42 protein-coding genes, 1 tRNA gene and 1 CRISPR repeat array are annotated in these 49,156 nt (G+C 43.2%); of the genes, 12 read left to right on the top strand and 31 right to left on the bottom strand.

Going from position 1 to position 49,156, the window contains the following annotated elements; genetic code table 11:
- Nucleotides 1–35 precede the first annotated feature (35 nt).
- Nucleotides 36–2,469: a CRISPR direct-repeat array (repeat unit 28 nt; unit sequence TTTCTAAGTCACCTATGCGGTGAGGAAG).
- Between the two features lie 178 nt (nt 2,470–2,647).
- The 11 genes from cas6f to ACT3TU_RS04605 all read right to left on the bottom strand — a co-directional run bounded on the left by cas6f (nt 2,648) and on the right by ACT3TU_RS04605 (nt 13,968).
- Complete coding sequence (gene cas6f / locus ACT3TU_RS04555) at nt 2,648–3,253, bottom strand: type I-F CRISPR-associated endoribonuclease Cas6/Csy4 (protein WP_225736974.1); 606 nt, start codon at nt 3,251–3,253, stop codon at nt 2,648–2,650.
- A gap of 3 nt (nt 3,254–3,256) precedes the next feature.
- On the bottom strand, nt 3,257–4,267 hold the full coding sequence (gene csy3, locus ACT3TU_RS04560) for a type I-F CRISPR-associated protein Csy3 (RefSeq protein WP_192524387.1): 1,011 nt from the start codon (nt 4,265–4,267) through the stop codon (nt 3,257–3,259).
- Between the two features lie 67 nt (nt 4,268–4,334).
- Entirely contained in the window at nt 4,335–5,306 is a 972-nt protein-coding gene (gene csy2 / locus ACT3TU_RS04565) for a type I-F CRISPR-associated protein Csy2 (RefSeq protein WP_192524386.1), read from the bottom strand.
- Nucleotides 5,303–6,682 (bottom strand): type I-F CRISPR-associated protein Csy1, encoded by a 1,380-nt coding sequence (gene csy1, locus ACT3TU_RS04570; protein ID WP_192524385.1) that lies wholly within the window; start codon nt 6,680–6,682, stop codon nt 5,303–5,305. Before csy1 ends, csy2 begins: the two co-directional genes overlap by 4 nt.
- 90 nt (nt 6,683–6,772) lie before the next feature.
- Nucleotides 6,773–7,006, bottom strand: coding sequence for a DUF2188 domain-containing protein (locus ACT3TU_RS04575; protein WP_192524384.1), 234 nt, complete (start codon nt 7,004–7,006; stop codon nt 6,773–6,775).
- A gap of 262 nt (nt 7,007–7,268) precedes the next feature.
- A complete protein-coding gene (gene cas3f, locus ACT3TU_RS04580) occupies nt 7,269–10,751 on the bottom strand; it encodes a type I-F CRISPR-associated helicase Cas3f (protein ID WP_192524383.1) in 3,483 nt (1,160 codons plus the stop codon).
- Nucleotides 10,752–10,754: 3 nt separating this feature from the next.
- Nucleotides 10,755–11,750, bottom strand: coding sequence for a type I-F CRISPR-associated endonuclease Cas1f (gene cas1f / locus ACT3TU_RS04585; protein ID WP_192524382.1), 996 nt, complete (start codon nt 11,748–11,750; stop codon nt 10,755–10,757).
- Between the two features lie 171 nt (nt 11,751–11,921).
- Nucleotides 11,922–12,242, bottom strand: coding sequence for a hypothetical protein (locus ACT3TU_RS04590; RefSeq protein WP_095570168.1), 321 nt, complete (start codon nt 12,240–12,242; stop codon nt 11,922–11,924).
- Nucleotides 12,243–12,252: 10 nt separating this feature from the next.
- Nucleotides 12,253–12,543: a hypothetical protein gene (locus ACT3TU_RS04595; protein ID WP_192524381.1), complete on the bottom strand. Its 291-nt coding sequence runs from the start codon at nt 12,541–12,543 to the stop codon at nt 12,253–12,255.
- Nucleotides 12,530–13,741, bottom strand: a complete 1,212-nt coding sequence (locus ACT3TU_RS04600) for an Arm DNA-binding domain-containing protein (protein WP_095570170.1) — start codon at nt 13,739–13,741, stop codon at nt 12,530–12,532. The genes ACT3TU_RS04595 and ACT3TU_RS04600 overlap by 14 nt, the downstream gene beginning before the upstream one ends.
- Before the next feature lie 11 nt (nt 13,742–13,752).
- Nucleotides 13,753–13,968, bottom strand: coding sequence for a hypothetical protein (locus tag ACT3TU_RS04605; RefSeq protein ID WP_075107543.1), 216 nt, complete (start codon nt 13,966–13,968; stop codon nt 13,753–13,755).
- A gap of 150 nt (nt 13,969–14,118) precedes the next feature.
- Between ACT3TU_RS04605 and ACT3TU_RS04610 the strand changes: the two genes are divergently transcribed.
- Nucleotides 14,119–14,343: a helix-turn-helix domain-containing protein gene (locus ACT3TU_RS04610; protein ID WP_095570171.1), complete on the top strand. Its 225-nt coding sequence runs from the start codon at nt 14,119–14,121 to the stop codon at nt 14,341–14,343.
- Between the two features lie 241 nt (nt 14,344–14,584).
- Here the strand turns inward: ACT3TU_RS04610 and ACT3TU_RS04615 are convergent.
- Nucleotides 14,585–14,661: transfer RNA gene (locus tag ACT3TU_RS04615), tRNA-Val, on the bottom strand.
- Between the two features lie 268 nt (nt 14,662–14,929).
- Here ACT3TU_RS04615 and ACT3TU_RS04620 point away from each other — a divergent pair.
- Nucleotides 14,930–15,907, top strand: coding sequence for a glutathione S-transferase family protein (locus ACT3TU_RS04620; protein WP_192523334.1), 978 nt, complete (start codon nt 14,930–14,932; stop codon nt 15,905–15,907).
- A 107-nt stretch (nt 15,908–16,014) separates the two neighbouring features.
- Here ACT3TU_RS04620 and hemB read toward each other — a convergent pair whose 3' ends face one another.
- From hemB to ACT3TU_RS04645, 5 genes are all read right to left on the bottom strand, one after another.
- The gene (hemB, locus tag ACT3TU_RS04625; RefSeq protein WP_192523335.1) at nt 16,015–17,022 is read right to left on the bottom strand and encodes a porphobilinogen synthase; all 1,008 of its coding nucleotides are present in this window, start codon (nt 17,020–17,022) and stop codon (nt 16,015–16,017) included.
- A 411-nt stretch (nt 17,023–17,433) separates the two neighbouring features.
- The gene (locus ACT3TU_RS04630; protein ID WP_192523336.1) at nt 17,434–19,272 is read right to left on the bottom strand and encodes an efflux transporter outer membrane subunit; all 1,839 of its coding nucleotides are present in this window, start codon (nt 19,270–19,272) and stop codon (nt 17,434–17,436) included.
- Nucleotides 19,269–22,484: an efflux RND transporter permease subunit gene (locus ACT3TU_RS04635; RefSeq protein ID WP_192523337.1), complete on the bottom strand. Its 3,216-nt coding sequence runs from the start codon at nt 22,482–22,484 to the stop codon at nt 19,269–19,271. Before ACT3TU_RS04635 ends, ACT3TU_RS04630 begins: the two co-directional genes overlap by 4 nt.
- A 35-nt stretch (nt 22,485–22,519) precedes the next feature.
- Nucleotides 22,520–23,917, bottom strand: a complete 1,398-nt coding sequence (locus ACT3TU_RS04640; RefSeq protein WP_192523338.1) for an efflux RND transporter periplasmic adaptor subunit — start codon at nt 23,915–23,917, stop codon at nt 22,520–22,522.
- A gap of 614 nt (nt 23,918–24,531) precedes the next feature.
- Nucleotides 24,532–25,557: a polyprenyl synthetase family protein gene (locus ACT3TU_RS04645; RefSeq protein WP_192523339.1), complete on the bottom strand. Its 1,026-nt coding sequence runs from the start codon at nt 25,555–25,557 to the stop codon at nt 24,532–24,534.
- Between the two features lie 590 nt (nt 25,558–26,147).
- Between ACT3TU_RS04645 and rplU the strand changes: the two genes are divergently transcribed.
- From rplU to lolA, 3 genes are all read left to right on the top strand, one after another.
- Nucleotides 26,148–26,459 carry a 50S ribosomal protein L21 gene (gene rplU / locus ACT3TU_RS04650; protein ID WP_192523340.1) on the top strand — a complete coding sequence of 104 codons (312 nt, stop codon included), beginning with the start codon at nt 26,148–26,150 and terminating at the stop codon, nt 26,457–26,459.
- 91 nt (nt 26,460–26,550) lie between these two features.
- Nucleotides 26,551–26,808, top strand: coding sequence for a 50S ribosomal protein L27 (gene rpmA, locus ACT3TU_RS04655; protein ID WP_192523341.1), 258 nt, complete (start codon nt 26,551–26,553; stop codon nt 26,806–26,808).
- Nucleotides 26,809–27,153: 345 nt separating this feature from the next.
- Complete coding sequence (gene lolA, locus ACT3TU_RS04660; RefSeq protein WP_192523342.1) at nt 27,154–27,855, top strand: outer membrane lipoprotein chaperone LolA; 702 nt, start codon at nt 27,154–27,156, stop codon at nt 27,853–27,855.
- Between the two features lie 160 nt (nt 27,856–28,015).
- On the opposite strand, the gene scpB is transcribed toward lolA, so the two are convergent.
- From scpB to mrdA, 8 genes are all read right to left on the bottom strand, one after another.
- Nucleotides 28,016–28,630 carry an SMC-Scp complex subunit ScpB gene (gene scpB / locus ACT3TU_RS04665; RefSeq protein ID WP_192523343.1) on the bottom strand — a complete coding sequence of 205 codons (615 nt, stop codon included), beginning with the start codon at nt 28,628–28,630 and terminating at the stop codon, nt 28,016–28,018.
- A 25-nt stretch (nt 28,631–28,655) separates the two neighbouring features.
- Nucleotides 28,656–29,507, bottom strand: coding sequence for a segregation and condensation protein A (locus ACT3TU_RS04670; protein WP_192523344.1), 852 nt, complete (start codon nt 29,505–29,507; stop codon nt 28,656–28,658).
- Between the two features lie 29 nt (nt 29,508–29,536).
- Nucleotides 29,537–30,637, bottom strand: coding sequence for a tryptophan--tRNA ligase (locus ACT3TU_RS04675; protein ID WP_192523345.1), 1,101 nt, complete (start codon nt 30,635–30,637; stop codon nt 29,537–29,539).
- 130 nt (nt 30,638–30,767) lie between these two features.
- Nucleotides 30,768–31,754 (bottom strand): LpxL/LpxP family acyltransferase, encoded by a 987-nt coding sequence (locus ACT3TU_RS04680; RefSeq protein WP_442059929.1) that lies wholly within the window; start codon nt 31,752–31,754, stop codon nt 30,768–30,770.
- Nucleotides 31,755–32,190: 436 nt separating this feature from the next.
- Nucleotides 32,191–32,577, bottom strand: coding sequence for a 30S ribosomal protein S9 (rpsI, locus tag ACT3TU_RS04685; RefSeq protein WP_192523347.1), 387 nt, complete (start codon nt 32,575–32,577; stop codon nt 32,191–32,193).
- A 10-nt stretch (nt 32,578–32,587) separates the two neighbouring features.
- Nucleotides 32,588–33,016 carry a 50S ribosomal protein L13 gene (gene rplM, locus ACT3TU_RS04690; protein WP_192523348.1) on the bottom strand — a complete coding sequence of 143 codons (429 nt, stop codon included), beginning with the start codon at nt 33,014–33,016 and terminating at the stop codon, nt 32,588–32,590.
- Between the two features lie 207 nt (nt 33,017–33,223).
- Nucleotides 33,224–33,895, bottom strand: a complete 672-nt coding sequence (gene rsmD / locus ACT3TU_RS04695) for a 16S rRNA (guanine(966)-N(2))-methyltransferase RsmD (protein ID WP_192523349.1) — start codon at nt 33,893–33,895, stop codon at nt 33,224–33,226.
- A 51-nt stretch (nt 33,896–33,946) separates the two neighbouring features.
- A complete protein-coding gene (mrdA, locus tag ACT3TU_RS04700; protein ID WP_192523350.1) occupies nt 33,947–35,932 on the bottom strand; it encodes a penicillin-binding protein 2 in 1,986 nt (661 codons plus the stop codon).
- A gap of 501 nt (nt 35,933–36,433) precedes the next feature.
- On the opposite strand from mrdA, the gene ACT3TU_RS04705 reads away from it, so the two are divergent.
- The 6 genes from ACT3TU_RS04705 (at nt 36,434) to adk (ending at nt 43,470) form a co-directional block, all read left to right on the top strand.
- Complete coding sequence (locus tag ACT3TU_RS04705) at nt 36,434–37,768, top strand: hypothetical protein (RefSeq protein WP_192523351.1); 1,335 nt, start codon at nt 36,434–36,436, stop codon at nt 37,766–37,768.
- A 299-nt stretch (nt 37,769–38,067) separates the two neighbouring features.
- Nucleotides 38,068–40,098 carry a heme lyase CcmF/NrfE family subunit gene (locus tag ACT3TU_RS04710; RefSeq protein WP_192523352.1) on the top strand — a complete coding sequence of 677 codons (2,031 nt, stop codon included), beginning with the start codon at nt 38,068–38,070 and terminating at the stop codon, nt 40,096–40,098.
- A gap of 1 nt (nt 40,099) precedes the next feature.
- A complete protein-coding gene (locus tag ACT3TU_RS04715; protein WP_192523353.1) occupies nt 40,100–40,750 on the top strand; it encodes a DsbE family thiol:disulfide interchange protein in 651 nt (216 codons plus the stop codon).
- The gene (locus ACT3TU_RS04720; protein ID WP_192529055.1) at nt 40,747–41,319 is read left to right on the top strand and encodes a cytochrome c-type biogenesis protein; all 573 of its coding nucleotides are present in this window, start codon (nt 40,747–40,749) and stop codon (nt 41,317–41,319) included. The genes ACT3TU_RS04715 and ACT3TU_RS04720 overlap by 4 nt, the downstream gene beginning before the upstream one ends.
- The gene (gene ccmI, locus ACT3TU_RS04725) at nt 41,316–42,596 is read left to right on the top strand and encodes a c-type cytochrome biogenesis protein CcmI (RefSeq protein WP_444784072.1); all 1,281 of its coding nucleotides are present in this window, start codon (nt 41,316–41,318) and stop codon (nt 42,594–42,596) included. Before ACT3TU_RS04720 ends, ccmI begins: the two co-directional genes overlap by 4 nt.
- Nucleotides 42,597–42,813: 217 nt before the next feature.
- Complete coding sequence (gene adk / locus ACT3TU_RS04730; protein ID WP_192523356.1) at nt 42,814–43,470, top strand: adenylate kinase; 657 nt, start codon at nt 42,814–42,816, stop codon at nt 43,468–43,470.
- Nucleotides 43,471–43,776: 306 nt separating this feature from the next.
- On the opposite strand, the gene secB is transcribed toward adk, so the two are convergent.
- From secB to rsgA, 4 genes are all read right to left on the bottom strand, one after another.
- Nucleotides 43,777–44,229, bottom strand: a complete 453-nt coding sequence (gene secB, locus ACT3TU_RS04735; protein WP_192523357.1) for a protein-export chaperone SecB — start codon at nt 44,227–44,229, stop codon at nt 43,777–43,779.
- Nucleotides 44,230–44,411: 182 nt separating this feature from the next.
- Entirely contained in the window at nt 44,412–44,675 is a 264-nt protein-coding gene (grxC, locus tag ACT3TU_RS04740; protein WP_192523358.1) for a glutaredoxin 3, read from the bottom strand.
- A 321-nt stretch (nt 44,676–44,996) separates the two neighbouring features.
- On the bottom strand, nt 44,997–45,452 hold the full coding sequence (locus ACT3TU_RS04745) for a rhodanese-like domain-containing protein (protein WP_192523359.1): 456 nt from the start codon (nt 45,450–45,452) through the stop codon (nt 44,997–44,999).
- A 143-nt stretch (nt 45,453–45,595) separates the two neighbouring features.
- A complete protein-coding gene (rsgA, locus tag ACT3TU_RS04750; RefSeq protein ID WP_192523360.1) occupies nt 45,596–46,699 on the bottom strand; it encodes a ribosome small subunit-dependent GTPase A in 1,104 nt (367 codons plus the stop codon).
- A 233-nt stretch (nt 46,700–46,932) separates the two neighbouring features.
- Here rsgA and orn point away from each other — a divergent pair, with 233 nt between their 5' ends.
- On the top strand, nt 46,933–47,526 hold the full coding sequence (gene orn, locus ACT3TU_RS04755) for an oligoribonuclease (protein WP_192523361.1): 594 nt from the start codon (nt 46,933–46,935) through the stop codon (nt 47,524–47,526).
- A 102-nt stretch (nt 47,527–47,628) separates the two neighbouring features.
- Here the strand turns inward: orn and ACT3TU_RS04760 are convergent, their stop codons facing one another.
- Both ACT3TU_RS04760 and ACT3TU_RS04765 read right to left on the bottom strand, forming a co-directional pair.
- Nucleotides 47,629–48,483: a UDP-2,3-diacylglucosamine diphosphatase gene (locus tag ACT3TU_RS04760; RefSeq protein WP_444784073.1), complete on the bottom strand. Its 855-nt coding sequence runs from the start codon at nt 48,481–48,483 to the stop codon at nt 47,629–47,631.
- A 77-nt stretch (nt 48,484–48,560) separates the two neighbouring features.
- Entirely contained in the window at nt 48,561–49,076 is a 516-nt protein-coding gene (locus ACT3TU_RS04765) for a peptidylprolyl isomerase (RefSeq protein WP_192523363.1), read from the bottom strand.
- Nucleotides 49,077–49,156: the final 80 nt, after the last annotated feature.

The following is a 49,156-nucleotide window of genomic DNA, read 5'->3' on the forward strand; positions in this document are numbered from 1 at the left end:
AAGATTGCTAGGGAACAGTTAGAGGACGATAGAGATTTCTAAGTCACCTATGCGGTGAGGAAGAACGGGCTGAACGCCCTACCCTTATTTTGCGATTTCTAAGTCACCTATGCGGTGAGGAAGCAACCAAAAACCTTTATGAGCAAAAGTTCTCATTTCTAAGTCACCTATGCGGTGAGGAAGGTGAAACCCGCCGTCAGTAAGCACTGACCTCGTTTCTAAGTCACCTATGCGGTGAGGAAGACTGATAATAACGATGTTACTTTATTTTTAGAGTTTCTAAGTCACCTATGCGGTGAGGAAGAAACTTGAGTATCGTTGAGGACAAACTCAATATTTCTAAGTCACCTATGCGGTGAGGAAGATTGCCCCATTAACGGCACTTCCTACTATTCATTTCTAAGTCACCTATGCGGTGAGGAAGCTTTAGAAGCTGGGTTTTTTGCACAGCTCCCATTTCTAAGTCACCTATGCGGTGAGGAAGCAGAAAATGCACAGACCATCACCCCAAGTGTGTTTCTAAGTCACCTATGCGGTGAGGAAGGGCTTCTTGAGACAGTTTCATAACGTGTACATTTTCTAAGTCACCTATGCGGTGAGGAAGTTAGAAGTTCATAGGAATACAGTATCTACATGTTTCTAAGTCACCTATGCGGTGAGGAAGAGCTGTGGGGAACGCCCACAGGCTATACAAGGTTTCTAAGTCACCTATGCGGTGAGGAAGTTTTTTGATTGCATTTATCGCTGACACTAACTTTTCTAAGTCACCTATGCGGTGAGGAAGGATAAAGCGACTAACCAAGCTATATTGTAATTTTTCTAAGTCACCTATGCGGTGAGGAAGAAAAATTGGCGATAACCGCAATGATGCTGGACTTTCTAAGTCACCTATGCGGTGAGGAAGGGACAGTCGCAACAAGGGTGGGAGTTTGAAATTTTCTAAGTCACCTATGCGGTGAGGAAGGTCTTCATTGTCTTCTAAGCCCTGATCTTGTTTTTCTAAGTCACCTATGCGGTGAGGAAGTCTAACCTTAGTAATTCAAATATTCTCTTATCTTTCTAAGTCACCTATGCGGTGAGGAAGGAGACGGGAATACAGCAGATATGTTCACGATTTTTCTAAGTCACCTATGCGGTGAGGAAGTGCCATTACTATTTGATCTATTTATCGCAACTTTTCTAAGTCACCTATGCGGTGAGGAAGTATTTAATTTATGGATAAATCAAATGTCAAAATTTCTAAGTCACCTATGCGGTGAGGAAGACAATCATTTAGTAACCCCGACTAGCCCAGCTTTTCTAAGTCACCTATGCGGTGAGGAAGGAGCAAAACCACTCTAAAACGTCCAAATTTGAGGTTTCTAAGTCACCTATGCGGTGAGGAAGTTGCTTATTAATGGATAGTTTTGCTTATTAATTTTCTAAGTCACCTATGCGGTGAGGAAGCTGATTGTATTCATCAAATCTTGTTTTTGGGCGTTTCTAAGTCACCTATGCGGTGAGGAAGTTCAGTACGTTTGTATGAACTTCTAATACAGTTTTCTAAGTCACCTATGCGGTGAGGAAGTGCCTCTGCTTCTGAGATTGTAAACTTCTTTTTTTCTAAGTCACCTATGCGGTGAGGAAGTATCTATCGCTTGTACCCACATTGTTTTAGCTTTTCTAAGTCACCTATGCGGTGAGGAAGTAGACTTACTCTTAGACTTAGGTTTTTTAGGTTTTCTAAGTCACCTATGCGGTGAGGAAGATTGAAATTGTGGGCGTTTGGGTATGGGTAGGCTTTCTAAGTCACCTATGCGGTGAGGAAGAACCCTTTTGCATTGGTACAGTAGGGCTTACTTTTCTAAGTCACCTATGCGGTGAGGAAGAAAAAAAGACCCCTTAGCCCAATGTTCTAAGGTTTCTAAGTCACCTATGCGGTGAGGAAGTAACCGTGGTCATTGGCTGCATGGATTGACTCTTTCTAAGTCACCTATGCGGTGAGGAAGTGCGTACACTATAAAATTTCAGTTTTGCATCATTTCTAAGTCACCTATGCGGTGAGGAAGATGCCATACGCTTTGAGATAATTTACGCCACTTTTCTAAGTCACCTATGCGGTGAGGAAGTTTTTTTGGTGTAATCGTACGACCTAGCCTTGTTTCTAAGTCACCTATGCGGTGAGGAAGTCCATAACCAAAACTTAGGACTTCTTCCAATATTTCTAAGTCACCTATGCGGTGAGGAAGGCTAACCATGTGATTATAGTCAGTAATAAACTTTTCTAAGTCACCTATGCGGTGAGGAAGGGCTAGAGTGCTGACGTTCTGCCAGTCGGTCGTTTCTAAGTCACCTATGCGGTGAGGAAGCCCTGAGCAAATCCGAATAACTGCTCAAACGTTTTCTAAGTCACCTATGCGGTGAGGAAGAGGGCATTAGTAGGTACACCAAACATCGTTGCATTTCTAAGTCACCTATGCGGTGAGGAAGAGGAATTATACCTCAAAAAATTTAGTTACAACAAGGCGTGGAGGTCAAAATACCCTATTTTACCCTCCATTTTTCACTCTGTTGTAACTGATTGATTTTATTGCAAGTTTTTAAATAGCTCAAAAAAAGGGTTTTTTGTCCCAATTTTTGGGTAATTCATCATTACCTTATAAGTGGCTTACCAATGGGGAACAGTAACCTTATCTGCCGCATTGTTAATGCCATAGCTGTTAAACGACCCTTGAGTTTCGTTATCTGCCATTTCTTGAATGATAGATAATGCGTAGGGTTGATTGTTGCTGATGCTCCTTAAGTTGATATACGGATAGGGCTTGTTATCCTGCTTGTGTTTGGCGCAGTGTATCAGTGCCGCCTCCAGCGTAATGCCTTTGTGCTCAGCGAATGCTTCAGCTTGCTTAAGCACGTTTTTATGGCGGTAGCGTCTGATCACAACGTGCCCTTTGGCTTTGTCACCAACCTCATTAATGCGCTTCACATGCACATAGTCCGTCAATCGCTCTAGCCATTTATCGAGATCTAGAGTCTCTAAATCCACTTTACTGGGAGCAAAGACTCGAAGTTTTAGACCAAGCTTGGATGATTTACCCTTTTCGTCATAATGATAATCAGGAAAGCTGACACCGACGGAGTCGATGCCGTGATCATTTTTCATCTCCGCTAATGCAATATGTAATTGGGTAAATAGTTTACTCAAAATAAAGTAAGGTGCAATCTCGGGGTCGGGGATTATGGTTATTTCTTGGAAATGGGTCATCTGACTCATAAGTTACTCCTTGCCGCTGGCACCGAATACGCCGCCACGGATAAGTACGCCCATGACATAATGCTGCTGGTTTACGTCTGGCGATTCGCCTTTTAATACCCAGTTATCAAACAGGCTGTAGAAGTCCATTTTATCTTTAGGTTGGCGAAACGCTGTACCCAAAGTCGTGACCGCACCATAAGGTTCGATAGCGATAGGGAACTCGGCTTCAGGATACCAGTCATCGATAGTGCGAATGGCATTGCTGACTTTTTGAGAGTGCATGCCTGCTTTGCCATTGATCTCATACAAGATTTTACTTTTGCTCTTGCCCGTATCGAGTACCAGTTCTTGCGAGGGATAAACTTCTTGACCGTAACCCATTAAGGCAGCGGCTTTGACGTATAAAATGATAAAAGCGTCGCCATTTAAGCCCTTTTCAATCAGCTTAGCCAATTCATTGATATTGCTATCGTCTGTATTGAAGTCTTTTAGTGAAATGGACTTTGCATCAAATTCGACGTCGTGTTTAGTGCCATCAATATCACATTTAACATTAACCTTGATGCTTTCAGCGCCTACACGATTGCGCCACAACCAGCGGGCATTGGCAATATTACTAGCGTAGCGACGAGCCAACTCATTAACGCCTTGGTCATCCAAATAATCCTGTACCGTTGAGACTAAGGCCTGTTGATAATCTTGGTCGTTACAGACGCTAGGTTTACCGGTGAACGGCAACACCTTACAGCTCCACGTTACAATCAGAGTATCATTGGTTTCATCTAATGAGGCTGAGTCTACCGTTTGTAGATTGGCTTTTTGAATCTCGGCATCGAGCTTGGCAGGGTCTTTAGCAATGGCGTTTTTTTGACGGTTGCTAATCGTACCTCTGACAGATTTTTCGTTAATGGTTACAGCACTAATTTTAGCGTTAGCAGTTTGGCTGTCTGTTTGTGCAAAGAAACCATCTGAGATATCAAGGTTACGCTCAAAGGCTAGGACGGATGCAGTTTTTAGGGCTGTTTTTGACATATTATTCTCCATGATTGTAAGAAATTAAAAGTTAATTGAACGGGTTATTGATTAGAACAAAGTAAAATTAAAACTCTCGATTTTGAGTGACTAAATAAAGTGATTCATCAGCATTATAATGGTAACGCCAAAACGCATTAGCAATATCATTATCACCGCCGACACTATTTAGACGCTGCGGATAAACCCACCTGCCAAGGCTATATATAGCTTCAACATATTGACTAGGATATTCAGGATTGCGCACGTTTTGCATCATGCCAGCGTCATATAAATCAGAGATACCTTGATAACCTATCGGCATAGGCACTAACCAACCGTGTCCGCTTTTACGTGAGGTAGTCAGCCACTTTGTATCACCGTTTTTTTGGGTTTTAGGAATATGATGTAGTGTACAAACATCTATCAAAGCGTCTAGTGGCGTCGCGTCTGGGTTGTCTGCTTGCACCTTATCGATAATCTCGACAAAGTCGTCCTGCGCATCCATTAACACAAAAGCCGGCAGTAATTGCGCAGTAATAGAGCTGACGTCATCTTTATCAAAGAATTGCACGGGCTCAAACCTTGCCAAGCCCCTTACGCTACCACCAGCCATACGCTGCTGCTGTAGCCACTGTTTGGTTCTTTGCATGGCATAATCTTGCTGCTCATTAGTTAAGATATCTGTACCTAATATCTCGACTACAAAGGTCATCACCAATCGGCATTTGCCTTCTTCAATTATAGAGGCGGTTTTGCCATCTTTTTTGATAGGATTGCGCGTTTGGTTGAAAGTGTAGTTGTTATAACTATTAGGACGATACATTTGTGGTTGGCAGTCGTGACAGGCAAGAAGTACACCGCCTAAACAGACATCAGAGAGCAGCTCATCATCTACCATTTTTCGTGACATCGCATGAAAGCTACCCAAAAACCCAGTGACAGCGGGGAAGCCATAAGTCAGCGGACTTGAGATAGTATTCGCTCCTTCAATGACGACCTTTTTAAACATCAAATAGCCAACCACACCAATATTATTGTCATCATCTATGCGGCTCATAAAAATACTCCTTTGCCTGCGCGCTCGTAGCGTTTTTTCATATCCTCAATCTCACGTTCCCATTCCAAATGTTCAGCATCACCAAAATCGTTGGCTATTTGCTTAAATTCAGCTTGCATTAAGGTATTGAGCCAACGCGCAAAACGGTGAACGATTTGACTATGCCAAGCATCATCTTCTTCACGTTCTGCTTTGAACTCAGCTTCACCATCAAGGTCGGCGCGTTTGGGATCGAGCCAAAGCTTCTCAATGCGGTCAAGCTCATAGTCTTTTGACCAGCCAGCATGTAGGGTAGTGCGGATATCTTCTGCTGTGGCAAATATCTGATATAACACTTCATCGATAGCTCGTTTGCGTGCGTCTCTGACATCGACAATGTTGCGCGTATCTTTAATGGACTTAAAAATATTTTGGATGGCTTCGCGGGCGTTATATTCCATGCCAGTGCTAAAGATACTATTGGCAAATTTGGATAATTTAAAAGCGCGGTCTTGCTTGATGATTGGTGGCAGAGAAGGAAGGAGGTAATTACGGCCACCTTGTTTACTCATGAGCAGGCTGACGTTTTGCGGCTTAGTGCCACCAAGCTGAACGGTTGCCAAATTATTCAAGCTCACATAAGGACGCTGTTCGGCAGTTTTCTTAAAGCGATTATCGCGTGCGGCTTTATTGTCATCAGAAAATTTAAGATGATTGACGCGTTGGTAAACTTCATGGGTAAGTACAGAAGGATAAAGCGGGACGATATTAATATAATTAAGCTGCTCAATATCGGTCTCTTCATAAGCGCTAATGACCCATAAGGTCTGTTTGTTACGCTCATGAGTGACTGGCTCAGTAATGTTATTTTGCAAAGCCTCTTTAAAGGTTTGGTGGTAAGTATTTGCAAGAGTTTGGTCACTGTTAAGTGAAGCAGAAAAGTCAGTATTATCTGCTAAGATAAGGTCACGAATTTTAGTTGTCTCATTTATTTCAAAATCGAAAAAAGCGGCCAGGGGCAGGGCAGCGGCATTACCATTGGCATCAATATAGCTACTGTCTATTGAGTGCGTACCGACGATGGTTTTGGGTAAATTATTTATGGCTTCAAAACTGACATTATCGCCTTTGGCATCAGGGTGTACCCCTTTTGAGATATGCGTACCAAAATTTAATTGCTTTGCCATGCGCGTTGCAGCGTCAGCAATCCAATTATTGACGCTATATTTATCTTTAGCATCTGCTAAGGTTTCTTTTAACTCTGAAGCCTTTTCATGCTCCTTATTTTCAATGGCTTTAGCGAGCTGCTTTTGCTCGGTTTCAGTCTTTTTGTCGTATTGGCTAGCAAGAAAGGCGTTGACCGCATTGCTTGCTAGCTCTGGGGGTATGTCAGTCATAGATTGTATCCTAAATAACGTTTAGTAATATTCTGAGGATGGCGTATAGATATGGAATACCTATACGCCTTACAGTATCAGAAAATAAGTTTATCGCTTATCTTTAGGGGGATAAGGGTCATTACCATGGCTATCAGCATTGCTGATTCTGCCATCTTTATTATGAATAACTAATTCAGACTCTTGATTGCGACTGATTCCACGTGCATGGTCAACTGCATCTGTTTTGCGCTCATGATGTTTAATGGCACGTTTGCTACCACCACCTTTAACATCCCAGCCACCTTCCGAATTTGGCACAACATGATGTGTTTTTCTCGCCATAATCAATTACCTCGTATGAACCTATAAGTAAAAGCCAACATCAGTATTGAATAGTTGACTAAAGCATTAAAGCATAAGCTTAAATTATAATCAACCATGTCATACATAATATTAAAATAAAATAATCGATTTGTTATTATAGTACACCATTGCTTAAATGGCTTAGAAAATGTCATACACAATATTAAATTTCACCACCGCATAGGTGGATTGGCTCAATCAAGAAGCACGGTTAACGCCGTGCTTTTTTCATGCCAATAACTCACTCCCGCACAAAACCAAAAAACTCATGAAACGCCCAGCCGCGACTGTTATTAGCCTTGATGCTATCAAGTGACACTGACGAGTAGGTAATGGCTAATGAAAGCAAGCTCTTATCAGGCTGTGCCACTTGTAAGTCCTGCAAGACGTCATTCAATGAAGTGCTCAACCACGGCTTTATTTGCGCGTGCTCAAAATTAAAGTCTAGCGGCTGAATGGTTTTATTATGGATGGTAGATTTAACTAAACCTTTTTCAAATACATCTTCTGCATAGTAAGCATCAAATCCTGTCGTTGGCACATCAGTTTCTTCATCATCATTAACCATGCGCGGAATTAATAACCAATCGTCTTGCGGAGTGCCAGCTCGAAAAGGACTGATTTGCTGTAGATGAGTATGCGTACGATTGGCTGTGGCTTTGCTATCCCAGTAAGCATTGACATAGTTAAGCTTAGGGTTGTTAAGGAGATGTCGCATAACTTGGTGTTCGAGGTCGCTCAGCGTTTCTACTGTTTTATCATGAGCTGCTTTAATTCTAGGTCTGGCATCAACTTGTGCTAATTGTTCTGCTGTCATTAGCTCATTCAAATCGTAGCTTGGTGGTTTAAACAGCGTGGTCTCAAATCCTGGATGGGTAAAGATAGGGCGTTTGCCATTAGGGTGTTTAAAGTAGCGAATGTTATATTGCAGCAGTAAGATATTTGGCTCGTCGGCGACTTTATCAGGACGATGCCGCCACACGCGCCCAGCCAGCTGAATGATAGAGCGCATGGAGGAGGGTTCTACGATTGCCCAGTCGTAATCATGGTCGCGCCCGACCTCAGCGACAGGGGTAGCAAGCACTATGAAGATATGATTTTTGGCAGGATTATTAGCAATGATTTGCTTAATCTCAGAATGGTTAAAAATACTAACTTTACTATCGCTACGGTCTAAGATTCTATCTAGCTTATTCTCCAAAGCGTTGCGCAGTAGTAAAAGCTGCTTAGCGTGATAGCACGCTACATGTATAACCGTGTCATCTGGCACCGTTATGCTGTCTGCTTTAAATAACTGCATAGCGATACTGGTAATGTTGTTAATATTGGCAACGCGAATGAGTCCAATGCTTACCCGCACAACTTTATCAGCTTGAAGCTTATTATCAGACACTTCATGATACTGATAGTGCAAGCCTATGGCAGCATCAACCAAAGTCTGCGCCAAAGTGCTATAAAACTGCGACGCTTTATCCTTTGTATAGTTAGCTGAAAAAGGCAGTATTTTTGCCTTACGTCTGATAGGTTGCTGGGCTAAATAGCTGCCACGTTTTTCACAAAATTGTTTATGACTGTTCTGAAAGCCATTAACGTCGCTGCATTGTTCCGATAGCATCGCTTTGGGCTGTTCATCGAACCATGCGCAAACTACTTTTGGCGTAGGTTTATTCTGACTTTGATTAAATAGTTTTCGCCCCTCCATATAGGCTTCAAACAGTCCTGTCACCAAGTCAGGGGTCAAGGTTGCAGATGAAAGCAGCACTCGCGTACCAAAAAGTCCTGCTAGATGCACTAAACGCGACAGCGCAGGCAAGTCCGCTTGATCAAAGTCATCAGGTTCATCGAGTATTAAGTCACTACTGAGCAGTCGCAGCATGGGGGCAATATATTTACCACCACGTTTGCACTCAGAGGCTTGGATAATATGGTCAACGGTGCAGGTCACGATAGGCGCAAATATTAAATCGCGTGCTTTAGGGCTAGCGATGACCGTATCGAGATTCAGCGCCTCATAGTCTTGATAGTCAATGTCGCTATCGACGATTTCATCTAACAAATCTTCGCTGGACTCACTACCAAAATTTTCAGACTCATTATCAGGCTCATCGTTCTTTTTATATTCATCGATAATGTCAGTAATATCATTAGTCTTGTTATCGTATGCCAGCTCAAACAATTTTTTATTGGCGCTACCACCGACTAATATGGCTAACTGGTCACCTGCCAATTTTAAGTTTTTACGAAAGCTTAAACCGGTCTGCAAGGTTAGAATCCGCAGTCCTAAAGCGATAGTAAAGCGCGCTCCTTTTTTTGGGTCAGCTAGAGCGTACATGATACGTGCATTACCGATGGTTTTACCTGCACCTGTCGATGCCATATTAACTCCAAAAAACCCATGCTCGCGCGTGGCTTTTTGCAAACCATAAGTCATCTTAAAAGCTTGATTCTGCCATTTAAAACATTCAATCCCAGTAGGTTTAGCTAATGGATCATGATTACGTAGTGTTGGCATTTCACTGGCAATGATAGGAAGTGCACGACAAAAATGTGCTGTAAAAGCTCCGACACCTAATAGATGCTCCTCAAGAGATTGCTTAACGGTGGGCGTGCTGGCGGTTCGGTCGGTATTAGCGGCTAAATTTTTAAAGCTGCTATCGACTGTGATACAGCGAGAGTCGTCTTCTTTGAGACTAGAATAATTATGGTCGCCTACCATCAAGCATAACCGTGATATATGCAGTAAGAATGGATCGCTGATGGCTTTGTTATCATCAACTGCTTGCTGGCTTAATTGCATTAAGGTCGGGTCATTTAAGGCTTTTTTAGACCAACGCTTGATATTCTTTTGCCAAGCTGGGCTATTAATGACTAAATGCTCAAATTGCCAAAAGTCCTTTAATTGCGCTTTGGTCATCTCCTCTAACGACTTAGGATTTTTTACCCAATAGTCGAACGGCTCAATTTTTCCATAAAACTGATTTAAGTCTCTTTTAATCTCTAACGTATTTTGAGGTAATTGCAAACGTTGAATATCTTTGTAAGGATAAAAAACCTTTTTGATAGGTGGCAAGCGGTGATGAGTGACAATCAGCCAAGCAATCCACTGTGCTAGGGGCGGCATAGCTTTTATATTGACGACATCTTTATTAGCATTAGATAGTAGATTTTCTATATTGTTATTTTCTAACCATTCATTTAAATTCATTAAATGGTCAAGCCATGCTTCGTCAGTGCTGCAATCGCCAATCATCAGCTCAAACAGTTTTAATGATATCCATTCATGCCGATAAGAGTCGCCTTGTTTACTACCGACAAGGAGTTTCTTTTGAAAACCAACCGTTGATTTGCCAATGTCGTGGAGTAATGCAGCAAGTGTAGCGATAATTTGAATACTACTGGCATAACTCCATTCATTCTCCCACTCACTATGCAGAATATTTCTTTTGGTACGGTTCACAGGAACCACCCCAACCTCATTAAACTTGCGTTTATTACCCACGATCCATACCAGCTCCGTCAGCTGGCGCGTCTTATTACGATGACAGCTCACCGCTGTAGACTTGGTCGCTGATTTGCGTAGGAGCTGTTTAACCGTCTGTAAGCCATCTTCGGTAATCGCCGTCTGCCAAACATTATTCCCAATACGATTAGCAAAGGCGTCTAGGATTCTGCGAGTACGTTTTAGCGATTTTTTCTCGCATTGAGATACAAAGGTAACGATCATTTTCTACACCTGCCAGCTTTTATTCATAGCAATCTGTTTAACAGCTTCAAACTGATAATCTAGCGCATGATGTTTGGTAAATAAGTTTAAGCACTCCTGGCGAAACTCTTGCTCGCTCATATTTTCACTAGCACATATAAAGGCGAGGGGTAGTACTAGCGCATCTTTGATAATATCGGCGATATCGAACACCAGTGCCCCGCGCCGGGTCTTGCCATGCATGACTGCAAAACCATGTGGAATACCTAGCGTCCATGCGGTGGTTGCACCCAGTCCGTAGGCCAAATAGTTGCCATGATTGAGAAAGCTATTGGCCTTATCGATACCATCATGGGCGCGAGTAAAACCGTCATAGCCGGTGTTTTTGGCAGCGAGTTTATACAGGTTTTTGGTCAGGCGAGCTTCTAACTGCAATAAGTGCATGACCTCAGTTTGCTGATCGATTTGTCGAATATTGTTATCGATGAGCGCTTTAATGTCATCACGACTGCTATCAAATCCCTGACGTTTTAGATCAACATCTTTGCTCCAAATTGCTTGTAAGTAAGCCAAACGCGCATGTTGTAGCATCTTAGCGGCAGCTAGTCGTTTATCGTCATCCCACCACCAACTGAGCCAACCTTGCACATATTCTGTCGGTCGATACTCGCTCTGCGGGGTCAGCCACTCGACGAAGACTTCGCGCTCAGACCCCATAAATAGCGGCGTACCACCGCCACCGCAAAAGCCCACCAAAACCCCAGCCTGCGACAGTAAACGCATCGCCGCTTGGGTGATGGAGGTGCCCGTACCGAGTAAGATGGAGGTGGTATTGGCAATAGGAATGTTATAGAACAGGTTGGCTTTATCGTCTTCGGTGAGATAGAGAATTCTACCGTCTTTTTGCATGACGCGGCAGTGCGAGAGGTAGTAGATATTGGCACGTTTGGAGTGCAAAATAGTCTTAAGATCAGAGGAGACAAAGCTATTATCGGTATAAGGATTGCTAGGTTTTGCCATAATAGCTCCGTCTATTAAAAGTATCGTAGAATTTGAATACGAATTTACTTTAACGGAACTTTGTTCGTAAAACAATGAATAATATATTTAAAACGACAGTATATGTCGCTAGTTAATTGAATGCGAAACCAGACAACCTAAGTTGTCTGGCAATAAATTTTTTCTAAAAACCTATCTGTCTACAATAAGCTGTCCACCAGAAAAGCTAATACACCCCTCACAAAACCAAGAATTTAATCTCCTTGCATAAGGTACATCTGCTGGGACATCTAATTGATAGGGACGACCACAGTACTCACAGTGTACGTCATCTAAATAAACCTGACATTTTGCAAGTGTAGCAAATAAAACATCAGTCTCCGTGTTGTGGTCATAACAAAGCAGTTCTAAATGCGCTATATAATCACTGGGCGACGCATAGGACCAATACTCATAGCACAGACGCTTTGCTGTATCCTCCAGAGCTGAATCAAAGACGAAGTTCATACTCATAATACCCTCCTTAGTATCCATAGCCAGTTTGAGGTAGGAGCTCGTAAAGCTTACTCTGTAGCTGACTACACATATCATCAACGACATAGTCAGGATTGGCCTCTAAGCGCATTTGAACCCATATGCGCAGCGCCATATGATTATCAAAGCAACTATCAATACTTAGGAACCTAGCCAAACCAGTACCTGACTGAATGCAGAGCTCACAGATGAGGTAGTTAGCAATATTATCTGCGCCATTACTGACATAGCCACTAGGTTTAAACGTCGCATGCAATATATCGTAATCAATCATTTTCATTGTGAGGCCCCTTATCGGTAGATACCTGAGCAATCTGACTGCGATTGACCAATGCTTCAAACGCACTACCATCCTGTCGAGTCATGTTCGGTACATAGCGACTATATGTATTAAACAGCATCTTGGTTGTAGAGTGTCCCATTTGACTGGCAATCCATTCAGGACTTTCGCCAGCAGCCAACCATAGCGTTGCTGCGGTATGACGGGTCTGATAAGCATTGCGCTTCTTCAGACCTAAAACCTTAAGAGTAGGGTGCCAAACACGCTTATTCACATTGTTGTAATCAAGTGGCTCACCCGTATGTGCGCAAAACACATAGTCAGATCGCTTATAAGTGATGGTCTGCTGTTCCTTCAGAGCATCGTAGACCCAAGGTGACATTTGAATTGCACGATAAGACTCTTGAGTTTTAGGAGGAACAATTTTGCCTTTAACATAAGCTTGTTTGATCACAATCTCACGTCGATTAAAGTCAATGTTCTCCCACGTTAACCCATCAATCTCACTCGTACGCATACCTGTAAAAAAACGTACCAGATAATAATTGCGATAGTCTGCTCTCACCCCATTAATAAACGTCCAAACCTCACTTAGTGTGAATGGTTGGATATCCGTTTTAGGTTGCTTGAGCGCATTGATATCGTAGTAAGGATTATCAAATTTATAGCGTTTAGCCGCTTCTTTTAGTATCATACCCAAAGGTACCATTATCGAATTGATGCGTGCCGCTGACAGATGTTTGTTAGCTTTTCCGTACGTTACTTTGGCGAGCGATGAACGGAAGGCTAATACATCTGTCTTTTTTATGAGATGAATGGGCTTAGTCCCAAACTTAACAATCAAGTACATATCAATAATCTCCTTTATTTTGCGCTTGTAAGTATCACGCCATTCAATTTCTTTTTCAGCAAACCATAATTCTGCAAACTGTTCAAAAGAAGGCGTATCGGTACTAATGCATTCCTTGCGGTCGTTTAACGCTACCATCTGTGCCGCTTTATCACTTTTTGGAAAGTACTTAGCGTAGTTGAACAGTCCTAAGATGATTTCTGCTTCCATCTTCTCAATCACTTTTTCAAGCTTCTTGCGATTTGCTGGTGTGTCTGTTAGGTTTGTCGTCTCCCGACAGCGTATACCCATGTAATAAAAATCGACAAATAGCATATTGCTCCCTCTACGGGTTCTAATACTAGCCATCCTATTCCTCCTTATTGTAGTGCCATGGCATTGACGCTACCGGCAATGCCAGTGCGCATATCTTTTTCAATCTCTTCCCAAATGTACAAAATTTTACGACCACCGAATGGGCGTATATAATGAATGCCTTCGATAAGCACGCTATCTTTGAGCTCATTACGGATAGTACGAGGGTTATATTTGATGAGCTCAGAAAGCTCTTGGGTAGTTAGGTAGGTATGTGACATAATAAATTCCCTGTAAGCCAATTAAATAACTAGGTTGTTTTATCGAGATAACAAATAGTTTTATAAAAGTAATTTGTTGTTCGATAGAAGTACTTTACTAGCTATTGTTAGTTGATGCAAGTACTTTTTTAGTCTATTAAGGAATTATTAATGATTTTATGTAATTTACCAGTGCTACTAGCTGAACGACGTATGAAGGTGGCAGATCTAATAAGGATGACAGGAATTAGTAAGTCGACAGTGCACAAGATCTATAACGAACAGACTTCAAGAATAGATTTTGACACTATGGATAAAATTTGTGAGGCACTAGATATTGAAGTAGGTGATTTATTTACTTATGTACCTAACGAGTCGCTAGATAAAGAGAAGTAAATCAATTTTGAGATTGCTTTAGATAGTTTAGGGTAGAGGTCAAAAGTGCTACTCTGAAAGAAAGGCGAAATAGATAGCAGGCGCAACTTAGGCACAATTTGGGCACACACGTTTTTTGATGATGTTTGCTGAAAGTGAGAAAAGAGGTAATTTGAATCGACGTATAGTTTCCTTTTCCGCTACAGCCCATATTTCACGGACAAAAAAAAGCCCCAATCTTAAGATTGGGGCTTTTCGAATCTGGTAGGCGTAATCGGATTCGAACCAACGACCTCTACCATGTCAAGGTAGCGCTCTAACCAACTGAGCTATACGCCTATTTAGGCTGAGCATTTTAGCAAATTTTGAGGACTTTGCAAGCCTTTTTTATCATAATAACGACTTATTGTTTTAATATTGAGTATCAAGCCTTATATTGAGTGATATATAAACTTTTTTGTGTAGTTTTATTAAATATATTATAATGGTTATTTAGTTTTTCTTATTTATAGCAGGGCGAATTCTATTGGCTAGGCTTGGTGGCAATGTTATTGTAAATAGAAAACGATCGATATGAAATTAAAACTGCAATAAATCGGAGAATGAGATGGGCTTATTGGTTGATGGTCAGTGGCAAGACAAATGGTATGACACAGACTCTAGTGGTGGGCGCTTTGAGCGCGAAGAAGCGGGATTTAGAAACTGGGTCACAGCAGATGGAAGCTCTGGGCCATCAGGTCAGAGCGGTTTTAAAGCCGAAGCCAATCGTTATCATTTATATGTCTCGCTTGCCTGCCCTTGGGCACATCGTACAATCATTTATCGAAAATTTAAAGGTTTAGAGGACATGATTACGATGTCTGTGGTTCATCCGTTTATGGGTGATAAAGGTTGGACGTTTGCAGAGGAAGAAGGCGTTATTGCTGACCCGATTGTGAATGCCAGCTACCTATATGAGATTTATACTGCAGCGAAATCAGACTATACAGGGCGGGTCACAGTACCGATATTATGGGATAAACATACCAATACTATCGTCAGTAATGAATCCTCTGAAATCATTCGTATGTTTAACTCAGCTTTTGATGAAGTGGGAGCAGTATCAGGTAATTTTTTACCGTCAGACAAAATAGCAGAAATCGATGAAACTAATGCATTTGTTTATGATGCGGTCAACAACGGTGTCTATAAGGCAGGTTTTGCCACCACAGAAGCGGCCTATAAAAAAGCGGTCGTCACTCTATTTGATGCGCTAGATACTTTAGAGGCACGTTTAGAAAACCAGCGTTATTTGATAGATAATAGGATCACTGAAGCAGATTGGCGTTTATTTACGACATTAGTACGCTTTGATGCCGTTTATGTCGGGCACTTTAAATGTAATATCCGCCGTATCGTTGATTACCCAAATCTTTGGGGCTATCTGCGTGACTTATATCAAATCTCAGGTATCGCAGAGACGGTAAATATGGATCATATTAAGGCGCATTATTACACCAGTCACGCCAATATTAATCCTACTCGTATCATACCCGTAGGTCCTATAATTGATTTTAATAAGCCACATGACCGTGCGTGTTTATAGCACTACTCATCAGTGTTTTAAACCACTTTAGAGATAAAAAAAGCGCCAGCTGATGGTTTTCAGCTGGCGCGATAGCGTCCACAATACAAAAAGCACACTGCTCAATATTAAGCGTTATTTAGCTGACGTGCTGCTTCTAGTGCAAAGTAAGTCAAAATACCGTCAGCACCAGCACGGCGGAAGCCAATTAAAGATTCTAAAATTACCGCATCAGTCAACCAGCCGTTTTGAATCGCGGCCATATGCATCGCATATTCGCCAGAGACTTGGTACGCAAAGGTCGGCACGCCAAAGGTGTTTTTGACTTCACGGATCAGATCAAGATAGGGCTGGCCTGGCTTAATCATGACCATATCCGCGCCTTCATTGATGTCCATCGCGACTTCATGTAGCGCTTCAGCACGATTACCAAAGTCCATCTGATACTGTTTTTTGTGCCCGCCTTTTAAGTTACCCGCACTACCGACCGCATCACGGAACGGACCGTAATAGGCAGAGGCATACTTAGCTGAGTAGGCCATAATAGCGGTATTGACAAAGCCTTCTGCCTCAAATGCGTCACGCATAGCTTTGATGCGGCCATCCATCATGTCACTAGGTGAGATGATATCAGCACCCGCGCGCGCATGAACCAAAGCTTGCTTGACCAACACCTCAGTGGTTTCGTCGTTCATGACATAGCCGCTGTCATCAAGTAGGCCATCTTGACCATGAGAAGTATAAGGGTCTAGCGCCACATCGGTCATCACTACCATTTCTGGAACGGCATCTTTCACGGCTTTTACCGTACGAGCGGTGAGGCCGTTTTCATCATATGCCGCGCTGCCATCAGCAGTTTTTAAGCTATTATCGATAACAGGAAAGATATCGATAGTGGTCACGCCCTCACTTAATAGTGCTTTAGCATGCTCAATAAGTAGGTCGATTGATAAACGCTCAACTCCTGGCATACTTGCGACTGCTTCGCGCTGGTTATCACCTTCGATGACAAAGACGGGTGCAATTAAATGCTTAGGATGTAGCTCGACCTCACGAATCATTGCTCTTACGTTATCGTTATAACGCAAGCGGCGTAGGCGAGTGGCAGGGAATTGGCGATTAAAAGTATAAGTCATGGTAACTCCTTATTATAGTGTCACTAGATTGTATGGTGCTATTGGATGATATGATTACTATTATAAAGCTGTCTTTATAGGGGAGTACAAAACAATGTTCAATATGCTGGGCTTACTATAGGTAGTTCTAAATAAAATCGATACATTGTTAGCTACGTGCTACTGTTATAAATTTTTTTTGCTTGCTGTTCGCAAGCGTGACAGAGGCAGCAAAAAATTTACTCCAGTAGCACTCGTATCGGTTTTAAAGTGAATCAACTATATAGTAAAAAACAGCCTATGAAAGCAATAAACCCTACCAAGTTGGCAGGGTTTATTGTACTTATCTACTGTCAACGTGATTATGAAACGTCATTACAAAGTCACAATGTTGTGATGTTGCGATTTACAAGGATTAAATGTCAAAACAGTTTAAGGCTCAACAACCTGCGCTTCGGGTAATTGTTCAACCGTTGTTTCTTTATGGACAGTACCCACTGCCGCATCTGCCTTGCCATCGTTATTAACATCGACGACAGTCCTAGGCTCAAACGTGCTAGTCGTTGACGACTGTGACTGCTTAATCGCTAAAGCCTCTTGCGGCGAAGCCACACGCGCTGAACTGGCAGCGTCAACCACATTAGCCGCTTTAGCTTCATCGCTATAAGCCACTTGGGTTAAGTTGTTGTGTCGCGGCACAGGTATAACGCTCGGAACATCATTCAGATTAGCGCCGCCACCAAGTACTTGGTATAGCTCGACTTGGCTAATGGCTTTCTGTAGCTCTAAATCTAAAATCCCTTGTTGAGTTGAGAACAGTGAACGCTGCGCATCGAGTACATCCAGATAGTTTGAGATACCTGCTTTAAAGCGCGCATCTGCGATTTGATACGTTTGCTCAAAGTTGTCTTGCAGACGATACTGTGCTTCTAGCTGCTCACCAAGTGTTGCGCGAGTTGCTAGCACATCAGAGACTTCTCGGAAGGCTGTCTGGATAGATTTCTCGTAGCTGGTAAGCGTTTGTTCTTGCTCAATTTTGGCCACATCATATTCTGCATCTAAACGACCGGCATCAAAAATAGGTACGCTAATGCTTGGTCCAAACGACCAACCAACCGAGCCACTTTTGAACAAGTCGTCTAAGCTACCACTACTCACACCAACGCTACTAGCAAGGCTAATAGAGGGGAAGTAAGAAGCTCGTGCCACTTTGATATTAGCACCAGCGGCTTTTAGATTGTATTCCGCTTGCAGCACATCAGGACGATAGCGTAATAACTCACTTGGCAGACCTGCATTAAATATCTGCTGGTTAGTGATATTACTAACTGCTGGTGTTGGAATTAAGTCACCTGGGATAGGTGCGCCAACTAAAAACTGTAAGGCATTACGCGATTTTAGAATACTGCTTTGGGCACGTAATACCGCAAGTTTAGCGTTCTCAAGCGAAGCACCTGATTGCAACGACGGTAGCTTAGGATCGATACCGGCTTCAAAACGTTTATCAGCGATAAATAGTGATTTCTCACGACTTTCAACCGTTGCTTCAGCCAGTTTTAACTGCGCTAGGCTATAGCTTAAGTTGGCATAGCTTTGGGCAATGTTACTAATGAGGCTAATTTGGGTCGAATCTTTTGCAGCAGCCGTTGACAAAAAGTTCTGTAACGCTTGATCTTTTAGGCTAGCAATTTTGCCCCAGAAATCTAACTCATAGTTAGCGAGACCAAGATTGACGTTATAGCTGCTGTTAGGGTTTTTATCGACGTTATTCTGAGCTTTTCGTGAGTAACCAGCGCTGCCATCAATCGTCGGCAGGTCACGAATATCGGTAATCTGATATTGTGCCCGTGCTTTTTCAATGGCTAAGCGTGCGTTTTCAAAGTCTTTATTGTTTTCAAGACCTAAGGCAATTAAGCCTTTCAAGCGCTCATCACTATAAAAGTTCTGCCAGCGTTGACTAGCGATGCTAGGCTGCTCACCGTTACTAACGGTCTCACTATCAAAAGCACCGTAAGTTTGTTCAATCGGCACATTAGGCTCTGCAAGCACAGGGCGTGTATCCGCTTTTGGGATAGTATTACACGCCGCCATACTCATTGCTAATGCAGACAAGCCCAGCAAGCGTCCACTATTTTTGCGTATCCGTGATATAGAAACACTCGCAACCATAGTGGTAGGGGCAAACCATGTGCCTGTAGTTGGGCGCACCAGAGCAGTAGTGACTACTGCTTTGGTGGCTGAGTTAGGGGTGAAAAAGGAACGAAAACTCATTGTGTATTATCTCCAAAGCTTACAGGCTGATAACTCTCAGAGGGAGTTGGGGCTTGCGGATCATCGTTATTAGGTGGTTGATGGCCTTCATTACCTTTATAAGGGAAAATACTACGTACCCAAATATAGAACATCGGAATAAAGAAAACACCTAAGATTGTGGCGGTAACAACCCCACCAACAACACTGGTACCGATGGCGTTTTGGCTACCAGACCCAGCGCCCGTGGCTATGAATAATGGCACAACACCAAGACCAAAGGCAAGCGAGGTCATAATAATTGGACGTAGACGCTGACGAGCCGCGGTCATTACCGCCTCTTTCAGGCTATAACCTTCATCCTCTTGGTGATCCCTCGCAAACTCGATAATCAAGATGGCGTTTTTGGCGGATAGCCCGACGACCGTTAGTAGACCAACTTGTAGGTAAACGTCATTGGAGAAGCCACGGAACCAAGTAAATAGCACCGCCCCCAAGACCCCAAGTGGAATGACTAATAGGACTGAGAATGGAATTGACCAACTCTCATACAAAGCAGCAAGACATAAGAATACCACTAAGATTGAGATGGCGTATAGCATCGGCGCTTGAGCACCCGATTTTTTCTCTTCAAGTGACATGCCGGTCCACTCATAGCCTACACCGTCAGGTAGCTTTTCCATCATCGCTTCCATCGAGTCCATCGCATCACCGGTACTTAAACCTGGTGCAGCGCTACCTTGAAGGTTCATAGACGGTAAGCTGTTATAACGGGTCAGACGCGGTGAGCCTGATTGCCATTCAGTACTAGAGAAAGCGTCAAACGGAATCATATTGTTCACATCATTACGTACGTACCATTTACCAATATCGTTAGGGTTGGTACGGCTGTTTGGTTCACCTTGCACAAACACACGCTTAATACGACCACGATCAACGAAGTCATTGATATAGCTTGAGCCCCACGCGGTTGAGATGACGCTATTAATACTAGCCATAGATAAGCCATAAGCAGCGGCTTGTTCTTGGTTAACATTTACTTTTAGCTGCGGCGCATCTTCTTGTCCGTTTGGACGAACACCAGTGACTTTATCATTTTCACCAGCCATACCCAGCAGCATATTACGCGCTTCTAGTAGACCGTCGTGACCGACGTTGCCGTTATCTTGAATCATTAAATCAAAACCACTGGCGTTACCAAGTTCGGTAATGGCTGGCGGTACAATCGCAAATACTTGAGCTTCATTTTGGGAAAAGAAATAGCCCATCGCGCGCTCGGCGACTGCTTGGGCGGTATTCTCATCACCTTTGCGGTCGGCCCAATCAGTCAAGCGTACGAATGCTAGGCCCATATTCTGCCCTTGACCGGCGAAGCTAAAGCCTGACACGGTAAACACAGACTCAACGTTACCGTCTTCTTCAGACTCGTAATAATCGTTGACTTTTTCGAGTACAGCGTCTGTTTCATCGAGCGTGGCACCAGCAGGTAACTGCACTAGGGTAAACATAATACCCTGATCTTCTTCGGGTAAAAATGAGCTGGGAATACGTAAGAATACTACTGCCATTATACCGATAATGACGGCATAAACGATAAAGTAGACCCATTTTAGGCGGAAGCTTTTACCCACAAAGTTTTCGTAAGAGCGACTGGCTTTAGCGAAAGAACGGTTAAACCAACCAAAGAAGCCTTTCTTTTCTTCAGTATTACCTTTTTCATGGTCCTTGCTACGTTTGAGCAAAGTGACACAGAGAGCAGGGGTGAAGATAAGTGCTACTAGAGCTGATAGCACCATACTGGTAATCAAGGTAATGGCAAACTGACGGTAAATAACACCAGTTGCGCCGCCAAAGAACGCCATCGGTACGAATACTGCCGATAGAATCAAGGCGATACCGACAACGATTTTACTAATTTCACCCATCGATTGTATCGTGGCGTCTTTGATGGAGATTTCAGAATCCTCCTCCAAAATCCGCTCGACGTTCTCCACCACGACAATGGCATCATCCACCAGTAGACCAATGGATAGTACCAATGCGAACATAGTCAATACGTTAATACTAAAGCCGGCGAGATAAAGCACCGCGAAAGTACCTAACAATACCACAGGTACTGCAAGGGTAGGAATGATGGTAGCACGCCAGTTCTGTAAGAAAATGAACATGACGATAAATACTAATATAATTGCTTCAATTAAGGTTTTGACAACTTGTTCAATAGACAAGCGTACAAATGGTGTGGTGTCATAAGGCACTACCGTCGTTAGACCTGCTGGGAAGCTTTGCTCCAGCTCTGCCATACGGTCGCCAACCAACTCACGAGTTTCTAGAGCGTTGGCACCACCGGCGAGGGAGATACCAAGACCAGCAGATTCTTTACCATTATATAACGCATTAACGCTGTAGTTTTCACTACCAATCTCAACATCTGCAACATCACCTAGGCGAACTTGTGCACCAGAGCTGTTGGTTCTTAATAAGATGTCTTTGAATTCATCAGCGGTTTGCAAATAGCTTTGTACAGTAACCGTCGCGTTAATGACCTGCTGATCTGAGTCAGCGGGCGCTTGACCCAGTTGACCTGCTGATACTTGCGCATTTTGCGCTCGTACCGCATCGACCACATCAGAGGGCACCATGTTATAGCTGCGTAAGCGGGCAGGATCTAGCCAAATGCGCATTGCATAAGATGAGCCGAATACCTGAACTTCACCCACACCTTCAACCCGACTGAGCGGATCGACGACGTTCGAGTTAATGTAATCGGCAATATCAGCCTTATCCATCTCGCCATTTTCAGAAATAAACCCTTGCACCATCAAAAAGCTGCTGGAGGATTTATTAACGTTGACGCCTTGCCGCTGTACTTGTTCTGGCAACGAGCTCATTGCTGCTTGGAGTTTATTCTGTACCTGTACCTGAGCGGTATCAGGGTCTGTACCATTCTCAAAGGTAAGCGTGACTGACGCCCCACCATTTGAGGAGCTCGATGATGACATGTACATCAAGCCATCAAGCCCTTTCATACGTTGTTCAATAATCTGAACAACTGAGTCTTCAACAGTTTGCGCGTTCGCACCAGGATAGTTTGCGCTGACCGAAATAGTCGGCGGCGCAATACGTGGGTACTGTTCAATCGGTAGATTGATGACCGATATTATCCCGATGAGCATGACTAAAATAGCCATCACCCATGCAAAAATAGGGCGATCAATAAAAAAACGTGACATAGTATATCCCTAGGTCTTCCTATCTTTGAATGGAATTAGTTAGCGGCGTCTTCTGCTGGTTTTTTGGCAGAAGGGTCTTTATCAGCAGGTTTATCCATTTTCTTTGCGGCTTGCTGAGGTGTTTTTGCATTAGGTGCACCTTGTTTAGACGGTGCTGAGTTCGGGTTTTCTAACGGTTTAGCGACCACCTCTTGCTCAGGTTTGACTTTTGAACCCCCAATAATAACGACTTTTTCACCATTTTTCAGCCCATCAGTAACTAACCACTTTCCGTCGTATGTGCCATTGATAGTGACCGGACGTACTTGAATTTTATTATCTTTGTCAACGACATATACCTGCGTATCACCTTTAGGAGTACGTATAAGCCCGCTTTGAGGTATTAAAGCTGCATTGGTGATGACGCTTTGGGTTAAGCGTGCGCTGACATACATACCTGGCAATAGAATGTTGTCGCTATTCGGGAATACCGCACGCAATGTCACGGCGCCTGTAGACTCATCGACTTTTGCCTCTGATAAGGCCAGTTTGCCGCGCACTGGATAAACACTGCCATCTTCTAACACTAACTCCACGCTATTCATACCGGCTTGTGCTTTGCCTTCAGAAATCTGCTGGCGTAGTCTTAATAGATCAGATGATGACTGACTAATATCGACATAAATAGGATCTAAGCGTGAAATGGTCACTAAGGGATCGGGTTGACCAGCGCTGACCAGCGTACCAGCAGTAACGCTAGAGCGGTCAGAGCGCCCGCTGAGAGGTGCGCGTACGATAGTACGGTTAAGGTCCAAGGTGCTAGCGTCCAAACCTGCTTTTGCTGTTTGGATACCTGCTTTTGCACTCTCGATACCGGCTTGTGTTTGCCCAACAGCGGCAGCAGCACTTTGTACAGCGGCTTGTGCTGTACGTACTTGCGTTTGCGCTTGCTCGTATTGCTGTTTAGAGATGGCATCGATACTAACCAAGCCTTGCAAACGTTGTAAGTCATTTTGTGCTTGAGCCAATGATGCTTGACGGCTGCCCAGTTCGGCTTTTGCATTGGCATTATTTGCCATGGCTGTCTGATAGTTGGCTTGTGATTGTTGCACAGCGGCTTGACCACTCGTTACCGAAGAAGCATAGTTATCGGTATTGATACGATAAAGTGGCTGACCTTTTTTGACATTACCACCCTCGCGGAAAAGTACTTCGTCAATGACGCCATTAACCTGTGGGCGGACGTCGGCAGTTTGGTAGGCGGCGGTACGTCCAGAAAAAGTCTGTACTTGGGGTACGGTATCTAGGGTGACAGTTTGGACGTTGACAACCGCAGGCGGCATCTGCTGCTGAGCGGCTTCAGCGCCAGCGGCGTCCTCGTTTTTGTCACAGCCAACCAGTACAGCTCCAGATAGTACAGATGCTATTACAAGCGCAAGATAAGAGTGCTTCATCAATGTCCTCGGCAGTATATATAAAATAAATAATGGCAGTATAAAAAGTTTATCAATAAATTTTAGTGTATTGAATGTAAAAATTAATTTTGCTCTAAACACCATACTATTTTTGCTAAAAAAGCTTTCAATACAACTGTTTTAGCAAAATATCGTTACTAGGACATCTAACAGCGATATACATTAAGTACTGGTGCGAGACTCTTTGGTATCAAAGTCGTAGCTAAGCTACAAAATTGAATCATAAATTGAACCAGTAATTATAAACTATAGGGGTAACCCCACAGTCAAGTCGTTAAGCAAAGGATTCATTGCAAAGAACCGTAATATTACCTTTCACGAATAAATAAAATGCTGTTATAGCAAGTCTCTTGTTCATTAACAGCTAAAACACAGTTAGAAAATGCTCAAGTATAAATAATTGTAAGCTTTTGTTAAAACGTTAAAGCCATATTGGTATTAAGGCTATTAAGTCATGAGAGAGCAGGGTTGTTAGTAAAATAACAATTTTAGCAACCACTAAATGTGACCGCTGAAATGAAGGGGCATAAGTGCTCTCTAAAGTGAAATATTTAATCTCATAACAGAAATAGCTATTAAGAATGACAGAGACGCTATAGCAAACGCGCGCTAGCAAGTTCTGTCAACTGATATAACCCAGTACGATAACGGTTATCAGGTAAAGTGCTAAGTGCTTGCTGAGCCAATTTAGTTTCTTCTAAAGCGCGCTGTTTACAGTAGTCTAATGAGCCTGAGCCGCGTACCAGTTCGATCAGCTGCTCAGTATTTTCGGTTTTACCCGTCTGTACCGCGAGACGCAGTTTTTCATATCCTTTTGTATCGCTCTCTTTCAATAACTCTAGCGCTTTGATGGTGGGTAGCGTCGGCTTGCCTTCTGCCAAATCATCGCCTAGGTTTTTACCCATCAATTCACTGTCACCACTGTAATCAAGTACGTCATCAACAATCTGGAATGCATTACCAAAATGCTGACCAAAATCTGCTAATGCTTGTAAGTGCTCGGTTTTATTCTGCAAGATAGCGGCCCCTTGGGTCGCCATCATAAATAAGCGAGAGGTTTTGCCATCGATAATGCGTAAATAGTCATTTTCAGTCGCGGCAGGGTTGTGCTGATGTTGCAGCTGCAATACTTCACCTTCTGCAATATCGCAAGTACCGTCTGAGAATACCTGCAATAATGGCAAGCTTTGGAAACCAACTAGTAGATTAAAGGCGCGGGCAATCAGATAGTCACCGACCAATACCGCTGTGGCATTGTCCCAAGTGGCATTGGCTGTTGGCTTGCCACGGCGCTGACCTGATTCATCAATCACATCATCATGAACCAGGGTTGCTGTGTGCAACATCTCAGTAATCGCTGCCAAATGCATGGCTTTTTCTGATGGATTGTCGTCAAACATGCGTGCACATAACAAGGTAATCAAAGGACGCATACGCTTGCCACCCGCATTGATCACGTGTTGTGACACGCTCATCACTAGCTGCACTTTTGAATTTAGGCTACCGAATACTTGCTTGTCCATAATCTCAAAATCATCTGTTACGATATTTTGGATTTCAGCATAGTCAGGTGTTGAATTAGGTGCGGCTGGGGTATTGCTTAAAGGAGTGCTGGTCATAATAGATAGTCATATTAATAAGAATAGAGAATTTTTTTACAGCCTTGGCGTTATAAAATATAGGTAAGGCCTGATTTTTTCTTATGATAGCATAGCTATGTGGTTAAATTGATGGTTAAATTGTTGATTGGAGCCTGTCAAAAGCCGCACGGTTTTCTTTTTATTGATCCTTATCTGAGATAAAGAAGAAATAGCCATGATAAAAATGCCCTGATATTGGATGATATGAATACTCGTTTACTTAATGGTTTTTCAGGTACAGAATGGGTTGATAAAAGACTGTAAGTAACTGATTATATAAGTTATAATAACCGCAGTTGGGCTTAGGTCATTATCCGTTGTAAGGGCTCTAGATATTTTGGTATTAAATACCCTCTTTGATAGCTTCAAAATCAACGACATAGATAGCAATAAAATAATGACTGTTAATGAAACCACCTTACAAAAATACGCCAAACGAGTGAGATGAACGGCTTGCTTTTATAAGCAAAAAGCCGTAAAATCTTGCCTTTAATTTTTCCCTGTCGTGTTCGTCGCAAAAGCGCTGGTATGATATCAGCCACGGCACACGGGTTAAACGGAGTCATACAATGTACGCAGTAATTAAAACTGGTGGTAAACAGCACCGTGTAGTCGTCGATGAGCTTTTAAAAGTTGAACTACTAAAAGCAGAAAAAGGCGAAACAATCAAATTTGAAGACGTGTTGATGGTTGTTGACGGTGAAACTGTCAAAATCGGTCAGCCTGTCGTTGATGGTGCTAGCGTAGAAGTTGAAGTGGTTGAACATGGTCGCGGCGAAAAAATCCGTATCATCAAACACAACCGTCGTAAGCATTATCACAAAGAACAAGGTCACCGCCAATGGTACACCTTGTTAAAAATCAAAGCCATTAATGCCTAATTACCCATTTAGCGATAATCGCTAAACAGCGCACTAAATGCTTAAGAGTTGTCGCATTAGCGATAAGTCACATTAACAAGGAGATTTTCTCATGGCACATAAAAAAGCTGCAGGTTCGACTCGTAACGGTCGTGATTCAAACCCAAAAATGCTCGGCGTAAAAATCTTTGGTGGTCAAACCATCGTTGCCGGTAACATCATCGTTCGTCAACGTGGTACAGAATTCCACGCAGGCGAAGGCGTTGGCATGGGTCGTGACCATACTTTATTTGCACTGAATGACGGTGTAGTGAAGTTTGCAACCAAAGGCAAATTTAACCGTCGTTATGTGATGGTTGAAAACGCATAATTGCCCATCTACCTTATTTTATTCTTTTTGAATAAAATAACTGGATGACTAAAAAGCCCTTATTACCGTTTGGTAGTAGGGGCTTTTTGATGCCTGCCTTTGATACTCGTTGTACCACTCATAGAACATCATATACTGTGTAACGGCACTGGTTACAAGCCTGTATGTCAGGCGTAGTAATCATTGCAAATCATGACTAGGCGCGCAATAAAAAAACTGGCACACTGTCTCCATTGTTTATTAGCGCTGGTTTTATAGTGCTCAAATAAACATTTATAGAAAACAAAAATTTTAATAAAACATTTTATTTTTTAAGCTATTTTGCATTTTTAGAGAGGATTTATCATGACTTTATCAACGAACAAATCGATTAAACAGAACACAACGTTAAAACAAAAAGTGATGGGTGGGGCGTTAACGGGCATATTGATGACGTCGCTCGGTGTTGCTGCTCCTATGATGGCATTAACACAATCAGCAACAGCGGCACCTGCTGACAATCTAACCGCTGCCAAACGCTTAAATAAACTGTTGGCGAACACTAAAAGCATGACGGCGAACTTTAGCCAAACCACAAAAGGCGCCAATAGTGGTACTTTTTCTGGCTCAATGAGTGTTCAGCGCCCAAATAACTTTCGCTGGGAAACCAAATCACCATCAGAGCAACTAATCATTGCCAATGGCAACTCTATGTGGGTTTATGATAAGGATTTGGAGCAAGCCACTAAGCAAAATGTTGATAGTCAAGTTGGTAATACCCCAGCACTACTATTATCAGGCGAGCCAAATAAGATTGATAAAAACTTCAAAATCACTCAGCCGTATGGCAATAAAAACTATTATGTGCTGTATCCTAAGTCAGATAGTGCCAGCTTTAAAAGCTTATCTATGAGCTTTAATGGTGGTAAGCCAGTCATGATGGTATTGAATGATAGCCTTGGTCAAACCACGACGATTAAATTCAGTGGTATCAAAATGAATCCGAGTATCAATAGTAGCCAATTTAAATTCACCCCGCCTAAAGGCGTTGATGTCATTAATCAATAAGCAGTTAATAAGTAATCATTAAGCGCTTATTGGTAGGAGCCAGTCGCTGACGTATAATCAAAACTTTAGCGATTAGGATAATAAAAAAGGACATACCTAAATGGTATGTCCTTTTTTATTATGCCAATATATATGATATACGAGTCTTGTTTTAAATTATCTAGGACATCGCTTTGATGGCATTCATATCCGGCATCGGTGGCAACTGGTCTAAATGACTCAATCCAAAGGCATCTAAAAACTGCGCGGTGGTGTGTAATAACGCTGGACGCCCTAGCGTTTCTTTATAACCGTCCTCGATGATCCAACCTTTATCAAACAATTGGCGCAAAATATTGCTTGATAATGTCACACCGCGCACATGTTCTATGTCGCTGCGTGTCACTGGCTGCTTATAGGCAATGACGCTCAGCGTTTCAAGCAACGCTTGGCTCAGGCGTTCTTGACGTTGCGGAAACACGCGCTGGATTAAGCTGCTATAGCTATCAGAGACTTGCAGCCGATAACCACTGGCCGTCTCATGTAAGCTCAGCACACCCGTGTCTAAGCGTTGTTGTAGTAACGCTAAAGCTTGAGTTAGCTCTTTAGTAGATAGGGACAGGTGCTTCTTTAGAGTATTGGTAGTGAGCGGTGATTCTGAGGCGTGTAATAATACTTCGATATGCTTGCTTATACCTTCAATATATTGATGCTGTTCTATCGTCGATGGCGTTACGGCGGTTAATATCCGTTTTTGTTTTCTATCATCGTGCGTTATATCGTCAATATCTGCCATTAGAAACTTTCTCTTTTAAAAACCATTAAGCCAGCCACTGTAATTTTAGCGGTTTAATTTGATTGTCTTTTATATCGTCATCATCAGTGGGGGGAGTGCTTTCTAACTCAGAGCCCACTACACCAATCAGTTGCCGCTTCATCAGCTCCAGCACCGCGACAAAGCTGACCACCACACCTATCTTGCCTTGTGTCTTATCTAGTAACTCATAAAAGGAGCAGGTGCCATCAGTGCTTAGTTGGCGACTGATACTGGCGATACGGTCAGAGAGCGGAACGGTATCGGCTTTAATACTATGCATTTGATAATCGGGCTGTAGCTGCATTTTAAATAAGCTATCAATCAACATATTAGGCGAATAGTTGGGTAGCTCAGCATTCATAATATCTTGATTGGGCATACTAACCAGTGACAAGAACACATCACGCTCAAGACGAATAAGACTGTCCAAGCGCTGACTGGCTACTTTAATTTGCGCATATTCTTCGAGACGCTCTATCAGCTCAGCTTTTGGGTCACGCTCATCAGTAGGCGTTTCTGGCTTAGGTAACAGTAGCTCAGTTTTGATTGCAATCAATGTCGACGCCATCAGCAGATAATCACCTGCCAATTCAAAATGAGCAGTATCCAACTCGCTAATATAAGCTAGATACTGCTCAGTGATGGGCAGTATCTGCATTTGGGTCAAATCAACATTATTTTTTTTGACCAGATATAACAAAAAGTCTAATGGCCCCGCAAACTGCTCCAACCAAATGGCAAATGCTTGCGGCGGTACATACAGATCTTCTGGCAGATGTTGTACAGGCGTCTGGTAGATGCGCAGAGACATATCTTGAACCTCTGCGCTAGGTTCGGCTAATCGTTCACTTTGCATGATGGTATTCTATTGTCATAACCAAATGATTATTTAAGTTTGGCGAGGGGACGGATACCAATAGCACGGCGAGTTTTGTCTAATTGTTTACGGCTGTGGCGACGGGCTTTGTCCGCACCCATTTGTAAAATCTCTTCTAACTCTTTTGGGTTGGCCATCAGTTCTTGATAACGCTCGCGGAATGGGGCAATCTCGGCATTGATTTTATCAAACAAGGCTTGTTTGGCATCACCCCAGCCAATCCCAGCAGCAAACTGCGTACGCATATCGGCAATCTCTTCAGGAGTAGCAAAAGCTTTATAAATCTCAAAAATAGCCGAATCGTCAGCGTCTTTTGGTTCCGCAGGCAATTGTGAGTTGGTTACAATTTTCATGATGGCTTTATGCATCTGTTTTTCAGGGTTCACTTGCGGGTTAGGCTCACCAAATAGAGGAATGGTATTGCCATAGCTTTTACTCATCTTACGGCCATCAAGACCAGTCAAGAGCGGGATATTATCATCAACGACCGCTGACGGTAGCGTAAACAGCGTTTTGTAGCGATGGTTAAAAGTACCGGCGATGTCACGTGCCATCTCGATATGCTGAATTTGGTCGCGACCAACTGGCACGTGAGTGGCATTAAACATCAAGATGTCTGCTGCCATGAGTACCGGATAGCCAAATAGCCCCATATTAATGCCTTGGTCAGGATCGACATCTTCTTTTTCCATATTGATATCGACTGCCGCTTTATAAGCATGGGCACGATTCATTAAGCCTTTGGCGCATGAACAGTTTAAAATCCAAGCCAGTTCGGGAATTTCGGGCACATCTGATTGACGATAAAAAGTCACGCGCTCAGGGTCAAGACCACAGGCAATCCAAGTCGCCGCAATGGCTTTGGTTGATTCATGAATAACGGCAGGGTCGTAACAGCCAATAATGCCATGATAATCTGCCAAAAAGAAAAACGCTTCGTCGTCACTATTTTGAATAGACTGAATCGCTGGACGAATAGCACCAACGTAATTGCCCAAATGTAGGGTGCCGGTCGGTTTGATACCCGTTAAAATGCGTTTGCTCTGTGTTGAATCATCAGAAGTTTGGCTGTTGGAATTCTGCTTATCAGAAGTGCGGTTATTACTCATGGAAAATCCGTCATTTATTTATAAAGTTTTTGTTTATCGAATTATTATCAATGTAGGATATTTATGTGGCTATTTATATATTATGAATAGCACAAAATATTAGCCACAAAGTATAGCAAATTTTCTCTAATTATTTATAGGTATCCGTACGCCCATTAGGGCCATTTTTGAAACGACGATGAAACCACATCCACTGGGTTGGATCGATACGAATCAAACCTTCCAGTAACTCATTAATGCGCGTGGCATCAGCCACTTCGTCATTACTTGGATAGTTGTCAAGCTCTGGCGTAATGGTCAGATGATAATGCGGACGTTTGCCTTTAGGCAAGTTATCAGGTGTTTGGCGATAAGTATGCAGTGCCATTAATGCTGGTGGGTGTGCTTTGTTGCCTAATTTAGCTATACGCCGCGAAGCAGTAATAGTAGCAGCGGGCACACCAAAGAACGGCGCCATGACACCTTGCTTAAGACCATAATCTTGGTCAGGCGAGTACCAAATCACATGTTTGGCTTTGATAGAATTAACAAGGCTACGCATGTCACGGCTGGCAATCTGCTTGCCAAAAATGTTAGTACGACCGTTATAAATAAACCAATCAAGAAGCGGATTGTTTTGCGGACGATACATGCAATCCAAAGGGAAGAATTGCGCACAAAATAAACCGCCCAAATCAAGCATGGTGTAGTGAGCGCCTAGCAGAATAACTGGGCGACCGTCGTTTTGGGCATTAACAAGATGCTGTAATCCAGAGATAGAAACGGTGCGGGTAAAAACATTTGGTCGGAACCATGCACATAAGGTTTCAAACACACCAATGCCCTGATTGACAAAAACCTGCTTGGCCATCAGCTCTCGCTCAGCTTCGGGCTTTTCGGGAAAGGCCAGTCTCAGATTAATGAGCGTATCACGTCGACGCGAGCCTACTGTATTATAGATTAACATGCCGAGCTTACGACCTAACCAAAACTGCCAACGTAATGGCAAATATATCAGGGGTAAAACCAGCGCCGCCAGCAGCCAAATACCCCAATATTTAGGCAATAAAAACTGCCATTGAAAGGGCTTTTTTTCTATGGGTGCTGTGCGCTTATGATTTTGGGTAATCGTCGGCATACCAGCCGGTATCGCTGGCGACTTGGCAGGTTTCTGCGTATTCGGCGGTGGTGTACTGCCTGTTGCAGAAGGTTTGCTGGGATCGTATTGTTCAGGCGCTTTCATAACATGGTTACTAATACTGAAAAGTTATTATTATGATGGGGTAATAAGCGCAGCTTTGCAAGGCGGTTTGTGCCTTGTGATGGGAGATTTATCGCCAAAGTAGTCGTAGGTAAAAATTGATTTTAATGAAAGTGAGTTTCCTTTAAAAACGATCATCTTTATAAAGCCATTTTTTATAAGAATACTGTTTTTATAAAAGTATCAGGCATAAAAAAGCCTTATAAGCTGTGACCAGCTTATAAGGCTTTGCAAATCTACTCTTTTCTTTAATACTGCAACTGTCGTTCTGAGATAAAGACAACAGTGGCAAAAAAGTAAGAGATAGCTTTGATTAACGTTTTGAGAATTGTGGACGTTTACGTGCTTTACGTAGACCCAATTTCTTACGTTCAACTTGACGTGAGTCACGAGTCACGAAGCCAGCTGCTTTAAGAGCAGGCTTGTTGGTGTCGTCTAACTCAATTAGTGCACGAGTGATACCGTGGCGGATTGCGCCAGCTTGACCAGTCATACCACCACCTTTCACAGTGATATAAACGTCATAAGCGTTAGTAGACTCAAGCAACTCTAGTGGCTGACGAACGACCATTTGTGAAGTTTCGCGGCTGAAGTATTCTTCAAGTGGCTTACCGTTAATAACGATAGCACCAGTACCTTTCGCTAAAAAGACACGAGCAGTAGACGTCTTGCGGCGACCAGTTCCGTAATTGCGTTCCATAAGTATATCCTTAGATGTCTAGTTCTTTAGGTTGCTGTGCAGTATGTGGATGTTCAGTACCCGCATATAGTTTCAGCTTCTTGATCATCGCATAGCCAAGAGGGCCCTTTGGAAGCATACCCTTAACTGCTTTATGTAGAACATCTTCAGGCTTATTTGCAAGCAGCTTTGTGAAGTTGGTTTCTTTAATGCCGCCTGGGTAGCCAGTGTGACGATAGTACTTTTTATCTTGCGCTTTTTTACCCGTTACCGCGATTTTTTCTGCATTGATGACAACAATAAAGTCACCAGTATCTACGTGCGGAGTATAAGAAGTTTTATGCTTGCCACGTAAGCGAGTAGCAATTTGAGTGGCTAAGCGACCAAGGGTTTTGCCGTCAGCATCTACGACATACCAGTCATGGGTCACTTCAGCTGGTTTTGCACTAAGTGTTTTCATGATAAAACCTTAAAATTAGAATTCGTTGAGAGTTTAGCTGGGAACGGGGCTCTCAAAAAACAGACTGCACATTATAAGCAGTAGCGCCTACGCTTGCAAGCTGCATTGGGGTTTATTTTCGCCTTATATACATTAAACTGCAGCGTTGGCCAGTTTTTAGCGGTTTTAAACATTTGAAATTTATTAATGGTTTCATTAACCCGACAATTATGACGATGATAGACGATAAAGTCCAGCGACAACTTGTCCAACTTTGGTTTGTTTTAGGCACTCAAAACCGATCATACCTTGCGTTGTCTTTGTTTCAGCCGCAAGAGTTTCTGCCAATTTATTTAATTGAATGGTTAAATCTTTATCCGCTTCTAAATAAATTAATGTATCTGCGTCGATTAACGACTGAGTGATGAGTGCGGTCAAAATAGGCTGCCACAAATTCTGGGCATAAGGGGGGTCGATAAAGACGATATCAAAACGAGCCTGAGTAGGTTGATGCTGAGATAATACTTGCTCAGCTGTGCCGTGAATTATTTGATAAGTGGATGGTTCAAGACGCAGTTGCTCGGCGCTTTGGCGTAGCATTTGGCTCTGGGTCGCATTCATCTCGATAAACGTGCAATGAGCCGCGCCACGTGATAAAGCTTCAAATCCCAGCACGCCGCTACCGGCACAGCTATCTAGGACGCGCGCACTATGAATATCAGCCAGTAACCAGTTAAACAAGGTTTCTCGCAGACGGTCTGGCGTCGGACGTAAGCCCTCTGCATCGATAAATCTCACAATTCGGCGTTTAAACTGACCGCCAATGATACGCACATCACCCGCCACATTTTTTGCTTTAGGGCTTTTTTTTGGTGTGCGGCCGCTTGAGTCTTTTTTCATTATGTAATCTCAATAATGTAATTTCGATAATGTTGTCTCGTTAGCAATATTTTACTCGGGCGTTGTTGCTTGTGCCTGCTCAGCCAGTGCCTGTTGTTCGGCAAGCGCTTTGTCTTCTTTGTCACGCAGCGCATCACTGATGGCTTTGTCAAAAGCTTTTTGACGTTTAATGGCTTTAAGCTCATCCGCTGATGGTGGCAAAATAGGATTGGTTTTACGTTGCAATACCCAATAATCAAACAGTTCACGACCGATGGGAGCGGCAACAGCACCGCCACCACCACCGTTTTCGACCAAAATAGCAAGGGCGATTTGAGGGTCTTCTACAGGCGCAAAACCATTGAACCAAGCGTGATCCCAGTGGCGAGAATCTAACGCTGCTTTATTGTAACTTTTACCTTGGGCAATGGATTTTACTTGCGCGGTTCCGGATTTACCGGCGGTACGATAGCGTGGGTTATAAGCGCGCCGTGCCGTACCATTTTTGACGGTTTCTTCCATCGCATCGTGCATGCGCGTCCAGTCAGAAGGCTGACCATTGTATTCGATTTTGCCATCAGGCTTGGTGATGACGTTCACTGCAGCCGCACCGTCGCTGCTTTTTAATAGATGCGGGGTAATGTGGTTGCCTTTGTTGGCCGTCATGGCGGTCGCATTTGCAATTTGTAACGGCGTGGCTAAGAAATAACCTTGACCAATACTGACAGAGATCGTCTCACCCGGTAGCCAGCCCTTATCGTAGGTATCCTTTTTCCATTTTGGTGAGGGCATGATTCCTGGTTTTTCGTTAGGTAAATCAATGCCGCTCTTTTCGCCAAAACCAAAGCGCACCATCCAGTCGTGCAAGCGTTGAATGCCCATTTCATACGCCAACTTATAATAATAAGTATCGACTGACATCACGATAGATTTCTTTAGGTTGACAGTACCGTGACCGCCGCGCTTCCAATCTCGAAAACGGTGTGAGTCACCCGGCAGGCTGAAATAACCGGGATCATAAATAGTTGTTTCCCAGTTACGTAGACCGTAATGAATGCCGCCTAAGCCTTCAAAAGGTTTGATAGTCGAGCCAGGTGGGTAATTCCCTTGTAGCGCACGGTTATACAGTGGCTGATCAAGATCGTCTCGCAGCGCGCCGTAGTCTTTAAATGAGATACCCGAGATAAAAGGGTTAGGGTTGTAGCTTGGATTACTAACAAAGGCCAATACGTCACCATTTTGGGGATCTATTGCCACAATCGCACCGCGACGACCGTCAAGCTGCTGCTGGGCGACGGTCTGTAAGCCATAATCTAGGCTCAAGGTAATATCATTACCTGCTATGGGTGGCTTGGTATCTAATTGACGTAAAATATTGCCATAGGCATCGGTCTCGACCGACTGATAACCAGGTTGACCGAGCAAGATATCTTCATAGTAATCCTCGATACCGATTTTACCGATAAGGTCAGTACCCGCATAACGATCTTTATCTATACGCTTGGTTTCTTTGTCATTAATGCGACCGACATAGCCGATAACGTGCGCGAATAATTCATCATAAGGGTAGGAGCGCGTCAGCTTACTCTGAATGGTCACCCCGCGAAAAAAAGGTTTACGTTCACTGAACTGTGCTAATTGAGCTTCAGTTAAGTCAATCTTGATAGTCACTGGGTCATTTTTACTTTTACTTAGCCGCGCTAAAATATCGGTAATATTTTCATCCGTTAGCTCAAAGATAGGGGCGAGTAAATTTAAGGTCCGCTCTGGGTTTTCGACTTCATCAGGACTTAACATCGCCGTAAATACAGGCTGGTTGTCTGCCAATATCACCCCGTTGCGGTCGTAAATATAACCACGACTTGGCGGAGCCGATATCAGTTTAATACGGTTATTATCAGCCTGTGTAGTGTATTTATCATGAGCGTAGACTTGCAAATAGCCATAACGCATGATGAGGCCGCCCAAGCCAATAACTATCACAATCCCAAAGATAATAATACGATTGGCAAAAATACGATTGACCTGTTCGGCGGCGGGAGTTAGTGGTTTATTCATATAAAGTTAGGGCCCAAACGGTCAGTGAGTCAATAAAAAGGTATAGAAAGTATAGATAGGTGGGCGGGGCGTTTCATTAAAAGGCGGTAAGCATAAAGAATAATACAAAGAATTTCAAATAGATAGATTGATATGGCTTAACATTATGATGTCACTATGTGAATGCAATTATCTGCTATTGTTGTATTGTAAATTATAACAGAACAACTGAAAAGACGCAGTAGTCGGTCAATTGTTTTGTCGTGTGCAGTACAAGTCTTAATACTAACCTATTTTAATGCTTTCACTGTGAGAGCAACGGACGAAACGTGTTATCTCTAGTCACAACTTGACTAGGGTCACCGTGTGCTAATGAATAGCAAGTATGCTAAAATCAGGCGATTTATTTCATAGTAGTTATGTGGGCCGAACGTCTTTTTTAAGCGTTCTTATTTGCTTAAGATGTTTTTCTTAAGCTATTTATGAGCAACGATAATTAACCTGTCAGGGACAAGATAAGTCATGGATGCAACTTCATTGTGGCAGACGATAGCTGAACACCCAGAGTTTCTTGCCATGCTGACTATTCCACCAGTGACGGCATTCGTTACTTGGATACATGTGTGGATGGCGCTGAAAATGCTGTTCTATCCGATTAAGTTCTGGGGTATTCGTATTCCAAACTTTCCATTTTTTGGGCTGCCGGGTATCGGCTGGCAGGGTATTGTCCCAAGAAAGGCGGGCAAGATATCTGGGGTTATCGTTGACCAAACGCTCTCAAAACTTGGCTCGCTCGATGAATTTTTTCAGGCGATGGAGCCTGAGCAGATGGCAGTGTTTATCACTGATACCGTGGATAAAAACCTTGAGCCATTGATCGATGAAATCATGCTGGAGCACTCGCCAGCGCTGTGGGGCAATCTGCCTTATGCCTTAAAACGACGAGTTTATGCCCAAGCGCACAAAGAGCTGCCCAGTATTATGCAGTCTTTGGTCACTGATTTGACCTATCATGTCGAAGACTTGGTCGATATGCGTAAAATGATCGTCAATACGATGGAAAACGATCGCCGTTTGATGGTGGATATGTTTTTAAAAGTAGGCCAAAAAGAGATCAATTTTATTTGGCATATTAGTGCCTTGATTGGTTTGATCTTTGGTATTATCCAAATGTTTATATTTTTGGTGGTGCCGCAGCATTGGACGGTGCCATTTTTTGCCGCAATTTGGGGTTTTCTGACCAACTGGATTGCTATCTGGATGGTCTTTAATCCAGTAGAACCACATTTTATCCCTTATTTGAAGTTTTTTACCGTGCAGCGTGGTTTTCCCTTTATTAAGCTTCAGGTGCCACATATCGCGCAGTATCGTCTACAAGGCGGTTTTATGAAGCGCCAAGAAGAAGTTTCTGAGGTGTTCGCAGAGATTGTGGTAAATGATTTGGTGACACTTGAGAACATCATGAATGAGATGATGTATGGTGACCGTGCAGCGCAAACGCGTGATTTGATGAAGTCTCATTTATACGAGGTGCTAGAGTCGCCAGTGATTCGTACCACGCTACGTGTGGGCTTAGGTCGCCGTGAGTATGGGCAATTAAAAAACACCATTATTGATAAGTCTATTGTCGCTACGATGGTACCGCTGCGTGACCCTGAGCTCAATGAAAGTCGTGCCAGTAAAATATTTGGGCTGTTTCGTGATCGGATTCGCGCTCTAACGCCAAATGAATTTCAAAACCTATTACGTCCAGCGTTTCGGGAAGACGAGATGACTTTGATTGTTTTGGGTGGGCTAACAGGATTTTTGGCGGGTTGGTTACATCTGGTCTTGGTGTTTTTTCCCTCGATGCAATAATGAATAGGCTTTTATGTTTTTTATACACATTACATACAGAGTGGATACATCAATGTGACAAGTTGCCGCTAATGTACCATGCTGTAAGCGCCCAAGTTGCAATGGCTAGAGGCAAAATCATAACAGTATAAATAGTAGTGATAAATGCTGGATACTTTTGCCGATCTTAGGGCGTGTTGGGCAGTTATTATCAGCAGTGCCCATAGTCAGCAATGCCATAGTTGACTGTTCAATACATCCTAAAAGTCCAATCTATAAAATAAACAATGACCGTATTAAGGTAAACAAGGTTAGACCGTATGTTAATCACAGAATTGGGTTATTTTGCCTTGCTGGCCGCCCTTGTATTGGCGATTTTGCAGGTAGTGTTACCAACCATTGGCGTCATGCGCGATCATGTTGCTTGGCAGCGTCTGGCACCAAGTCTTGCCTGGGCGCAATTTGCGGCGATGATCACCTCATTTGGCGCGTTGATGGCAGGCTTTTATTACAATGACTTTAGCCTCATTTATGTCTCTCAACATTCCAATACGTTGCTGCCTTGGTACTATAAGCTGTCGGCGACGTGGGGCGGGCATGAAGGTTCACTATTGTTATGGATGACCATCATGGCCACGTGGTGTGCGCTGGTTTCTTATTTCAGCCGTGGTCTGCCGTTGTCTATGCGTGCGCGGGTCTTGGTAATATTGGCTGGCGTGCAGATGATGATGCTGGCGATGCTTATCTTTACCTCGTCACCGTTTGAACGTACGCTACCTAACCTTCCTGTCGATGGCGCAGATCTAAACCCTGTGCTACAAGATTTTGGTTTGATTATTCATCCACCTATGCTTTATATGGGTTATGTGGGCTTGGTCGTACCATTCGCTTTTTGTATGGCGGCGCTGTGGGAAGGTCGTTTAGATGCGGTATGGACCCGCTGGTCGCGTCCATGGGCACTAGCGGCTTGGGGCTTTTTGACCGTTGGTATCGCGCTTGGCTCGTGGTGGGCTTACTATGAGCTTGGCTGGGGTGGTTGGTGGTTCTGGGATCCAGTAGAGAATGCTTCGTTGATGCCGTGGTTGGTTGGTATTGCCCTGCTGCATTCGCTTGCGGTCACTGAAAAGCGAGGTGTCTTTAAGGCATGGACGATCATGCTAGCTATTTTTGCGTTTGCACTTAGTTTGCTGGGTACCTTCCTTGTGCGTTCAGGCGTTATTACCTCAGTGCATTCATTTGCCGCTGACCCGACGCGTGGTCTAGTCGTTTTAATCATTCTTGGCGTCATCGTTGGTGGTGGTTTGCTGATGTTTGCGTTACGTGGCTGGCGTTTGACCGTTGAAAGCCAATATCAGTTGATTTCCCGTGAGTCATTTTTGGTGATTAATAACGTTATCATTTTGATTTCAACGTTAGTCGTACTACTCGGTACACTTTATCCTATTATTGCTGATGCCTTTAATCTAGGTCAGGTATCGGTGGGCCCTCCGTATTTCAATGCGCTATTTGTGCCATTAACGTGGTTGCTATTGGTAGCGATGGGTATGGGGTCTAATATTCGCTGGAAGAAAGACAGTCGACCGCTATTGGGCGCTGGCATGGTTATTGCCGTGAGTAGCTTAGTGTTGGCGGCGATTATCACTTACTTTACAAGCCCATCGGCGATGCTCAATATCGGTGTGACGCTAGCAGTCAGTTTTTGGGTGTTACTATGGATGGTTGTTGACTTTAGAGACAAAACCAAAAATGCACCAAGTCGACTCAAAGGCTTAGGTCAATTACGCCTGAGCTATTGGGGGCAACAGACTGCTCATCTCGGTGTGGTCATTGCCGTCATTGGTGTGGCATTTACCAGCACCTTAAGTATCGAGCGTGATGTGGCATTGGGGCCAAATGATAGTGTCCATGTCCAAGGTTACGACTTCACCGTTAAAGGCTTCCGTGAAGTCAAAGGCAGTAACTATGATGCGACCCAAGCTGAAGTCGAAGTGACTAAAGATGGCCGTGCTGTGACCACGTTATACCCTGAAAAACGTAACTATATTATTAGCATGATGCCAATGACCGAAGCGGCGATTGATGACAGTCTGCTGCGCGATGTGTACGTAGCACTGGGCGAGCCTATCGCTGTAAATAGCAACGAATGGGCAGTGCGTATTTATGTCAAACCGCTTATTCGTTGGATATGGCTTGGTGCACTTATCATGGCGTTCGGTGCTGTATTAAGTATGCTTGATAGTCGTTATCGTATTAAAAAAACCAAGACAGCGGCCCAAATAGCGGCCAAAAAATCAGGCTTTGCGACGGCTGCTGATTTGGATACATCAGCAGTAAAGCCCGGGGATAATTAATATGAGTCAATCAAATAATTCCTCTGATAAACAGGCTAAGCAAGGCGGCACAAAGACCATGAATAAAAATCAGCTGAAGATATGGTTTTTAATTCCGTTGATTGTCTTTATTGGTTTGTTTGTGATGCTGTATATGCGTTTGGGTAAGCCGACGGATATCGTCACCAATACCGCACTTGAGCGGCCAGTGCCTACTTTTGAGCTGCCATTGTTATCAGATACCAGTCGTATCATGACCAATGACAATCTACCTGATGAGCCATTTTTGATGAATATTTGGGGCTCTTGGTGCCCCACGTGTATCATCGAACATCCTTTTTTAATGCAATTAGAAGAGCGCGGTGTCAATTTGGTGGGTGTTAATTATAAAGATGATATTGGTGATGCCTTCGGTTATCTGAACCGAGGTGGCGATCCCTTTTCGATGTCTATTCAGGATTTGTCAGGGCAGTTTGCTCTGGATCTGGGTTTGACGGGTGCGCCTGAGACTTTCGTTGTCGATGGTGAAGGTGTTATTCGCCAGCATATTATTGGTGAGGTTAATGAGAGCAACTGGCAAAGTCGTATCGAGCCTTGCTTGACGGTACTCAATAAAGCCAATGATAATAACGTCAGTCCAGATCCTATTCAGGTTGAAGAGGTGTGCAAATGATAGCCCATTCAATAAAGGCCGTTACGATAAAAGTAGCGAGCCTAATTATTGCCTGTTTACTAAGTATGACAAGCTATGCGGCAATTGAAGTTTATAACTTTGATTCTGTCCAACAAGAAGCGCAGTATCGTGGACTGATCGAAGAGCTACGCTGTCCGAAATGCCAAAATCAAAACTTGGCGGCTTCTGATGCCCCCATTGCCCAAGATTTAAAACAAAAAACCTATGACTTGGTAAAAGATGGTCGTAGCGATGGCGAGATTCGCGACTATATGCAAGAACGTTATGGCGACTTTATCAGTTATAAGCCGCCCGTACGCCCGTCAACATGGATTTTATGGTTTTTTCCGCCATTGTTACTCATTATTCTGCTGATCGGTTGGTTTTGGCACAGCAAGCGGCGTCAGCTTGTTGCTAGTGGTGAGAGTGGAGGGGCGGCAAATAATACCGCTACTGCATTATCTGCTGCTGAGAAAGCCGAACTTGATCGCTTGTTATCACGTACTGATTCCAATGATAGCAAGGACAAAAATGATCATGACATCACAAGCCTCGAGGACAAAAAATGACCCTATTTTCTACTGCTGGCTTATTTATTGCTCTAAGCTTACTTCTGGCCTTAATACTTGCGGTTATCACTATCATGCCGTGGTTACGAGCATCACGTTCGCAAGAAAAACCTGTCGATAATCAACTATTAGATATCAATATCGCTGTATTCCGTGAGCGTTTAGCAGAATTAAAGGTGGATAAAGACAGTGGCACTATCGATGATAGTCACTATCAAAACCAAAAACTTGAGCTTGAACGTCAATTGCTAGATGCTCAGCGCGAAGTCACACCGATGGTCACGCCTGGTATTAAGAGTCGATTAATCATCGTGGTTTGGGTACCTGTTCTGGCGGCTATGGCTTATCTGATGATCGGTGACCGCACACCTGTGTTTGATCTTTGGACCGCTGAAGACAAAGTCAGTCAAGTTGCCGATGATTTATTAACAGGCAAGATTGATCAGCCACCAGCGTGGGCGATTGAAGATGGTACGCAGCTAATCAGTGCGATGCAGACCAACGTTTATCGTCATGCTGATGATCCCAATCGCTGGATGCGTCTGTCTGAGCTTTTCTTATCGTTAGAGGCCACCGATTCAGCATTAGAAGCCTTGTCACGCGCTTATCGTTTATCGCCTGACAATGAAGAAATTGCCACGACCTATGCGCAGATTAGTTTCTTTGCTAATAAAGGTCAGCTGGATACGACGAGTCGCCGTGTATTAAAAGACGTATTGGCCAAAAATCCAGAGCATGAAGGCGCGCAAATGCTCATGGCAATGGGTGAGGCACGTAGTAATAACTTTGAGCAAGCACAAGGCTGGATTAAGCGTCTGCGTGACAGTATTGCGGCTAAGCCTGGCGAACATACCCAAGCGTTGGCGAGTTTAGATGAATTAAGTGCCAATGTGACCGCTCAGCAGCAACAAGTATCTGAAGGCGTTGAAGTGACCGTATCTATCAATTCTAGCCTATTACCATTAATCGAAGCCGATGATGTATTATTTATAGCGATACGTGACGTGCAAGGTGGCCCACCGTTTGCTGCTAAGCGTTTACCGATTAGTGTCATTAAGCAAGGGAAGGCAACGATTAGCCTAAGTGACTTAGATGCGATGATGCCTGAGCGTACGCTTGCCTCTGCTCGAGCTGATAAAGTTCAATTAGCAGTTATTGCTCGCGTCAGTCATAATGGCAATGCCAGTGCAGAGTCAGGTGACTTATCAGGCAATCCAGTAGTGATAAGCGCCGACCAAAATCAGGCCAATGTTGAGATTAATCAACAGGTTCCTTAAGGGATAAGTAGAAAAATATAAGCGATTTATATATGCGTGCCATGGTATTTTCTACGGCACGCAACATGAACCATGAACAGATAAGTCATCGCAACTTGCCGACTCAAGGCTAAAAATACTTGAGCTTTTTAAAGCCACAAGGTAAGGTAGCTTGGCAAACAACCAATCCCTAAGTTTTATTAGTCCCAAAATCCTATCCATTAAGGAGAGTCGTGTAATGATGCGTATTATTTTGCTAGGTCCACCAGGCGCCGGTAAAGGCACCCAAGCTCAGTTTATTTCTAAAGAATATGATATTCCGCAAATCTCAACGGGCGATATGCTACGTGCCGCAATCAAAGAAGGCAGTGAGCTTGGTAAACAAGCCAAAGACGTGATGAATGCTGGTGGTTTGGTTTCTGATGACCTTATCATTAACCTAGTGCAAGAACGCATCGCTAAGCCTGATTGTGTCAATGGCTGTATCTTAGATGGTTTCCCACGTACTATTCCACAAGCTCAAGCGCTTGCAGATGCTAATGTGGCAATTGATCACGTGATTGAAATCAGTGTTCCTGATGATGAAATTGTTAAGCGTCTGTCTGGTCGCCGCCAGCATGCAGGTTCTGGTCGTGTTTATCACATCGACCACAATCCACCAAAGCAAGAAGGCATCGATGATGTGACTGGCGAAGCACTTATTCAGCGCGAAGACGACAAAGAGTCGACCATTCGTGACCGTTTAGCCACTTATCATGAGCAGACGTCAGCACTTGTTGGTTTTTATCAAAACAAAGCCAAAGAAGGTGATGATGCGCCTAATTATGATAAATTTGATGGCACTCAAGGCATCGATGAAGTCAAACAGCAAATCTTATCAGCTCTAAAAGGCTAATCATTGATTTTTGACAATTGATGAAATGCTTGAGAACCCTGCCAATGAGCAGGGTTTTTTTAGGTCTAATGATAATAAAGTCGGTGAAAAGTAATACAGATATAATCAGTGAAAAGTAAAATCGATACATCACGTACTGCTGGTACAGTTTTTTCTAGCTTGCTGTGCCTACGCAGACAGAGGCTGCAAAAAATTTATCTATGGATTACTTAGAATCATACTGAAATATGCCTATAAAAAAACCGCTTACTATATGAGTAAACGGCTTTCAAATATAAATAAGCTGATGCTTTAATACATTAAAGCTTACGCGTTACCTTGAGCATCAACTTGCGTTTGCTCTTGGCTTTGCGCATAGGCCTGGTCAAAGTTGACTGGCGCAAGTAGCAATTGTGGGAAGCTACCACGGGTGACGATGTCACTAATGACTTCACGAGCATAAGGGAACAAAACGTTAGGGCAGTAAGCGCCTAAAATTTGACCAATTTGATCTTCTGGAATATCTTTGAGTAAGAAAATACCCGCTTGATGGACTTCTGCGATAAACGCTGCTTCATCAGCATTTTTGGCAGTGACGCTGACCGTCAATACCACTTGATAGTGGTCGTCATCCAGCTTTTCAGCATTACTAGATAGATTGATATCAAGCTCTGGATTCCATTCTTTGGTGAATACACCAGCACCTGGGACTTCGAGTGACATGTCTTTTACGTAGATGCGTTCTAGTGCCAATTGTGGTTGTGCTTGTTCTTCAGCCATGGTAATTCCTCTAAAAGTTAATCAAATAATTGGGCAAGCGGTGATTGTAATATAAATCGAGACTGATTTTCGATATTTTATCTCGATGCTTTTATATCAATACTTTTATCACTATCTTTCTTTTATCTTCATCACTGTCTACCATTACATAGGTAAAGACAGACAGCAAAAAATCTAGCAAATTAACCTGCTAATAGCTCGTCAAGTTTGCCTTGTTGGTTCATTTGGTTTAGCTCATCAAAACCACCGACAAAGGTCTCGCCAACAAAGATTTGCGGCACAGTGCGATAGTTATTGGTTTTTTGCATCAGTGCTTGGCGTTCTTCGCTGCTCATGTCATGCATGCCAATCTCTTCATAGTCTACGCCTTTGGTTTTTAGTAGTTGCTTGGCGTTTGAGCAGTATGGGCAGATAGGAGTGGTATAGACTTTAACAGATACAGTCATGATAAATCCTTATTTATAAGTTTATGAGGTAAGCGTTTTATTATAAACAATCATTTTATAATAATTCTTATAACCAGCCACCAAATAATAAATGAATAATATATTTGGTGAGGCTCATTATTTAAAGTGGGGATGAGCTTCGCAAATTCAAGCGGCTCAAACCGAAAAAACCTGACGGTATCATAAATGTCATACAAAAAAAGACACCTTAGAAGAAGGTGCCTTTTGTTTGCTAGGTTGTTTGCTAGGTTGTTTGCTAGGCTTAATAAGCCACCAGTCAATATCAGCTTAAGACTATATTTAATGGTCTATACAGACTCATTATTTATGCAAACTTGGCTTGGCTTTGCCTTTGCTTTTTGGTTTGGCATCTTTTAAGCCAACCAATGGCATACCCGCACCTTGCCAACCGCCAATGCCGCCTTCTAAACGATAGACGTTATTTTTGCCGATCATTTGAATGGCAGCACCTGCTTGTACACCCATATCACAGATGATAATCACAGGATGCTCAATGGCGCGTATTTCTTCTAAGCGATCTTTGAGGTTGGTAAAGGGTATGTTGCGGCTGCCTTGGATATAACCTGTTTCAAATTTCTTTTTGGCGCGAATATCGATAAGCTGCGCATTTTGCGAGTTAACCATCATACCAAGGGTATTAGGCGATATTTTTTTGCCGCTACGTTTGTTTTCAATCGCAAAAAACAGTACAGCAAGTACGGCTAATATACCAAATAAAAACGGGTGGTTGCCCACAAATTCCAGCGCACGATCCAAACCATACCTCCAAAAAATTAAGCGTTCGATTAAGCTGAGAAGACAGCCTAATGATATTGAACAAGGCGCTATTATACCGATTAGCCCGACCATAGTAAACGTGCGATGGTCAACCTAGCGATTAACAATTAATAAGGCCGCGATTAGTAAGGTTTGGTATCCGCCTCTTCTCTTAGCGTCACCAAATTTTCAACACGGCGCTGTAATACTTTGCCATCAGCAACCGCTTGCCATAAGGCACAGCCTTTGCTGTTATGGGTATGGCGACAATCGCGGAATTGGCAGTTACCAGACAATGGAGCAAGCTCGACAAAGCCTGAAATAATATCATCAGGGCTTAAGTGCCAAATACCATACTCGCGTATACCTGGCGTGTCGACGATGCCACCTTGGGTTAAATCATCAGGATTAAACGGCAATAAGCGGCTGGTAGTGGTGGTATGTTGACCAAGTTTTGAATTATCAGAGATGATATTCACGCTTTGAGCCGATTCAGGTAGTAGCGCATTGATTAAGCTACTTTTACCGACGCCAGATTGACCAGCAAAAATAACCAGCTTTTTATCGATATAACGTTTTAATTCATCAAGGCCTTCTTGCTCATCGCTATCAGCGACGTTTTCAGGGCAATCGACCGAGGTCAAAATGCTCTCATAACCAAGCGCCGCATATTGTGCTAATAACTCATTGGTATCGACGCCCTTTTCTTCTGCCAGTAAATCGGCTTTATTAAGCACTAATAGCGGCTGTACGCCCGCATGATGACAAACAACCAAGTAGCGATCGATCAAGGTTGGGGCAGCGACAGGCAGCGGGGCAAAAACAATGGCCAAAATATCGACATTGGCGGCGACAGGTTTGAGTTTATGATAGCGATCAGGACGCGAGACAAGAGAGGTACGTGGTTTGACTGACTCGATACGGCCAAATCCTGTATTAGAGTCCGCATTCCAGCGTACTTGGTCGCCCGCGGCTAGCATCGGCAGATTGGTACGTACATGACAACGCCAGATATCGCCTAACGCCAGCTCTTGCCAAAATGGCTCAGGATCATCGGGTGCAATTTCTGGTTGCACTGGTATCACCGCAGGCAAGCTGGTCACTTGGACTTCTAGTTGCTTGCCATAATGCGCCATGACCACGCCATCCATCAAACTATCATCGATGCTGTCTTGACTGGCCAGTTGTTGTTTGTCGATGCGCCGAATCTGCTGTTTAGTCAGTTTACGTTGCCGGATTAATGCCATGGGTTTGTGACCTATTAAAAAAATATTGCTAAGTGTAGCGTGAAAATTTGCTAACATACAGCTTAAAGCACCTACGCTAGACAGTGGTTTTGTAACGTTTTAGCGGTTATAAATCAGTGGGCGCACAACGTAGATGCAAAATATTGTGATTTAAGCATCAATAATTATATCTGATGTGTTTCATTAAAATTGCTCCAAAGTTGCTTCAAACTTTATTGACCATAGGATACTTTATGACTACCGGTGACCACCCCAACAAGATTAAAATCAAAAACCAAGGTAAAAAAGGGCTGGTATGGATTGACCTAGAAATGACCGGACTCGATACCTTAAATGACGAGATTATCGAGATTGCCACTGTCGTTACCGATGAGGATTTGAATGTCCTTGCGGAAGGGCCTGTATTTGCTATCAAAGTATCTGATCGTAAACTAAACGGTATGGACGATTGGAATACCAAGCAACATGGCCAGTCAGGATTGGTGGACCGTGTGCGCCGTAGTACGGTGACATTGGCAGAGGCTGAAGCTGAGACCATCAAGTTTCTGAATAAATGGGTCGACAGCGGTAAATCACCGATGTGTGGCAATTCGATTTGCCAAGACCGCCGCTTTATGGCGCGCCAAATGCCAGAGCTTGAGAGGTTCTTTCACTATCGTAACCTTGATGTGTCATCGATCAAAGAATTATGCTTCCGCTGGCGTCCTGATATTCTAAAGAATTTTGAAAAAGGTGGCAGTCACTTAGCCTTAGATGATATTCGCGACTCTATCCGTGAGCTAAAGCACTATCGCCAGCACTTTTTTAAATTGATGCCACAGGATTAATAGCCGAATAAAATAAGGGTCTACTAAATGTTTAGTAGACCCTTATTTTATGAAAGTTGTAGGGTGTGCCTCGCGCACTGACTTTGGTGCGCAGGGCGCACCCTACACTGAATGTTTAAATTCGAACAATCCAAATTCAGCATTATTGGAGTGGCTGTCAATATTTGCATTTATATCTGTCGTAATCGCACCAATCACCGCACTGACTTTTGGCTGGCGAGTGTCGCTATCTAATAGCCGCCAATCACCAAGGACATAGCGAGTTTTACCCTCATTGCTTTGGTGGATTTCAGGACGATGAGTATGACCATGTAGTAAGGCGTCAAAGTGATAAATAGCTTTGTTCACTGCCGCTTCATTAACATCCATGATATACGCTGCTTTATTGGCATTGTTTTCCTGACTCTTTTGGCGCATGTTATCAGCGATAGCCAAGCGTTTCTCTAACGATTTATTGAGCAAGTACCATTGGATTAAGCGATGGCGCATAATTTTACGAAAAAATTGATACTTTTTATCATCAGTACAGAGTGCATCACCGTGTTCCAAACGATAGTTTTCTTGACCTACAGCTAAAGTATAAGGCTCATAAATAAGCTCACCACCGAATAAACTACAAAATGGCTGACCCAATAAAAAATCACGGTTGCCATGCATGATTAGTACCTCGCAACCTTCGATCCGCAGCTTTTTTAATTTTACAATTAGAGGCGTAAGCCAATGTGTTTGGCGTTCATCTTCTGATAACGATAAATAAACGTCATCACCCAGCCAGACCTCAAACCAATCGCCTAAGATAAACAGACGTTTTAGCGCTGGCAGAGCAATGCAGTCATCAACTAATGCCAAAAAAGCCTGCACTAAGGCAGGCTCTTCAGGCGATAAATGCAAATCGCTAATCAAAACTTGCCGCGCTTCATGAGGACGGGTTGTGATTAAATGATTAAAACTTTGCATTTATCTTTATCCTCATAAATCATAAGTAACGATTTATAATCAGAATTTACCGAATAGTTGTTATTCAGAATTAACGATTATTCAGAAATAATAGTCGCTGAATTAATAGTTACTGGCTCTGTTGGTACGTCTGCATGCATGCCGAAACGACCAGTAGGTACGCCGCGCATTTTTTCAATCACGTCCATACCGCTTGTGACTTTACCAAATACGGTATAGCCCCAGCCTTGCATGTTTTTGCCAGAGTGATTTAAGAAATCGTTGTCTTTTACGTTAACAAAAAACTGGCTGGTTGCTGAATGTGGGTCTTGGGTACGCGCCATCGCGAGGGTACCTTTGTCATTCTTTAAACCATTGTCAGCTTCGTTTTCGATAGGCTTGTTGGTGGCTTTTTCATTCATCTCAGCGTCCATTCCGCCGCCTTGAATCATAAAGCCGTCAATGATGCGGTGGAAAATCGTGCCATCATAATGACCAGATTTTACGTAGTTTAAAAAGTTCTCTACCGTTTTTGGGGCTTTTTCTTCGTTGAGTTCGATAACGATCGCACCCATACTGGTGTCAAGCTCTACTACTGGTGGCATGTCTACCATGAGATATTCCTTTTTGATTGCAGCGCCTAAAATGACGCTGTTAAGTGGTGGGTAAAAAGTTGGTAAATAAAAAGTTATGG

The sequence above is a fragment of the Psychrobacter sp. AOP3-A1-26 genome, assembly GCF_052378235.1.
Taxonomy (GTDB): domain Bacteria; phylum Pseudomonadota; class Gammaproteobacteria; order Pseudomonadales; family Moraxellaceae; genus Psychrobacter.

Coding starts and splice junctions, on each gene's coding strand:
- ACT3TU_RS04600 (WP_095570170.1), bottom strand. CDS start 13,741: ATGGCTAGTATTAGAACCCGTAGAGGGAGCAATATGCTATTTGTCGAT.
- lolA (WP_192523342.1), top strand. CDS start 27,154: ATGACTTTATCAACGAACAAATCGATTAAACAGAACACAACGTTAAAA.
- secB (WP_192523357.1), bottom strand. CDS start 44,229: ATGGCTGAAGAACAAGCACAACCACAATTGGCACTAGAACGCATCTAC.
- csy2 (WP_192524386.1), bottom strand. CDS start 5,306: ATGAGCCGCATAGATGATGACAATAATATTGGTGTGGTTGGCTATTTG.
- ACT3TU_RS04575 (WP_192524384.1), bottom strand. CDS start 7,006: ATGGCGAGAAAAACACATCATGTTGTGCCAAATTCGGAAGGTGGCTGG.
- ACT3TU_RS04630 (WP_192523336.1), bottom strand. CDS start 19,272: ATGAGTTTTCGTTCCTTTTTCACCCCTAACTCAGCCACCAAAGCAGTA.
- ACT3TU_RS04710 (WP_192523352.1), top strand. CDS start 38,068: ATGTTAATCACAGAATTGGGTTATTTTGCCTTGCTGGCCGCCCTTGTA.
- ACT3TU_RS04590 (WP_095570168.1), bottom strand. CDS start 12,242: ATGAGTATGAACTTCGTCTTTGATTCAGCTCTGGAGGATACAGCAAAG.
- cas6f (WP_225736974.1), bottom strand. CDS start 3,253: ATGAGTCAGATGACCCATTTCCAAGAAATAACCATAATCCCCGACCCC.
- mrdA (WP_192523350.1), bottom strand. CDS start 35,932: ATGAATAAACCACTAACTCCCGCCGCCGAACAGGTCAATCGTATTTTT.
- ACT3TU_RS04675 (WP_192523345.1), bottom strand. CDS start 30,637: ATGAGTAATAACCGCACTTCTGATAAGCAGAATTCCAACAGCCAAACT.
- ACT3TU_RS04610 (WP_095570171.1), top strand. CDS start 14,119: ATGATTTTATGTAATTTACCAGTGCTACTAGCTGAACGACGTATGAAG.
- rsmD (WP_192523349.1), bottom strand. CDS start 33,895: ATGAAAAAAGACTCAAGCGGCCGCACACCAAAAAAAAGCCCTAAAGCA.
- ACT3TU_RS04640 (WP_192523338.1), bottom strand. CDS start 23,917: ATGAAGCACTCTTATCTTGCGCTTGTAATAGCATCTGTACTATCTGGA.
- ACT3TU_RS04680 (WP_442059929.1), bottom strand. CDS start 31,754: ATGCCGACGATTACCCAAAATCATAAGCGCACAGCACCCATAGAAAAA.
- ACT3TU_RS04705 (WP_192523351.1), top strand. CDS start 36,434: ATGGATGCAACTTCATTGTGGCAGACGATAGCTGAACACCCAGAGTTT.
- ACT3TU_RS04605 (WP_075107543.1), bottom strand. CDS start 13,968: ATGTCACATACCTACCTAACTACCCAAGAGCTTTCTGAGCTCATCAAA.
- rplU (WP_192523340.1), top strand. CDS start 26,148: ATGTACGCAGTAATTAAAACTGGTGGTAAACAGCACCGTGTAGTCGTC.
- cas1f (WP_192524382.1), bottom strand. CDS start 11,750: ATGGCAAAACCTAGCAATCCTTATACCGATAATAGCTTTGTCTCCTCT.
- ACT3TU_RS04620 (WP_192523334.1), top strand. CDS start 14,930: ATGGGCTTATTGGTTGATGGTCAGTGGCAAGACAAATGGTATGACACA.
- ACT3TU_RS04715 (WP_192523353.1), top strand. CDS start 40,100: ATGAGTCAATCAAATAATTCCTCTGATAAACAGGCTAAGCAAGGCGGC.
- csy1 (WP_192524385.1), bottom strand. CDS start 6,682: ATGACTGACATACCCCCAGAGCTAGCAAGCAATGCGGTCAACGCCTTT.
- orn (WP_192523361.1), top strand. CDS start 46,933: ATGACTACCGGTGACCACCCCAACAAGATTAAAATCAAAAACCAAGGT.
- ACT3TU_RS04765 (WP_192523363.1), bottom strand. CDS start 49,076: ATGGTAGACATGCCACCAGTAGTAGAGCTTGACACCAGTATGGGTGCG.
- csy3 (WP_192524387.1), bottom strand. CDS start 4,267: ATGTCAAAAACAGCCCTAAAAACTGCATCCGTCCTAGCCTTTGAGCGT.
- grxC (WP_192523358.1), bottom strand. CDS start 44,675: ATGACTGTATCTGTTAAAGTCTATACCACTCCTATCTGCCCATACTGC.
- rpsI (WP_192523347.1), bottom strand. CDS start 32,577: ATGGAACGCAATTACGGAACTGGTCGCCGCAAGACGTCTACTGCTCGT.
- ACT3TU_RS04760 (WP_444784073.1), bottom strand. CDS start 48,483: ATGCAAAGTTTTAATCATTTAATCACAACCCGTCCTCATGAAGCGCGG.
- ACT3TU_RS04720 (WP_192529055.1), top strand. CDS start 40,747: ATGATAGCCCATTCAATAAAGGCCGTTACGATAAAAGTAGCGAGCCTA.
- rpmA (WP_192523341.1), top strand. CDS start 26,551: ATGGCACATAAAAAAGCTGCAGGTTCGACTCGTAACGGTCGTGATTCA.
- rsgA (WP_192523360.1), bottom strand. CDS start 46,699: ATGGCATTAATCCGGCAACGTAAACTGACTAAACAGCAGATTCGGCGC.
- ACT3TU_RS04645 (WP_192523339.1), bottom strand. CDS start 25,557: ATGACCAGCACTCCTTTAAGCAATACCCCAGCCGCACCTAATTCAACA.
- scpB (WP_192523343.1), bottom strand. CDS start 28,630: ATGGCAGATATTGACGATATAACGCACGATGATAGAAAACAAAAACGG.
- cas3f (WP_192524383.1), bottom strand. CDS start 10,751: ATGATCGTTACCTTTGTATCTCAATGCGAGAAAAAATCGCTAAAACGT.
- adk (WP_192523356.1), top strand. CDS start 42,814: ATGATGCGTATTATTTTGCTAGGTCCACCAGGCGCCGGTAAAGGCACC.
- ACT3TU_RS04670 (WP_192523344.1), bottom strand. CDS start 29,507: ATGCAAAGTGAACGATTAGCCGAACCTAGCGCAGAGGTTCAAGATATG.
- ACT3TU_RS04635 (WP_192523337.1), bottom strand. CDS start 22,484: ATGTCACGTTTTTTTATTGATCGCCCTATTTTTGCATGGGTGATGGCT.
- ccmI (WP_444784072.1), top strand. CDS start 41,316: ATGACCCTATTTTCTACTGCTGGCTTATTTATTGCTCTAAGCTTACTT.
- hemB (WP_192523335.1), bottom strand. CDS start 17,022: ATGACTTATACTTTTAATCGCCAATTCCCTGCCACTCGCCTACGCCGC.
- rplM (WP_192523348.1), bottom strand. CDS start 33,016: ATGAAAACACTTAGTGCAAAACCAGCTGAAGTGACCCATGACTGGTAT.
- ACT3TU_RS04595 (WP_192524381.1), bottom strand. CDS start 12,543: ATGAAAATGATTGATTACGATATATTGCATGCGACGTTTAAACCTAGT.